This is a genomic window from Niveispirillum irakense DSM 11586 (genome assembly GCF_000429645.1).
GTDB lineage: Bacteria > Pseudomonadota > Alphaproteobacteria > Azospirillales > Azospirillaceae > Niveispirillum > Niveispirillum irakense.
This window is the reverse complement of the sequence record NZ_KE386933.1, coordinates 631,711-688,551: the sequence shown is the minus strand read 5'-3', so window position 1 is coordinate 688,551 and position 56,841 is coordinate 631,711. Positions and strand designations below refer to the sequence as shown.

At 64.0% G+C, this 56,841-nt stretch carries 55 protein-coding genes (1 of these 55 only partly in view); 24 read left to right on the top strand and 31 right to left on the bottom strand.

The features are described from left to right. From G473_RS0117250 to G473_RS0117230, 5 genes are all read right to left on the bottom strand, one after another. On the bottom strand, positions 1–699 hold the 5' portion of the coding sequence (locus tag G473_RS0117250) for a sterol desaturase family protein (RefSeq protein ID WP_035707598.1). The gene continues 84 nt to the left of window position 1, outside the view; only the first 699 of its 783 coding nucleotides appear in the window; it begins with the start codon at positions 697–699; its stop codon lies beyond the left edge, outside the window. Positions 700–825: 126 nt separating this feature from the next. Further along, the gene (gene lptG, locus G473_RS0117245; RefSeq protein WP_029014138.1) at positions 826–1,896 is read right to left on the bottom strand and encodes an LPS export ABC transporter permease LptG; all 1,071 of its coding nucleotides are present in this window, start codon (positions 1,894–1,896) and stop codon (positions 826–828) included. Next, on the bottom strand, positions 1,893–3,152 hold the full coding sequence (locus G473_RS0117240; protein WP_029014137.1) for an LptF/LptG family permease: 1,260 nt from the start codon (positions 3,150–3,152) through the stop codon (positions 1,893–1,895). Before G473_RS0117240 ends, lptG begins: the two co-directional genes overlap by 4 nt. Before the next feature lies 1 nt (position 3,153). After that, on the bottom strand, positions 3,154–3,603 hold the full coding sequence (locus G473_RS0117235) for an HIT family protein (RefSeq protein WP_029014136.1): 450 nt from the start codon (positions 3,601–3,603) through the stop codon (positions 3,154–3,156). Positions 3,604–3,681: 78 nt separating this feature from the next. Next, positions 3,682–4,614 (bottom strand): metallophosphoesterase family protein, encoded by a 933-nt coding sequence (locus G473_RS0117230; RefSeq protein WP_029014135.1) that lies wholly within the window; start codon positions 4,612–4,614, stop codon positions 3,682–3,684. 96 nt (positions 4,615–4,710) lie between these two features. Between G473_RS0117230 and G473_RS0117225 the strand changes: the two genes are divergently transcribed. From G473_RS0117225 to G473_RS27475, 4 genes are read left to right on the top strand one after another with little or no spacing between them, the layout of a single operon-like run. After that, entirely contained in the window at positions 4,711–5,886 is a 1,176-nt protein-coding gene (locus tag G473_RS0117225) for a CDP-alcohol phosphatidyltransferase family protein (protein WP_245580090.1), read from the top strand. 22 nt (positions 5,887–5,908) lie between these two features. Further along, positions 5,909–6,862 carry a diacylglycerol/lipid kinase family protein gene (locus G473_RS0117220; protein ID WP_029014133.1) on the top strand — a complete coding sequence of 318 codons (954 nt, stop codon included), beginning with the start codon at positions 5,909–5,911 and terminating at the stop codon, positions 6,860–6,862. 12 nt (positions 6,863–6,874) lie between these two features. Further along, positions 6,875–7,801: a hypothetical protein gene (locus G473_RS27480; RefSeq protein ID WP_051330377.1), complete on the top strand. Its 927-nt coding sequence runs from the start codon at positions 6,875–6,877 to the stop codon at positions 7,799–7,801. After that, positions 7,798–8,403 carry a class I SAM-dependent DNA methyltransferase gene (locus G473_RS27475; RefSeq protein ID WP_051330376.1) on the top strand — a complete coding sequence of 202 codons (606 nt, stop codon included), beginning with the start codon at positions 7,798–7,800 and terminating at the stop codon, positions 8,401–8,403. Before G473_RS27480 ends, G473_RS27475 begins: the two co-directional genes overlap by 4 nt. Positions 8,404–8,459: 56 nt before the next feature. On the opposite strand, the gene spt is transcribed toward G473_RS27475, so the two are convergent. From spt to G473_RS27470, 6 genes are all read right to left on the bottom strand, one after another. Continuing rightward, the gene (spt, locus tag G473_RS0117205) at positions 8,460–9,680 is read right to left on the bottom strand and encodes a serine palmitoyltransferase (protein ID WP_029014132.1); all 1,221 of its coding nucleotides are present in this window, start codon (positions 9,678–9,680) and stop codon (positions 8,460–8,462) included. A gap of 3 nt (positions 9,681–9,683) precedes the next feature. Then, a complete protein-coding gene (locus tag G473_RS0117200; protein WP_029014131.1) occupies positions 9,684–9,935 on the bottom strand; it encodes an acyl carrier protein in 252 nt (83 codons plus the stop codon). A gap of 235 nt (positions 9,936–10,170) precedes the next feature. Next, positions 10,171–11,124, bottom strand: coding sequence for an NAD-dependent epimerase/dehydratase family protein (locus G473_RS0117195; protein WP_029014130.1), 954 nt, complete (start codon positions 11,122–11,124; stop codon positions 10,171–10,173). Between the two features lie 2 nt (positions 11,125–11,126). After that, complete coding sequence (locus tag G473_RS0117190; RefSeq protein WP_051330375.1) at positions 11,127–12,854, bottom strand: fatty acyl-AMP ligase; 1,728 nt, start codon at positions 12,852–12,854, stop codon at positions 11,127–11,129. Positions 12,855–13,039: 185 nt separating this feature from the next. Next, positions 13,040–14,167 (bottom strand): hypothetical protein, encoded by a 1,128-nt coding sequence (locus G473_RS0117185; protein WP_029014128.1) that lies wholly within the window; start codon positions 14,165–14,167, stop codon positions 13,040–13,042. Beyond that, positions 14,167–15,543, bottom strand: coding sequence for a lipopolysaccharide biosynthesis protein (locus G473_RS27470; RefSeq protein WP_051330374.1), 1,377 nt, complete (start codon positions 15,541–15,543; stop codon positions 14,167–14,169). The genes G473_RS0117185 and G473_RS27470 overlap by 1 nt, the downstream gene beginning before the upstream one ends. A 247-nt stretch (positions 15,544–15,790) precedes the next feature. On the opposite strand from G473_RS27470, the gene G473_RS27465 reads away from it, so the two are divergent. Continuing rightward, the gene (locus G473_RS27465) at positions 15,791–16,591 is read left to right on the top strand and encodes an MlaA family lipoprotein (RefSeq protein WP_084438253.1); all 801 of its coding nucleotides are present in this window, start codon (positions 15,791–15,793) and stop codon (positions 16,589–16,591) included. A 98-nt stretch (positions 16,592–16,689) separates the two neighbouring features. Here the strand turns inward: G473_RS27465 and G473_RS0117170 are convergent, their stop codons facing one another. From G473_RS0117170 to G473_RS0117160, 3 genes are all read right to left on the bottom strand, one after another. Beyond that, positions 16,690–17,448 carry a sulfite exporter TauE/SafE family protein gene (locus tag G473_RS0117170; RefSeq protein ID WP_029014127.1) on the bottom strand — a complete coding sequence of 253 codons (759 nt, stop codon included), beginning with the start codon at positions 17,446–17,448 and terminating at the stop codon, positions 16,690–16,692. A 110-nt stretch (positions 17,449–17,558) separates the two neighbouring features. Continuing rightward, on the bottom strand, positions 17,559–18,959 hold the full coding sequence (locus tag G473_RS0117165; RefSeq protein WP_029014126.1) for a PleD family two-component system response regulator: 1,401 nt from the start codon (positions 18,957–18,959) through the stop codon (positions 17,559–17,561). A gap of 36 nt (positions 18,960–18,995) precedes the next feature. Beyond that, positions 18,996–19,415 carry a response regulator gene (locus tag G473_RS0117160; RefSeq protein WP_425411584.1) on the bottom strand — a complete coding sequence of 140 codons (420 nt, stop codon included), beginning with the start codon at positions 19,413–19,415 and terminating at the stop codon, positions 18,996–18,998. A gap of 136 nt (positions 19,416–19,551) precedes the next feature. On the opposite strand from G473_RS0117160, the gene G473_RS27460 reads away from it, so the two are divergent. Beyond that, on the top strand, positions 19,552–20,862 hold the full coding sequence (locus tag G473_RS27460; RefSeq protein ID WP_342665668.1) for a DNA polymerase IV: 1,311 nt from the start codon (positions 19,552–19,554) through the stop codon (positions 20,860–20,862). Positions 20,863–20,914: 52 nt separating this feature from the next. Here G473_RS27460 and G473_RS0117150 read toward each other — a convergent pair whose 3' ends face one another. The 4 genes from G473_RS0117150 to G473_RS0117135 form a co-directional block, all read right to left on the bottom strand. Continuing rightward, positions 20,915–21,568: an outer membrane protein gene (locus G473_RS0117150; RefSeq protein ID WP_029014124.1), complete on the bottom strand. Its 654-nt coding sequence runs from the start codon at positions 21,566–21,568 to the stop codon at positions 20,915–20,917. 174 nt (positions 21,569–21,742) lie between these two features. Beyond that, positions 21,743–22,678 (bottom strand): retropepsin-like aspartic protease, encoded by a 936-nt coding sequence (locus tag G473_RS0117145; RefSeq protein ID WP_161631002.1) that lies wholly within the window; start codon positions 22,676–22,678, stop codon positions 21,743–21,745. A 215-nt stretch (positions 22,679–22,893) separates the two neighbouring features. Beyond that, on the bottom strand, positions 22,894–24,186 hold the full coding sequence (locus tag G473_RS0117140; protein WP_029014122.1) for a hypothetical protein: 1,293 nt from the start codon (positions 24,184–24,186) through the stop codon (positions 22,894–22,896). Between the two features lie 113 nt (positions 24,187–24,299). Then, complete coding sequence (locus G473_RS0117135; protein WP_035708053.1) at positions 24,300–25,448, bottom strand: trans-sulfuration enzyme family protein; 1,149 nt, start codon at positions 25,446–25,448, stop codon at positions 24,300–24,302. A gap of 257 nt (positions 25,449–25,705) precedes the next feature. Here G473_RS0117135 and G473_RS0117130 point away from each other — a divergent pair, with 257 nt between their 5' ends. The 3 genes from G473_RS0117130 (at position 25,706) to G473_RS0117120 (ending at position 28,810) form a co-directional block, all read left to right on the top strand. Then, a complete protein-coding gene (locus G473_RS0117130; RefSeq protein ID WP_245580089.1) occupies positions 25,706–26,395 on the top strand; it encodes a fused DSP-PTPase phosphatase/NAD kinase-like protein in 690 nt (229 codons plus the stop codon). A 124-nt stretch (positions 26,396–26,519) separates the two neighbouring features. Then, complete coding sequence (locus G473_RS0117125; RefSeq protein WP_154667446.1) at positions 26,520–28,100, top strand: hypothetical protein; 1,581 nt, start codon at positions 26,520–26,522, stop codon at positions 28,098–28,100. Then, positions 28,097–28,810, top strand: a complete 714-nt coding sequence (locus tag G473_RS0117120) for an RluA family pseudouridine synthase (protein ID WP_035707590.1) — start codon at positions 28,097–28,099, stop codon at positions 28,808–28,810. Before G473_RS0117125 ends, G473_RS0117120 begins: the two co-directional genes overlap by 4 nt. A gap of 31 nt (positions 28,811–28,841) precedes the next feature. Here the strand turns inward: G473_RS0117120 and G473_RS0117115 are convergent, their stop codons facing one another. The 6 genes from G473_RS0117115 to G473_RS0117090 form a co-directional block, all read right to left on the bottom strand. Next, entirely contained in the window at positions 28,842–30,965 is a 2,124-nt protein-coding gene (locus G473_RS0117115) for a TonB-dependent receptor domain-containing protein (protein WP_210163343.1), read from the bottom strand. Between the two features lie 242 nt (positions 30,966–31,207). Then, positions 31,208–32,422 carry a BaiN/RdsA family NAD(P)/FAD-dependent oxidoreductase gene (locus tag G473_RS0117110; protein ID WP_029014116.1) on the bottom strand — a complete coding sequence of 405 codons (1,215 nt, stop codon included), beginning with the start codon at positions 32,420–32,422 and terminating at the stop codon, positions 31,208–31,210. Positions 32,423–32,530: 108 nt separating this feature from the next. After that, positions 32,531–32,893: a methyl-accepting chemotaxis protein gene (locus G473_RS31100; protein WP_029014115.1), complete on the bottom strand. Its 363-nt coding sequence runs from the start codon at positions 32,891–32,893 to the stop codon at positions 32,531–32,533. 171 nt (positions 32,894–33,064) lie between these two features. Further along, positions 33,065–34,642, bottom strand: a complete 1,578-nt coding sequence (gene serA / locus G473_RS0117100; RefSeq protein ID WP_029014114.1) for a phosphoglycerate dehydrogenase — start codon at positions 34,640–34,642, stop codon at positions 33,065–33,067. A gap of 32 nt (positions 34,643–34,674) precedes the next feature. Further along, positions 34,675–35,028, bottom strand: coding sequence for a DMT family protein (locus G473_RS0117095; RefSeq protein ID WP_029014113.1), 354 nt, complete (start codon positions 35,026–35,028; stop codon positions 34,675–34,677). Positions 35,029–35,122: 94 nt separating this feature from the next. Continuing rightward, positions 35,123–36,277 (bottom strand): phosphoserine transaminase, encoded by a 1,155-nt coding sequence (locus G473_RS0117090; protein ID WP_035707585.1) that lies wholly within the window; start codon positions 36,275–36,277, stop codon positions 35,123–35,125. Between the two features lie 214 nt (positions 36,278–36,491). On the opposite strand from G473_RS0117090, the gene G473_RS0117085 reads away from it, so the two are divergent. Both G473_RS0117085 and G473_RS0117080 read left to right on the top strand, forming a co-directional pair. Continuing rightward, on the top strand, positions 36,492–36,761 hold the full coding sequence (locus G473_RS0117085; RefSeq protein ID WP_245580088.1) for a type II toxin-antitoxin system ParD family antitoxin: 270 nt from the start codon (positions 36,492–36,494) through the stop codon (positions 36,759–36,761). Continuing rightward, complete coding sequence (locus G473_RS0117080) at positions 36,758–37,063, top strand: type II toxin-antitoxin system RelE/ParE family toxin (RefSeq protein WP_029014110.1); 306 nt, start codon at positions 36,758–36,760, stop codon at positions 37,061–37,063. Before G473_RS0117085 ends, G473_RS0117080 begins: the two co-directional genes overlap by 4 nt. 24 nt (positions 37,064–37,087) lie before the next feature. On the opposite strand, the gene G473_RS29470 is transcribed toward G473_RS0117080, so the two are convergent. Next, positions 37,088–38,404, bottom strand: coding sequence for an ATP-binding protein (locus G473_RS29470; RefSeq protein WP_245580087.1), 1,317 nt, complete (start codon positions 38,402–38,404; stop codon positions 37,088–37,090). Further along, positions 38,401–39,120 carry a response regulator gene (locus G473_RS0117070; RefSeq protein WP_029014108.1) on the bottom strand — a complete coding sequence of 240 codons (720 nt, stop codon included), beginning with the start codon at positions 39,118–39,120 and terminating at the stop codon, positions 38,401–38,403. The genes G473_RS29470 and G473_RS0117070 overlap by 4 nt, the downstream gene beginning before the upstream one ends. Before the next feature lie 204 nt (positions 39,121–39,324). On the opposite strand from G473_RS0117070, the gene G473_RS0117065 reads away from it, so the two are divergent. Both G473_RS0117065 and pdxR read left to right on the top strand, forming a co-directional pair. Further along, positions 39,325–39,615, top strand: a complete 291-nt coding sequence (locus G473_RS0117065) for a hypothetical protein (protein WP_029014107.1) — start codon at positions 39,325–39,327, stop codon at positions 39,613–39,615. A 203-nt stretch (positions 39,616–39,818) separates the two neighbouring features. Then, entirely contained in the window at positions 39,819–41,327 is a 1,509-nt protein-coding gene (gene pdxR, locus G473_RS27455) for a MocR-like pyridoxine biosynthesis transcription factor PdxR (protein WP_051330372.1), read from the top strand. 29 nt (positions 41,328–41,356) lie between these two features. Here pdxR and G473_RS0117055 read toward each other — a convergent pair whose 3' ends face one another. The 4 genes from G473_RS0117055 to G473_RS27450 all read right to left on the bottom strand — a co-directional run bounded on the left by G473_RS0117055 (position 41,357) and on the right by G473_RS27450 (position 43,775). After that, positions 41,357–41,851, bottom strand: a complete 495-nt coding sequence (locus G473_RS0117055) for a YbaK/EbsC family protein (protein ID WP_029014106.1) — start codon at positions 41,849–41,851, stop codon at positions 41,357–41,359. 14 nt (positions 41,852–41,865) lie between these two features. Continuing rightward, complete coding sequence (proC, locus tag G473_RS0117050; protein ID WP_029014105.1) at positions 41,866–42,672, bottom strand: pyrroline-5-carboxylate reductase; 807 nt, start codon at positions 42,670–42,672, stop codon at positions 41,866–41,868. A gap of 49 nt (positions 42,673–42,721) precedes the next feature. Next, positions 42,722–43,225 carry a type III secretion system chaperone family protein gene (locus G473_RS0117045; protein WP_029014104.1) on the bottom strand — a complete coding sequence of 168 codons (504 nt, stop codon included), beginning with the start codon at positions 43,223–43,225 and terminating at the stop codon, positions 42,722–42,724. A 247-nt stretch (positions 43,226–43,472) separates the two neighbouring features. Continuing rightward, on the bottom strand, positions 43,473–43,775 hold the full coding sequence (locus tag G473_RS27450; RefSeq protein WP_035707578.1) for an accessory factor UbiK family protein: 303 nt from the start codon (positions 43,773–43,775) through the stop codon (positions 43,473–43,475). Positions 43,776–43,953: 178 nt separating this feature from the next. Between G473_RS27450 and lgt the strand changes: the two genes are divergently transcribed. The 11 genes from lgt to G473_RS0116985 all read left to right on the top strand — a co-directional run bounded on the left by lgt (position 43,954) and on the right by G473_RS0116985 (position 56,142). Then, a complete protein-coding gene (lgt, locus tag G473_RS0117035) occupies positions 43,954–44,790 on the top strand; it encodes a prolipoprotein diacylglyceryl transferase (RefSeq protein ID WP_029014103.1) in 837 nt (278 codons plus the stop codon). Continuing rightward, a complete protein-coding gene (locus G473_RS0117030) occupies positions 44,787–45,893 on the top strand; it encodes a class I SAM-dependent methyltransferase (RefSeq protein WP_029014102.1) in 1,107 nt (368 codons plus the stop codon). The genes lgt and G473_RS0117030 overlap by 4 nt, the downstream gene beginning before the upstream one ends. Next, positions 45,890–46,654 carry a peptidoglycan editing factor PgeF gene (gene pgeF / locus G473_RS0117025; protein ID WP_029014101.1) on the top strand — a complete coding sequence of 255 codons (765 nt, stop codon included), beginning with the start codon at positions 45,890–45,892 and terminating at the stop codon, positions 46,652–46,654. The genes G473_RS0117030 and pgeF overlap by 4 nt, the downstream gene beginning before the upstream one ends. A gap of 204 nt (positions 46,655–46,858) precedes the next feature. Further along, a complete protein-coding gene (gene fliF / locus G473_RS0117020) occupies positions 46,859–48,511 on the top strand; it encodes a flagellar basal-body MS-ring/collar protein FliF (RefSeq protein WP_029014100.1) in 1,653 nt (550 codons plus the stop codon). An 11-nt stretch (positions 48,512–48,522) separates the two neighbouring features. Continuing rightward, positions 48,523–49,230 (top strand): FliH/SctL family protein, encoded by a 708-nt coding sequence (locus tag G473_RS27445; RefSeq protein ID WP_035707575.1) that lies wholly within the window; start codon positions 48,523–48,525, stop codon positions 49,228–49,230. Positions 49,231–49,269: 39 nt separating this feature from the next. Next, a complete protein-coding gene (gene fliN, locus G473_RS0117010; protein ID WP_029014099.1) occupies positions 49,270–49,596 on the top strand; it encodes a flagellar motor switch protein FliN in 327 nt (108 codons plus the stop codon). Between the two features lie 10 nt (positions 49,597–49,606). Then, positions 49,607–50,488: a motility protein A gene (locus G473_RS0117005; RefSeq protein WP_245580086.1), complete on the top strand. Its 882-nt coding sequence runs from the start codon at positions 49,607–49,609 to the stop codon at positions 50,486–50,488. 69 nt (positions 50,489–50,557) lie between these two features. Then, positions 50,558–52,042 carry a sigma-54-dependent transcriptional regulator gene (locus tag G473_RS0117000; RefSeq protein ID WP_029014097.1) on the top strand — a complete coding sequence of 495 codons (1,485 nt, stop codon included), beginning with the start codon at positions 50,558–50,560 and terminating at the stop codon, positions 52,040–52,042. Positions 52,043–52,143: 101 nt separating this feature from the next. Continuing rightward, positions 52,144–54,264, top strand: a complete 2,121-nt coding sequence (gene flhA, locus G473_RS0116995; RefSeq protein ID WP_029014096.1) for a flagellar biosynthesis protein FlhA — start codon at positions 52,144–52,146, stop codon at positions 54,262–54,264. 82 nt (positions 54,265–54,346) lie between these two features. Next, positions 54,347–55,354 carry a flagellar biosynthesis protein FlhF gene (locus tag G473_RS0116990; protein ID WP_029014095.1) on the top strand — a complete coding sequence of 336 codons (1,008 nt, stop codon included), beginning with the start codon at positions 54,347–54,349 and terminating at the stop codon, positions 55,352–55,354. After that, positions 55,351–56,142: a MinD/ParA family protein gene (locus tag G473_RS0116985; RefSeq protein ID WP_029014094.1), complete on the top strand. Its 792-nt coding sequence runs from the start codon at positions 55,351–55,353 to the stop codon at positions 56,140–56,142. The genes G473_RS0116990 and G473_RS0116985 overlap by 4 nt, the downstream gene beginning before the upstream one ends. Here the strand turns inward: G473_RS0116985 and G473_RS31230 are convergent. Further along, positions 56,129–56,841: hypothetical protein (locus G473_RS31230; protein ID WP_210163342.1), on the bottom strand; the 713-nt coding region annotated here is incomplete at its 5' end. The genes G473_RS0116985 and G473_RS31230 overlap by 14 nt on opposite strands.

Here is a 56,841-nt window from a genome sequence, read left to right as displayed (position 1 = left end):
CATCACCCAGGGATAGCGCTCAGCTTCCGCCAGATCATAGCCCAGGTTGAAAACCGTGGGGCTGCGCGGCATCTGCTTGGCTTCGGCATAATAGCTGCCGAACAGCATGTCCGGCCCATAGGCGATGATGCCGTAATTGCCGTCTTCATTGTGGAAATGGTGGTAGAGGTGAAGCTGCTTGATCCGCGCCACCCAAGCCCAGCGGGGCTTGTAATTCAGGTGCTGGATGCAGTGGAAAAATTCATAAACACAGGTGGTCACCAGCCCGGTCGCCAGCGCAGCGGCGGCGCCCGCCTGCCCGTCAATCAACCAACCCACCGGCACTGTCACCAGGGCAATGGTCGGCAATGTGTTGGCCAGGCTGCCGAACAGCACTTCCAGCTTATGCGGGTCCTGATGATGGTCGAAATGGATGCGCTTCCACAGGGTGGCCGACCATTTCATCCGGTAAAGCCAGCGGCCATGCAGGATGTAACGGTGGATGCCATACCAGGCCAGCGGATAGAGCAGCGATGCCACCAGCACCACTGCGCCCAGGCGCAGCCAGCTTTCCACCCAGACCAAAGCCAGCACGGCGCTGATCAGTGCCAGGGCCGCATAGGCCTGGATAGCGGGATATGTTGAATAGGCGATCGCCAGATCGCGCAGATTCATCTTCCCCAGGTCATAGCTGCGGCCACGCCAGGCATCGCCCCACATGCCCGTGATCCTTTCCTGAAACACCCGCCGGGAAGGCGAGATAAATATTACGGCACTGCGAAAGTAGGGCGGCGCGTGCGGGACGGCAAGCACCAAGGCGGGACAGGTCTGCCCCCTGCCTTTCCCTTACCCTTCCACATGCACCATGATCGCGCCGCCAACGGCGGTGAAGAACAGCAGCGGCGACCATACCGCCACCCAGGGCGGCAAGGCACCAGCCTGCCCCATGGACCCTAAAATCCCGGACGATAGCAGGAAGGTAAGCCCCACGACCACGCCGAGGGCGACGCTGCCCATCGCCCCACCCCGGCGGCGCAGCCCATGGGCCACAGGGGCCGCCAGCAGCAGCATGACCAGGGAGGCCAGGGGGCCGGCATAGGTTGAATGCAGACGGGTCGCATAATAAGCCGGGCTCTGGCTGCCAGCCCAGGCACCGTGCAGAATGCGCAGCAGACGGTTAACGGAAATGCTCTCCGTCGGCACCCGCAATTCCACAAGGTTGGCCGGGGTCAAAGGCGCCTGCCAACGCAGGCTCGCCAGCTTCTCCACCTCCAGCGGGGTGCCGACGCGGGTGCGGGAAACACCGGTCAACATCCAGGCGCCACCCTGCCAGACACCCTTCTCAGCCTGCAGGATCAATGTGGCACGGCCCTTTTCGTCACGCTCCACCAGTTCCAGCCCGGTCAGGCTAAGACCATCATCACCCGTATCCTGGATGCCCACGACAGCATTCCCCAGCCGGAACCAGATCGGCTTCGGCGCCTCTGGCTCCTCTCCCGGCTCAGTGGTGGAATTCCACCATGTCACAAAGGCCCGTTCCGACCGGGGCGCAATCTGATCAGCGATCAGAAAGTGGAAAGCCGCCAGCAATACCGCCGCCGGCAACATCGCGCCCATGATCTGATAGGGCGTCATGCCCACCGACCGCATGGCCACGAACTCATTCGTGGCGGCAAAGGTCCAGAGCGTGGACAGGGAGCCGATCAGCACCGCCAGCGGCACCAGCCGCTCCACGATCATCGGCAGGCGCAGGCTGACATAGCGCAGGATATCCAGGATACCGCCGCCACGTTCCAGCACGGAACTGGCAGCATCCAGCAGATCCAGTAATTGCAGCAGGGCCGACAAGGCGGCCAGCACCGACAGAACGCGGATCAGGAAGGTACGGGTGAGATAGCGGGTGATGGTATTGGTCACGGTGCCACCTTCTTCCCGGCCTTGTCCTTATCCTTGGCACGGCGGGGCAACAGCCGCGCCAGCCGGGTCAGGGCCGCATCAATGCCATCGAAAAGGGCGGCAAAGGGATTCTCGCCCGGTCGCACCTGGGCGCGACGGAATAACCAGGCACAGAGCGCGGCAAACAGGGCGAAGGGAATCCAGATACCCAGCAGGGCCGGCACGCGGCCGATATCGGCCAGGCTCTCCCCCAACTGGATCGTGTGGTGGTAAATCAGCAAGATCAGGGTGGCCAGGGCGATGCCCTGCCCGCGCCGCGCCCTTTTGGCCGCCATCCCCATCGGCACAGCCAACAGTGGCAGCAAGGGCAGGCTGAAGGCACGCGCCAGACGGGAATGGAATTCCGACTGAAGCTGGTTCAGGGGCAGGATGGAATGCGGGTCACGCATCTCCTGCCACAGTTCGATAATGGTCAGCTCGCGTTCACTGCTGCCCCGCGCCCGGAACGGTTCCGTCACCAGTTGGAATGGCCGATCCAGGGTCAGACGACCGAAATCCAGCACCTGCTGGCGCCCGTCAGGCAAGGTGCGCACCTGTACCCCGTCATTCAAGGTCAGGAGAATGCGTTCCCGATCTGCGGTTGCCGCCAGCGTGCCACTATTGGCCGTGGTGACCCAGGTTTCCCCATTCGGGCGCTTCTGGTGGACGAACACATGGTTCAGATTGCGGCCGGTGCCATCGACAATATCGGCACTGATCGTCACCCCATCGCCCGCATCCACGAAGGTTGCCTGCGGCACGGTGGCATCCCAGGCGGCATTGACCACCAAATGGTAGACCGCGCTGTAGCCATAGCGCCCATAGGGCTGCAGAAAGCCGAACAGCAGAACGGAGAAGACCATCAGTACCGCACCCAGCCCCAGAAAGGCGCGGGCAATACGGGGCACGGACAGACCGGTCGATTGCAGGGCGTCCAGCTCATTATCCTCGCCCATGCGGGCGACGATGATGAACATGGAAATGAAGAAGGCTGCCGGCAGCGCCAGCCCCAGATAATGGGGGATCAGATTGGCCGCCATGCGCACGACCAGATCGAACGGCCCGCCATGCACTGCCAGCAGATCGAACAGCCGCAGCAGCCGCTCCATCAGCAAGGCAATCAGCACCACCGCCAGCGACCCCGCCAGCGGCTTCAGGGTTTCGCGCAGGATATAGCGGTCAATCAGCCTTGTGCTGACCGCCCGCCCCTTCGCCCCAGACGCCCCGGTTCCGATCAATTCACGCCACCTCGTCCCACAGCCGCTTCAACAGGGCTGTCATTTCCGCCATCGCTGCCGCATCCAGGGGCACAGCCGCCCCCAGATTGGGTGGACCGGGCCAGCCGGCATCGGTGAAAACCGTGCCCTGGAAATCCCGTTCCCCCTGATAACGCGGGATAACGTGAAAATGCACATCGGGATCGACCATCATCAGCATCAGATAGTTGATTTTCTGATAATCGACGAAACGGCGTAGCACTGCCTCCAGCCGTGTCACAACGGGCTGAAGGGCGGCGAAGGCAGCCGGGCTGACCTGACCGAAAGCTGTTACCGGTTCCCGGCAGACCAGCACCAGGGACCCCAGTGTGGGCTGCTGCGGCCGGACCTGTATTGTCCAGAACGGTGTTTCGGCAACCACGCTGTGCGGGTAACCGAATTTCAGCAAGGTGGCGTTCGGGACGTCGGTCATGGGCGCACGCGGGGGCTAACGGCCGGAAAGGCGGCACCATAGAACCATTCCGCGCCCAGGCAAAGCGACTAAGCAGGCTTAAACGGTCGGAAACGGCACTAACAATGTGTAACCACCCGTGGGGATGATACCTTCCCGCCTATCATAGCCACGTATGTCCACCTGGACCCGCCAGCCGTCTGCTTCCCGCATCACCGTGACGAGGTTCCATTTCGCCGCCTCATCCTTGCCAAGCCCGCCACAGGAAGCCGAGGGCACGGTGAGGCAGGGAATGATGCCGGATGGACCGGCAATGGTGGAAAGGCTGGCCCGGTGCGCATGGCCATGCAGCAGCATCTCCGCCCCATGGCGGGCGAGAACCGCCCGCAGGCGCGCCCGATCAGTCAGACCCTTACGGGGTTTGACCACACCATCCGCCACGGGATGATGCACCATGACGACGCGAAACAGTCCCTGCCGCCCCAGGTCGGACAGAATATCCCCCAGTGCTTCCACCTGCGCCGTGCCCAGCCGGCCGGTCGCCAGCAGCGGCAGGGTCGGCAGGCCGGAATTCAAACCGATAAAAGCGACCGGCCCCCGCCGACGGACATAGGGGAAAAGCCCGTCGGGCAGGCTGGAGCCGGGAGCGGCGACCACATCGCCTTCCATATAGTCCCGCCACAAGCCAAGCCCCTGACCGAACGGCACCGTGACCATCGCGTCATGATTGCCCGGAATATAGCTGACCTGCCCTGGCAGACCGACGCTTTCCAGCCATTCCCGTCCGCGGGTGAACTCACCGGGCAGGGAGATATTGGCGATATCACCAGTCACCGCGACATGGTCGGGGGCATGGGCATGGATATCGGCCACCAGCGCTGCCAGCACATCCGGGCGGTGGTGATGCCTTCTTTTGCGCCGCCAGGACAGGTAGCTCAAAAGCTGCTTGGACAGCAGACCCCGCCCGCGAAGCCGGTCAGGCTCCAGCGGCAGATGCGGGTCGGACAGGTGGGCAAAGCGGAAACGTTGCATTGCCGCAGCCTACGCTGTGCGCTGCCCATAGGCAAAGGGCCTGTCAGCCTGTATGAAGACGCGCATCTTCTTTTCCGCCTGCCAGGTATCCGCCCCGTGACCGCATCCGATAAGCCGGCCGCCGCCGCCAAGCCCTCCACCCAACCCCTCCTGGGGGCCACCATCGGCGCCAATCCCGTGCGCTTGTGGGGGATGAGTTCGGCAGAGCGTCTGCGGCGTGAACTGGTCCGCAACGGCGTGCCAGAGGTGCGGGCCTGGGATGGTGATGCCAAAGGTAGCGCGCATATCCTGCTGCGCACCGATTTCGTCTTTGACGAGGTGCTGGTGCGCGACCTGATCCAGGCGCCGGACACGATCCTGATCGATCCCGCCAGCGGGGAGCCGGTGGCCGCTCATTGCGAAGCCGCCGACACCGTGGCCACTGCCACCATGCTCTCCGAATCCCGCGTGGTGCCGGCCGACCTGTCGGCGCGGCTGCGGGTGATCGGGCCGGGGGACCTGTCCTCCACCTATAATCACCAGCTTCGCAAGCGGGAGAATCCATTCCTGCTGCGCCTGACGCGGGAAGCATTGCCGGCGATCGAAAAGCGGATGTTTGCCGGCAGCTATAAGGGCGTGACCGACATCATCACCAAATATGTCTGGCCCCTGCCGGCCCGGCACGTCACCAAATGGTGTTCGTTGATCGGCCTCAGCCCTAATATGGTGACCAGCATCGGTGCCATCCTGATGCTGCTGGCGCTCTATCTGTTCGCCCAGGGCCAGTATCTGCCTGGATTGGCCGCTGCCTGGGTCATGACCTTCCTGGATACGGTGGATGGCAAGCTGGCGCGTGTCACCCTGACCTCCAGCAAATGGGGCAATATCTTTGATCATGGGATTGATCTGGTGCATCCGCCCTTCTGGTGGTGGGCGTGGCTGGCCGGGTTGAGCGTGGCCGGCTTCACCATGCCGGGTGGCGAGGGCTGGGTTCTGGCGGTGATCTGGGCCGGCTATGTCTCTCAGCGCCTGCAGGAAGGCTACTTCCTCAGCCGTTTCAAGATCGACATGCACACCTGGCGGCCGTTCGACAGTTTCTTCCGGCTCATCACCGCCCGGCGCAACCCCAATCTGGTGGTCCTGACCATTGCCACCCTGCTGGGCCGGCCGGATATCGGCATGTTGCTGGTGGCGATCTGGATCGTGCTGTGCTTCCTGGTCCATATGGCCCAGATCATCCAGGCGGAACGCGCGCAGGCCAATGGGCCGATCCGTTCCTACCTGTCGGCTTGAGGCGGGGGCAGCGGCTTTTCCCATGTCTCGTCTGGGTTTGATCCGAAATCCGCGCAGCCAACGCAACAAGCGCGGCGGGGGCGATGCGCGCGAGCAGGCGGCAGCCCTGCTGGGCTTTTATTTCGCCGAACCGGCCACCCGCGCCGAGCTGGCCGAAACCTTGAGCGATTTCGCCCGTGAAGGGGTGGATGTGCTGTGCGTGGATGGGGGCGACGGTACCGTCCGCGACGTGCTGACCGCCATGCCGGGCGCCTTTGGCGACAAGCCCCCGCGCATGGCCATCCTGGCCGCTGGCAAGACCAACCTGATCGCCGCCGACGTCGGCACCCCTGGCCATGGGCTGAAAGGCTTGCGCCGGTTGATCGATGCCGCGCAAAGCGGCCGCCTGGATCAGGGCAGCCAGCGCCGACCCGTGCTGACCATTTCCTGGCCGGATGGGGAACATGGCACCGTGCGGGGCATGTTCATGGGGGCTGGCGCTTTTACTCGCGGGACGGAACTGGCCAATGCCCGCATTCACAATGCCGGCTTCACCCAGGGGGCCGCGGTAGCGCTGGCCATGGCCGGGGTGCTGGGCGGGGCGCTGATCGGTCGCGATGCCCATGGCTGGCTGGCGGGGGAGTCCATCAGCCTCAGCGCCGATGGAGAGCGCGCACCGAGCGGCAACCGTTTCCTGTTCCTGTCCACAACCTTGCACCGGCTGATCCTCGGTTTATGGCCCTTCTGGAACCATGGGGATGCCCGGTTGCGTTATCTGGATGTAGCGGCCGCGCCGCCATCACTGATGCGCGCCCTGCCCCGGCTGGCCAAAGGCAACCCATCGCCCTGGATGCTGGAAAGCGGTGCCTATCGCAGCGGCGGGGCAGATCGGATTGACATGGTCTTGCCCGGCCCCTTCATCATGGATGGGGAAACCTATCCCGGCGGGCGTATCCAGCTTTCCAGCGCCGACCATATCGATTTCATCATCCCCTGACGCGCAAGGCCAATGCCCCAGCAACTCATCGCCCGTGAATTACAGGAGGAACCGCCCGCCCCGGCCATGGCCATGGCTGGGGCGCTGGCCGCCCATGGCGGGCCCAACGTGGCGGCAATCCTGTTTTACGGGTCCAACCTGCGCAGCGGGTCGGTGGAGGGGGTCCTGGATTTCTATGTGCTGGTCGACCGGCTGGTGGATTGGCATCAGTCGCGCCCCCTGGCGCTCGCCACCCGTATCCTGCCGCCCACGGTGGAATATTGGGAACTGCCCTGGCAGGGCCATATATTGCGGGCCAAAGTGGCGATCATCCGCACAGACCAGTTTATCCGGGCCATGCGACCGGGTAGCCTGGACACCACGCTTTGGGCTCGCTTTGCCCAGCCGGTCATGTTGCCCCATGCGCGCGATGCGATGGCGCGGCAGATGGTGACGGATACGCTGGCCGCTGCTGTCACCACCGCCGCCCGCTGGGCCGCCTTGCTGGGGCCGGAAACGGCCAGCGCACCGGCCTATTGGGAAACCCTGTTCCGGGCCACCTATGGCGCGGAATTGCGGGTGGAGAAGGGGGAACGCGGCGCCAGCCTGGTCAGCCATGCCGAAGCCCGATACCGCGCCCTGCTGTTACCGGGGTGGAAAGCGGCGGGCATTGCGGAGGGGCCGTCGGACGGTGACCTTCTGCGCCCCATCCTGACCGGGCAGCAGCGGGCCGCCGGCCGCTTCGGCTGGGGTCTGCGGCGGCGGCTGGGCAAAGTGCTGAACCTCGCCCGCCTGTCCAAGGCCGCCTTCACCTTCAAAGATGGCGTCGATTACATCCTGTGGAAGATCGAGCGCCATTCCGGCGTGCGGGTGGAACTGACACCCTGGCAGCGGCGCCATCCCATCCTGTCCGCGCCCTTCATCCTGTCGCGGTTACGCCGTCAGGGGGCCGTACGGTGAACCGGACGCTGGATCATTACCAGCACCATGCCGCCCATTACGACACGGCCTTGGCCGATCATGACACACACGATGCCATCACCCGTCTGATGGCCGCCCTTCCCGTCCCTGATCCAGGCATCCTTGAGCTTGGCTGCGGCAATGGCCGTGACCTGACGGCGCTGGCCGCAGCAGGCGCGCGGGTGGAAGGGGTAGAAGGTGCCCCGGCCCTGGTTGCCATCGCCGCCAGCCGCACGGGCCAGACCGTCCATCAGCATGATTTGCTGTCACCAGCACCCCCACCCTGGCAGGGGCGGCGCTATGATGCGCTTTATGCCCATCACCTGCTGTTCCACCTGCCCAGCCCGGCGCTGCCGGGCCTGCTGAAGCAGGTACGGGAATGGCTGGTTGCCGGCGGCCTTTTTTATAGCTGTGATCCCACAGGGGATAACAGTGAAGGGGAATTGCCGGACGGGCGCCATGTCGCCCTGCGCCGTCCCCAAAGCCTCACCCGGCTGATGCGCGATGCGGGTTTTGCACCCGTTACGCAATGGCGGCGGCCGCTGGCAGCACCCCGCCGGGACCAAGGCTGGCTCGCCGCCATCTGGCGTCTGACGACATAAAAAGCCCCCGAACCTCTCGGCGCGGGGGCTTTTCTTGATCCTGAAACGGAGAAACCTTATTCCGCCGCCTGCACGATGGCAGGGTCCGGCAGAACCCCCAATTCACGGCCAACCTGGGCAAACAGTTGGATCGCGGTGTCAATCTGCTGCGGCGTGTGGGCAGCGCTGACGCTGGACCGCAGCAGGGCCAGGCTGTTCGGCGTTGCCGGCGGCAGGGCCAGGTTGAGATAGAGGCCGGCTTCCAGAAGGGCATTCCAGAAGGTGATCGCCAGTTCCTTCGTCGGCAGGGCAACAGCCACGATCGGGTTTGCTTCCGGCCCAACCTGGAAGCCCAGATTGCGCAGCCCCTCATACAGACGATGGGAGTTCGCATTCAGGCGCAGGCGCAGGCCCGGCTCCTCCCGCATGCGCTTCAGCGCCTGGATGGAGGTGGCGATGACCGACGGCGGCAGCGATGCCGTGAACATATAGGGCCGGCAGGCAACGCGCAGGATATCAAAATCCGGCAGGTCGGAGACACAGAAGCCGCCAACGGCGCCCAGGCTCTTGGAGAAGGTGCCGACGATGAAATCGACATCCGCCTCAACACCCACCTCCTGCGCCAGGCCGCGCCCGGTCTGACCCAGAACACCCATGGAATGGGCTTCATCGACCAGCAGGAAGGCACCGGTTTCCCGCTTCACCTGCGCAAATTCGCGCAAGGGGGCGGTGTCGCCCAGCATGGAATAGATGCCTTCGACAACCACCAGCTTGTTGCCGGGATGGTCGGACAGGCGACGCAGACGCTTATAGAGATCGTCCGGGTCGTTATGGCGGAAGCGCACAACCTGACCAGCGGTCATCTTCGCCGCATCATAGATGCTGGCGTGGCTGTCACCGTCGATGACCAGGATATCATCCTTGCCCACCAGGGTGGAGATGATGCCCAGATTGGCCTGATAGCCGGTGGTGAACACCATGCAATGCTGACGGCCATAGAAATCCGCCAGATCGCGTTCCAGATCGCCATGCCCACCGTAGGAGCCATTGGCGATGCGGGAACCCGTGGTGCCCGTTCCCTGTTCCACCAGTGCTTCGACGCCCTTGTCGATGCAGCTCTGGTCGAAGGTCAGGCCCAGATAATTGTTGGTGCCCAGCAGAATGGTCCGGCGACCATTCAACATCCCCTCGGTCGGGGAAAGAATGCCGTCGAATCGGACGCTGAAAGGATCGCGGCCAATGGCCGCCATCTTCTGGTACGATTCACGAAGCTGCGTGAATTTGGCAAGGATGGTCATGACTCAGGCGCGCCCCCGGAGATCCTGAATGGTCCTAGCCAGATCGCCTATCGTTTCGACCTCGGCAATCCGCTCCAGCGGAATCGAGACGTCGAACTTGTCTTCGAGCACCATCACGAAATCCATCACGGCCAGGGAATCCAGGCCGAGGTCGCGCGTGATATTGGTGTCCGTCGTGATGGTGACTGGCGTTTGAACGGTAGGCCCGAGGGCGGAGATTATTTCGTCAACAATCTCGTCAAGCTCAGCAGTCATTAAGTCGCCCCAGGGTATCACTCGAGACGGCCACCGGCCGCCCATTGCTGTTCACGAAAAACGAACCAGGAAGGTGCCCCCCGACCTGGGTCGTAGAAAAGCGTCACGATTTGGTAAGGTAAATGCAACGCTCGCGGATGCAAGAACAAAGCACGTTCCGCCACCACGCTCTGTGACAGATGACACAGCGACTGGTAATTACGCAACAGATTGCTGATCTGTTCCATACACAAAACTACAGCCAGCCATGTGCGCGGTACCAGGAAACGGTCTCGGCGAAGCCTTCCGCTAAGGGAATGCGCGGCTGCCAGACATCAGGCGGGGGCAAATCGGCGGCGGGGACAGACCAATCGGGATGGCTGATTTCCCGCACTTTTCCAACCGTCAACATCTGCGGCCGGCCGGTCAGGGCGGCCCGCAGAGTCCCGATCCGCCCCACCGCACGCAGAAGCGAATGCGGGATGGCCACGCGCGGGGGGGACCGCCCCATGGCCTGGGCGGCACTATCGAGAATCATGCCCCACCCATAACCGGTAACGCCGTCGCTCAGGGCAAAGGTTTCGCCGGGTGGCCCACCGGGCCGGGCCAGGGCTGCAACCGCCTCGGCGGCATCAACTGCATGGACCATGGCAATCCGGGTTTTCGGCCCGCCCAGCACCGGCACGAGCGGCCCCTTCAGGGCTTTGAACAAGGCCAGTGTCTCCCGGTCCCACGGGCCGTAGATGGCCGGTGGACGCACAATGACCCAATCCGCGGTACCGGCGGCGCCAATCGCCGCCCCCTCCCCTGCCCGTTTGGAGGCCGCATAATCGGAAAGCTGAGGCTCCCGCGCCGCCTGGGAAGAGACGATCACCAAACGGGCGCCCGGCGCGCCGGCAGCGATGGCCCGCCCCAGCCGGGCGGAACCACCCTCATTCACAGCAAAGAAATGATCGCGGTTACGGGCCTTGATCAGACCGGCAGCGTGGATCACGACATCGGCCCCGCGCACCAGCCGGCCCAGGGCGGCATCACTGCCCAGATCACCCATCACCAGTTCGGGATGGATGCCTGCCAGCAATGGGTGGGTGGGGTCCTGCCGTACCAGCAGCCGGACCCGGAATCCGGCCCTTGCCAGGGCCGCCACCAGATGACGCCCCAGAAAGCCGGTGGCACCGGTGACAGCCGCCAGCGGAGCCACCGGCTTCATGATCAGCCCGATGCCTTGGCGCTGAAGGCACCTTGCACATACATCTGCTTGGCCCGCGACCGGCTGAGCTTGCCGGAAGAGGTCTGCGGCAAGGAATGCGGCGGCACCAGCACCACCGTCACTTCCACCCCATGGGCCGAACGCAGCACACCGCTGACAGCCGCCATCAGGGCCTCGCGCGCGTCAGGCTGGGTGGCACGGCACTGCACCAGCACCGTCACATCCTCGCCGGCATCCTTGTCCACGGAGAAGGCCACCACATCGCCGCTGCGCAGCGACTCCACCGCATGTTCAGCCGACCATTCCAGATCCTGCGGCCAGATATTGCGGCCATTTACCAGAATCAGATCCTTGGCCCGACCGGTGATGACGATCTGCCCGTCGCAGAGATAGCCGAGATCGCCTGTATCCAGCCAGCCCTCGGGGGACAGAACGGCCGCCGTTTCCTCTGGCCGATCCAGATATTCCCGCATCAGGGACGGGCCCCGGGTAAAGACCCGGCCCACGCGCTTTTCCGGCAGGATACGGCCATCCGGGTCACGGATTTCCAGCTCATGCAGCGGCAGGACCGGTCCATTCAGCACAAATTCGCGTGAGCGCTGGGTGTCCGCATCCGGCGGCACAGCCACACCCTCATTCTCCAGCCGGTCCAGATCAACCAGATCGGTCACGACACCGGTGTCCAGCGGCGCGAAAGACAGGGCCAGCGACGCTTCCGCCATGCCATAGGAGGGCACGAAGGCTTGCGCCTTAAAGCCACGGTTGGCGAAGGTTTCAGCGAATTTGCGCATGACGCGGGGGCGGACCATATCACCGCCAATGCCGGCACCGCGCCAGGTCGACAGGTCCAGCCCTTCGGTGGACGCCGTCTCCGCACGGCGGGCAGCAAGCTCATACCCGAAGGACGGGCTGTAGGAGAGCGTGCCACGGTTGCGCGTGATCAGGCTCAGCCACAGCAGCGGGCGGCGGGCAAATTCACGGGTCGGGAGATAATCGATCGAAACCTGACAAACCATCGGGGTCAGCAGGAAGCCGACCAGCCCCATATCATGGTAGAGCGGCAGCCAGGAGACACAGCGGTCATCCTTGGTGATTTTCAGCCCATGGGCCGTGATGGCATGCGCATTGGCCATCAGCGCCCGCTGGGTTACCGCCACGCCGAGGGGGAAGCGGGTGCTGCCGCTGGAAAATTGCAGATAGCAAAGATCATCGGGGCCGATGGTGGGCAATTCGATGCCGCTGCCATCCACACCGTCGAACACGGCCAGCGTTCCCACCGCCTTCATGCCCAGCCCATCGGCGGCGGCGGCGACCCAGTCAGCCAGATTGGCCGGCGACAGGGCGGCAGCGGCAGAAGCGCCCTGCATCATGCGGCGGATATGGTCGATATAAGCGTCCTTGCCCCCGAAGGCCGCCGGCAGCGGCAGCGGTGCGGGAACCAGCCCGGCAAACTGGCAGGCGGCGAAGGCCCGCATGAAATCGCCATCGCTCTCCGCGATGATGGCAACACGGTCCCCCCTGACCAGACCGCTGGCCAGCATGCGGCGCGCCAGAGCCTCCGCCTGGGCCTTCATGTCGCGGTAAGGCAATGCCTCCAGCAATTCACCCTTGCCGGAATAGAAATTCAGGCCCGTCTCACCCTGCGCCGCGTAGGAAATGGCCTCGGGTACGGTCGTAAAGTCCGCCAGCCGGGAGGGCAGCGCATGAAAAGAGGGGGTAGGACTGACCATGGCGAACTATTCCGAATGCTCAAACGGGGAGGCGACCCGCCCGCTCTGGTAGAATGAAAGCTGTTCCGAGGCGCGCGCAGGCAGCCGCATCGCGGCTTCAACGCCACAATGATGCGCGCTCATACCAGACGGACAGGTTCGGGGCAATGCGCCAGCGCGTCTAAGCGCCCCGTTAAAGAGCCATGTCACTTACGGGACAGCAGATAATCGGCCAACAAGGCGGCATTGTGGCGGCCCGGATCGGCGATTGAGAGATCGAAATTGGCGGCCAGCGCCTGCCGCTGAATGGGCAGAAAATCGCCATGGCGGGCAAAGGCCTCATCCACCCCTGCCATCAACCCCGCCACTCCATCCAGCACAGGCCCCAATTTCCAGAAGGCATAGCAACTGTCCGGGTGCCAATTCACCCCATGGGCGTTGAGAAACAGGCAAGGGCGCGGCTGCATCAGGAATTCATAGACCTGACTGCTGACATCACCAAGGTAGAGATCGGCGCCCAGCGTGTAGCTCATATCCACGCTCCGCTCGCTCCCCAGATCGATCATCAGGTGCGGCACCTCGGCGAAGGACTGGAAATCCGCCAGCTTGGCCGGCGTGGGAGGATCAAACAGCCGGACATGGGGCGCGAAGACCAGATTATACCGATCCTGCGCCGCAAAGGCCCGCAGCACGTCACATCCCCAGCGGTGCCAGGAGGACAGGCGCTGCAGAAAATGCGGATTGTACAGCACGGTCGGTCGGCCATTGGCGAAAAGCGGCGGCCGCCCCGCATGCATCCGGCGCACAATGTCGAACTTGGCATAGGCGCCGACGGCATACTGGCCCGGCTTCAGATAGCCATCGGCCAGCAGGCGTGCCGCTGTCTTGGGGCTAGGCAACAGGTTGAAATCGAACTGGGCGACGCGGGGGTCGAAGGTCACGTCCCGGTCGCCAGCCCCATGTTCGGTATTGATGAACAGCGGGTGGGTACAGCCCATGCGGCGCAGGATCAGGCTGGTCTTGTCCGGCACCACCAGCGCATCCAACTCATTCAATCGGCGCCGGTTATGGAACAGGGTCACCACCTTGGGCGGGACATTCTGGATGGCGTAACGCTGATAAAGCCGCATTGGCCAGGGCTGGCGCAGAAGGTGATATTCCACCTTGGCGCCCGGATAAAGCGGCACCAGCCGCTGGATGAATTCCAGATGCCCGGCCGTGGCACCCCAGATCTCCACCTTGAAATCGGGCCGCAGGATGGAAAGCTCCAGCGCCGTCGGCAGGCTGTGCAGGATCTGGTGGAACTGGGTGATGTAAAGGAACCCGACCCGCATCAGCCCCCCGTCTTATTATCCATGCGCTGGCGGAACCAGCGCAGCACAGGAACCAGAAAAGCCACCAGTACCAGGAAGGCGGAGAACATGCGCGCCCAGCCCGCCCCGATCAGCCCATATTGGTCGATGCAGAACAGCAGCACCGGCATATAGGCGATGGTGGTCCATATCCGGACCTTCAGCGCCGTATGCGCCTCCCCGCCCGATACCAGCACCGGCTCCAGCGGGAAGGACCAGATGCCCAGCACCGCCGCCGCCACCAGCCACATCATGACCGGGAAAGCATCGACAAATTCCGGCCCGATAATGACCCGCAGGGCGAATTCCCCCAGCACCCAGCAGATGACCAGCGCCAGCATGGCACCGGCGCCTGCCAGGGTGGCGGACCGCATCACCAGCGCATGCATGGCCTTATGCTCCCCCGCCGCCGTCATGCGCGCCAGTTCCGGATATATCGCCGGGATCAGCAGCTTGGCCGGCTTGGCCAGCGCTTCGCCCAACTGGCGGGCGATGCGGAACAGGGCCGCATCCTTCGGCCCCAGCATCCAGCCCACGGCCAGCGTGCCAACATGGGTATAGGCCAGTTCCAGGGTGGAAGAGAGGTTGGTAGACCAGACGAATCGCCAGATATCATCGAAGCCCCGCGTCAGGGAGCCGCCATCGCCACGCCAGGTAAACCCGTCCAGCAGGCCGCGCTTGCCCAGTTCCCGCCAGCCAGCCCAGACCAGATAGATGCCGGCTACGGCCGTGGCGACATACCAGGCGATCAGGAAACCGACCATCCCGCCACCCACGGCCCAGACAATGCCACCGCCCACCATCCGGATGATGGCGCCCAGCGTGCTTTGTATGGATTGGATGTCGAATCGGTCGATCAGGCGCAGCACGCCGGTGGGCGTCGCCTGCACCATGAACAGGACAGAGGTGACATAGATCAGCGCCGCGGGCATCTGGTCCGCTGGCCAGTCGAAATGCGGGCCGGCCACCCAGGCCACCAGCACCGACAGGAACATGCCGACCACGGCACTGCCGCCATCCAGAAAGATGGTGAAGCGCAGCAGACGCTGAAAATCACCCTTGCGTCCCTCGGCCAGGGCCGGCGTGCCATAGCGCAGCACCGCCTGCCAGGACTGGAACTTGGCGATCTCACCAATGGCCTGGGTGAATGTGTGGATCAATACCAGCACGCCAAACTGTTCAACACCCAGCGCGCGGGCAGCAATCGCCAGCCCAGCCAGACCGGCAATGGCATTCACCGTCTTGCCGCCCAGCAGAATGCCGGCATTGCCGAACAGGCGGCGCATCTTGTCGTCGGCAAACCAGCCGAATCGATTTGCCGGCTTCGTCACACCGGCCTCGGGGTCAGGGGCGGTCATTCCGCATGCAGTTCAAAAAAGGGACCGCCGGGCATAAGCGGCGAACAATAGCGCCCCATGTAGCAGCCGACGCGGCCAAGGGCTAGGCCATCCTTGGGGACATGGAACGTTTGCAACCATCGCACTGGCATTACCGACTGTGACTACTATCACTTTGCGGCGCCCGTACCTGACCTAATTGTTGGTTTAACCGTCGCATCACGCATGGTTAAACTCCCCTGACACGTCCTATTGCTGAAGGCACCCCATGGCCCGCCCCTTGACAGACACCGCGCTGCGCCGCAGCGGCCTTGCCGCATTGCTGGCGGCTGTGCTGGCAACGTCTGCGCCGGTCGTATCGCACGCCCAAAGCACAGACAACCAGATAGCCCAGGCTCAACGCCAGGCCGATTCCGCCAATGACCCGCTGGAGCCGTTCAATCGCGGCATCTTCTGGTTCAATGAAGGGGTCGATTATATTCTGCTGCGCCCGGCGGCAGAGGTTTACCGCGCTGTCCTGCCCGATCCGGCCCAGACCGGTATCCGCAATGTGCTGCGCAATCTCCGCTCGCCGCTGGACTTCACCAACCAGCTTCTGCAGGGGGATACCAAGGGCGCTGGGGATGTGATCAAGCGCTTCGTCATCAACAGCACGGTTGGTATCGTCGGGCTGGTGGATGTCGCGGCGGAAAACGGCATTCCGTACGAATATGAGAGCCTGGACCAGACGCTGGCCGTCTGGGGCCTGCCGGAAGGGCCTTATCTGGTGTTGCCGGTTCTTGGCTCCTCCTCCGTGCGCGATGCCTTCGGTACGGCGGGTGAGTTCTTTGCCGATCCAGTATCGAACTATGCCAGCAATACCGACCGTGACTGGATCAGCTATACCCGCGCCGGCCTTTATGCGGTGGATACACGCGCCAGCTACATCGATGCGCTGGACGATATCAAGCGCAACAGCTTCGACTATTACGCCTCCATGCGCTCCCTCTACCGCCAGCGCCGTGATGGCTGGATCCGGGATGGGGCGCCCGATGTCAGCCAGATGCCGGACATTCCGGATTACGACTGACCTTGCCGGCACGCCCCATAAAAACCCCGCCAGCACCGCCGGCGGGGTTTTTTATGGGTGGCTTGAACCCCACGCAGCCAATGTTCGCGGACGTGCCCTCACCCCATCATCTTGTCCAGCGCCTCTACCAGATTGCGCAGGCTGAGCAACATGATGATGACGGCCACCAGGATCATCATCGGCTTGTCCGGCAGGCGCTGTGTCACCATGGCAGCAAAAGGCGCGGCGATCACTCCACCCAGCACAAGGCCTAAGATCGCCGGCCAGAGATGAAGGCCGATGGTCGCCACGAAGGTGGCGGAGATGGTGAGGGTGACGAAAAATTCCGCCAGATTGGTGGAGCCGATGGCATAGCGGGGGGTGGTACCGGCACCAATCAGGGTGCTGGCCACCATGGGCCCCCAGCCGCCGCCGCCAATCGCATCCAGAAAGCCGCCAGTCACGCCCAGCGCCCGCACCCGGTTGGGGGCCATATCCGGACGCGGCAGGCGCGGATGCAGCGCCTTCCAGAGAATCAGGCCACCAATCGCCAACAGATAAATCGAAATGAAAGGCTGGATGATGTGGCCGTCGATCTCGGTCAGCAGATAGGCGCCCAACGCGCCCCCCAGCATACCGGGCAGGGCCAGCCGCCACACCAGTTCCGGCCGGATATTACGGGCACGCCAATGGGCGAATCCGGACGCACCGGTAGTGAACATCTCCGCCACATGGACCGATGCGCTGGCGGTTGATGGCGGTACCCCCATGGACATCATAACACTGCTGGCAGTGACCCCATAGGCCATGCCGATTGCGCCATCCACCATCTGGGCGGCGAAACCGATGGCCATGAACAGCAGGATTTCTTCAAGCATTACGCCCCGTGATTTTTGTGGACCCGTCACCACCCGGGCAGGTGGTCACCAACAAACAGCGCGACCGGCCCATGATTGCCGGTCACCGACAAAAGACCGGTCAGCAGAACTCACGGTTCCTCGCCATCCGCCACCACACGGTTGCGGCCGGCCCGTTTGGCCTTGTAAAGCGCGGTATCGGCGCGGCGCAGCAACTGCTCCCCGCTTTCTGGCTTGCCATCATCGGTGGGGCTGCCATCGGCCACCGCCACACCGATGGAGATGGTAACACTGATATTACCGACCGGGGCGTTGACGGTGAAGGGCTCGTTCCCGATCCGGCGGCGCAACCGTTCCGCCACCATCATGGCCTGGGCCAGATCGGTATCCGGCATGATCACAACAAATTCCTCGCCCCCCAGCCGGGCGACAAGGTCGAAATTGCGCAGATTGCGGCTGGCGCGGGTGGCGACTTCCTTCAACACCTCGTCACCGACACCATGGCCCCAACTGTCATTGACCACTTTGAAATGGTCGATATCGAACAGCAAGGTCGCCACGGGCTTGGCGTTGCCGCCGCTGCGATCCAGCAGGCGCGGCAGATGGGCGGAAAGATAGCGGCGGTTGAACAGCCCGGTCAGGCTGTCCGTCAGCGCCATGGACAGGCTCTGCTCATAATTGGCGCGCAGCCGGTCCTGATAGCGCTTGCGGCGGACCTGGGTGCGGGCACGGGCCAGCAGCTCATTACGGTCGATGGGCTTGATCAGATAATCATTGGCGCCCAGTTCCAGCCCCTTGGCGACACGGTCCATGTCCGTTTCATCCGCCAGCAGCAGGATGGGGATCTGGCGCGTCTGCTCATGGCTGCGCAACTGGGAGCAGAGGCGCAACCCATCCTCGCGCATCAGGGTAAGACTGACGATGATCAGCTCAAATTCCTGCCCCAGCGCCAGTTCCAGCCCGGCGGCACAATTATCGGCAGCGACGACATGGTCGCGGTCCCGCGACAAGGTCTCCCCGATCTTGTCGAGATCGATGCTGCTATCCTCCACCACCAGAACGCGGGCCCCTTCAGAGGTCTGCGTCTGGACCGAGTCGGTGGATACCAGCATGCCAAGCTGACCGGATGTGCTTTCGCGCAGCCGCCACTCATCCATCATCATCTTCAGTCGGACCAGCGACCGGACACGGGCGAACAGAGCCACGTCATTGACCGGCTTGGTCAGGAAATCGTCGGCCCCCGCCTCCAGCCCGCGGACACGATCACTGACATCGGAAAGCGCGGTCACCATGACGACAGGGATATGCATGGTTGCGGGATCGGAGCGAATCCGCTCACACACCTCAAAACCATCCATGCCGGGCATCATCACATCCAGCAGGATGATATCGGGTTGTTGCGCTTTGACGCGCTCCAGCGCCTCTGGGCCGCTATTGGCCGTCACCACGTCGAAATATTCCCGCGTCAGCTTGGCCGCGAGGAGTTTCACGTTGGGCAGCACGTCATCGACAACAAGAACCCGAGCCGACATGGTTTCCTATTTCTGGCAGCCCGTCATACGGGCCTGTCAAATGAACCGTTGTACCGTTTGCAGGAATTTTGCCACCGAAATCGGCTTGGCAATATAATCTTCGCACCCGCCCTCACGAATTTTTTCCTCATCACCCTTCATGGCGAAAGCCGTGACAGCGACAACGGGGATCGCCCGCAATTCGTCATCTTCCTTCAACCACTTGGTAACCTCAAGGCCTGATACCTCTGGAAGCTGTATATCCATGAGAATCAGATCTGGCCGGTGCTTGCGCGCCAACCGCAGCGCATCCATGCCGTCGCGGGTCTGGATCGTATCATAGCCATGGGCTTCCAGCAGATCATGGAAGAGCTTCATGTTAAGCTCGTTATCCTCCACGATCAGCACGCAAGGCGCGCGCGGCGCGCCCTCAATTGCGGTCAGGGGGCCACCTTCTATGCCGTCGGCCATGTCCATATCCATCAGAACCGCTCCAATTCCCGGCATTCGACGATGGTTTTTCTACCGGCAGGCCAGGGGGAAAGGGTAGGGAAAGTTATCTTTACGAAAAAGGATTATCCCGGCCCAACCGTTAACCATCCGTTACCATACCGTGCCCATAGCCCCTTCTCCTGATCCTTTCGATGCTGAAAACACCGCTTTGTGCCGCGATTGCGGCACGATGCAGGTGCCGGCACGCCGCTGCCGTGCCTGTCGGTCGGTGCGCATGATCGCGCATGCCGAGTTGCACCGGCTCAGCGTCGCCCATATCGACTGCGATGCCTTTTATGCCAGCGTGGAGAAATGCGACCGGCCGGAACTGGCGGACCAGCCGGTCATTGTGGGCGGCGGCAAACGCGGCGTGGTATCGGCCTGCTGTTATGTCGCGCGGCTTTATGGCGTGCGTTCCGCCATGCCGATGTTCAAGGCTTTGAAGCTCTGCCCCCAGGCTGTGGTGATCAAGCCCGACATGCGCCGCTATGCCGAGGTGGGACATCGCGTAAGGCGGATGATGGAGGAGACCACGCCCCTGGTGGAGCCGCTTTCCATCGACGAGGCGTTTCTGGACCTGTCCGGCACTGCCCTTCTGCATGGCGGCAGTCCGGCGCGCACATTGGCCCTGCTGGTACGCCGGATTGAGCAGGAGGTGGGGATCACGGCCTCCATCGGGCTGAGCTACAATAAATTTCTCGCCAAGGTGGCCAGCGATCTGGACAAGCCGCGCGGGTTTGCCGTCATCGGCCAGGCAGAGGCCCTGTCCTTCCTGGGGCCCCGCCCGGTTGGCATGATCTGGGGCGTAGGGCGGGCCTTGCAGCAAAAGCTGGAGGCTGACGGCATCCGCACCATTGGCCAGTTGCGGGAGATGGAGGTGAAGCAACTGGTCGCCCGCTATGGCAGTATCGGGCTGCGGCTGGCCAAATTCTCCCGCGGGGAGGATGATCGCATCGTCACGCCGAACAGCCCGACCAAAAGCATCTCGGCGGAAACCACCTTTAACGAGGATATCGCCGCGCGCGATGCCTTGGAAAAGGCGCTGTGGCCCCTGGCGGAAACCGTCTCCCGGCGGTTGAAGGAAGCCGATCTGGCGGGCCATACCGTGGTCCTGAAACTGAAGACGGCGGATTTCAAACTGATCAGCCGGTCACAACGTTTATCCACCCCCACGGTCCTGGCCGACCGCATCTTCCGCCATGGGCGCGACCTGCTGGCGCGGGAGGCCGATGGCAGACCTTTCCGCCTGCTGGGGATCGGCTGCGATAATCTTGTGGATGCGCGCGACGCCGATCCGCCGGACCTGGCCGACCCAGACCAGGAACGTCGCGCAAAGGTGGAGCGCGCTATTGATACGGTGCGCGCCAAACTAGGCAGCGCCGCTATCCTGAAGGGCCGCGGCCTTGGCGGCCGACCGAAAAAGGAAGAGTGAATTTCTGCGCGTCCAGGCCGCCGACCAGCAGAAGCCACTCGAGAACGCCTGCTTATTTGCCGAACGTGAACCTGATACCGGCCAAAGCGCTCCAGGTCTGAACATTGCTATGGGCGGCAAATTCATCCGCCGCGGCGGCGGCGAAATCACCCGTCCGCAGATAGCGGCCATCAGCAAAGAAGGAAAGCCGGCTGGTGAAAGGCACGCTCAGCCCGATGATCCCCTGATAGGCAAAGACCTCTCCCCGGACATCGCTGGAGAAAGTGGCATTGACACGGTCCGCCTCCTGTCGGGTCCAGCCAACGCCGAAACCGACATAGGGTGTCAGCCAATCCGTCACCTTCACATCGAACAGGGCGTTGGCCATCAGGCTGACGGAACCGGTGCCGGCCACATCGACCGATGGCGGCAACATGGCCCGGTCCTTTCCACGCGAGGCATATTCCAGTTCCAGGCGCAGGCTTTCCATCGGTTGCCAGCCGACCGCCGCCCCCATGGAGGGGCTGCCCAATGTCGAAAGGCCCGTCAGGGCCGAATCGCCGCCAGTGCTGAAATTGTCCAGGGCAGTGCCGCCGATGGCCCGGCCTGAAAGGCTCTGCATATAGACATCGCCAGTCGCCGGGGCCGAATCGCTACTTGTTTCCGCCGCGCGGCCGGCGGAGGCAAGGCAGGTCAGGCACAGAAGGGCGGCGACGATTCTACGCACGGGTCCACACCATGAGCAATGTGACCAGCTTAAACGACCGGGGTTAGGGAGTCATGTCGCCATGCAACAATCTTCATGCTCCACAGTCGATCAGGGAAAACTGTGACTGTGGAAACACGGAAAATCCTGCCGGGTTGCACGGCAAAATCCGAGGCAGGACAATAAATTGTCACGTCAGTGCTGTCGTAGCCGTAAATGTAATTCGGCTTGCCCGAAATCAACCGCGAAAGCCTCTGTCAGGCCCAATATGTCCATGCCCAGCACCATGGCGGGTTCCTCAGACAGGCCCAGCGTGTTGAAGGCATAGGCATCAACAAGGATTGCATCGAGTCCGCGGATGGTGATCGGACCGACACGCAGGCGCGGCAGGGTGAAAACCGGACCGCGCGCAGACAGGCCAGCCAGGTTCAACAGTTCCACCTCCCCCAGCGCTTTGGTGTTTTCATTGGTCCGCAACTGCTGCCAGAGCGCCTGATTGAAAAAGGAGCGCTCAGCCCCCGTATCCACCAGCCCTGGCACGGTGACGCCGCCAACCCGTACCGGCACGATCAACAGGCCCCCTTCATGCAGCCGGCCCCGCACCGTATCGTAACCGGACGGGGCTGACCGTTTCGACCGTTCGATCCGGATTTGATCGCGGCGGAAATCAACCCACAACCGGCGCCCCAGCAAACTGTTGGTTCCCAGCACCCCATCTGCGCCCGATGCATCGCCGATGGTCAGGATCGGTGCGGTGATGTCACTGGCGGTGAACAGACCGATATCCAGTTGCGCCAGCCTGGCGGCCGGCAAGTCCACCGGCCCCAGCACATCATGGACCCGGACGAAGGGGGCCAGCGGCCGGTCGCGCCCCTGGCCCAGCCGCTCGGCCAAATGATGACCGACCATGGTGCCGCTGCAGCCGGTATCGACCAGGAAACGATACGGCCCCAGCCCATCCACCATCACCGGGGTCAGCAAACGGCCTGCCCGATCTGGCCGGGTGGGAATGGCATAGACAGGGTCTGCGGTGACGGTAATGGCAGCCACAGGTTCCACACCCGGCAGGGCCATCGATGGCGGGGGCACAAGAAGGAAAATCAGAAGCAGCGATAGGAACGGTTTGGTCATGGGGGCACCCTCCCGCCCCGGCATCTTGGGCGTGCCGGCGGCCACAAGGCCCATCATACCCCGTTGTTACCCGGATGAACCGGCTGTTCGCGTATGGCAAGCGGCCCCAGCCCCGCCCCCAGGACAGGAGAGGCAAAGAAAAAGGGGTGTCGGACACTATCCGCACCCCTTCCCCTTTCCGTCCATCGCGTCCCAGACAGGACGACCGGCTGGCCTTACTGTGCCTTGGGTGCTGCCGCACCGGGCGTCGGCAACGGCTCCTTGCCCTTTTCACGCAGGGCCTTGGCCAGACCCTGGGTAGCGCCGTCTGCCTGCGCCTTCTCCGCGTCCGTCGCTTCATGCGAATAGACGTTCAGGACACGCACGGCCTGTTCCTGTCCCTGCTGCTTCGGCAGTTCGATGAACTGCATCAGCAACGAGACATGGATCTTCTGCCCCTCAGCGTCGCACGCGACGCTGCCCGTGCGCAGCTTATAGGCCGGCAGGTTTTCCACCGCCGCCATATTGGGCGTGTAGGTGCCGGTGCAGCTCTTCTTCAACTGCTCGACATAGGTGTCGGTCACCTTGCTGAAATCACCGGCGGCTTCCCCGATGGGGAAGGAGCGGACGGCACCCAGCACCTTGTCGCCGATCTGCCAGGCATAATCACCCGGACGCTGCTGCGGCGGGATCTTATCCACCGGGATGGCGCGGGCATTCTGCAGACCGGCATCAACCAGCAGCTTGGCCAGCGGCGGGGCGATGACCGGTTCCCGCGGGGCCGGCAGCTTCAGCGTGCCGGCAACGCCCTGATCCACACAAGTGGTCAGATCGGACAAGGCCTTGGTGGTGCCCTTGAGCTGGAAGGACGCCGTATCGCCCGGCACATCGATCTTCAGCACACTGCCGCTGCCAATGGCCTTCAGCAGTTCAGCATCATCACCCAGGCCGATAGCCAAGGCGTTGGGCTGGCTGACGACGGCGCCAAGGGTCCGCTTGACCTTATCATCAACGGAAACGTTGATTTCAGCCCGCTGGCCCGGCGGCATCTGCGCGCCGGGAATGCCCAGCACCATCTGCGTCCGCTTGGCAGGATTGCGCAGGAACAGCAGGTGCAGGCGGTTATCGAATTCAGCCCCGGCGGAACACATCTTGAATGTGCCGTCAGTAAAGACTTCCGGCTCCACCTGCCACTGGCCCTTCAGGACACCGGGCTTGGACGGTGCGGACGGCTGCGCAGCCGCCGAAGGCGCCGCAGCGCTCGGTGCGGCGGCCGGCGCTTGCTGGGGCCGTGCAGCGGCCGGAGCCTGCTGCTGTTGCGGCCTCGGCGCGGCTTGCGGCTGCTGCCCGATGGTACCCGCAGCGGGGCTTGGCCCCTGCTGTGGTGATTGCACGGTGCCCGGCAGGATCAGCCCGCCGGCAGCCGGCTGTTGCTGTTGCGCCGGAGCGCTGTTGGATTGCGCGACAGCAGTGCCGGCAATCGAGAATGCAGCACCTGCCAGCAGCAGGCGCGCAACGGCGGACGACACGGAACGAACCACGGTTGAAAAGACCCCTCTCCACAATGGGCGAGCGGACCCTAGGCCACTGCCGGACACAAGGCAAGGGGCCTTGATGCAACCGCCCGGCATCATCGTCAGTGTCACAGCCCTGCCAGCGCCTGTTCCAGATCGGCAATCAGGTCGGCGGCGGCTTCGATACCGCAGGACAGGCGCAGCAGATCGGTCGGACACGGGCTGTCCTTTCCTTCCACCGACGCCCGGTGTTCCACCAAGCTCTCCACCCCGCCCAGTGACGTGGCGCGAGTCCACAGCCGCAATCCCGCCGCCGCGCGGATGGAAGCCGCCTCCCCACCCTGGACCCGGATCGAGAGCATGCCGCCAAAGCCGCCCAGCATCTGCCGGGCCGCCAGCGCGTGCTGGGGATGGCTTTCCAGGCCCGGATAAAGCACCTGGGCAATACGGGCATGCCCCTCGAAATGCCGCGCGACCGCCATCGCGTTGGCACAGGACCGCTCCACCCGCACCGCCAGGGTCCGCATGCCGCGCAACAGCAGCCATGCCTCGAACGGACCAGGGATACCCCCCAGATCGCCCCGCACTCCCTTGATCCTGGCCCAGAAATCATCGGCCCGCGCGCAGGACAGGGTGCCGCACAGCACATCTGAATGGCCATTCAGATATTTGGTCGCCGAATGCATGACGATATCCGCGCCCAGCGCGATCGGCCGGGTCAGCAGCGGCGTGGCGGCCGTGCTGTCAACGGCCAGGATGGCGCCGGCCTTGTGTGCAATATCGGCCATCGCGGCGATATCGGTAATCTCCCAGGTGGGATTGCAGGGCGTCTCAATCCAGACGATACGGGTGCGGCCTGGCCGCATGACTGCCGCTATGGCATCGGGATCGGTCATGTCGACCAGATCCAGGTCGATCTTCCATTGCGCGGTGAACTGGCGGAGCCAGCGGCGCAGGGCCCAGTACATCACCTTCGGCGCCACCACATGGTCGCCGGGCGACAGGGTTTGGAACAAGGCAGTCGCCGCCGCCATGCCGGACCCGAACAAAAGGCTTTCCGCCGCCCCTTCCAGGTGCGACAGCAGCGCCTCCGCCCCATCAAAGGTGGGATTGCTCGGCCGGGCATAAATCATGCCGGTGGGGTAGGAGAGATCACCAGCCCGCAGGAACGTTGTTGCCGTATGGATCGCCGGCACCACGCCGCCGGTCATCCCGTCATGACGCCCCAGCGCATTGGCGAGAATCGTATCGGGACGGCAAGAAGTATCCTGGGTCATGGGCATTCCCTGGTCTCAAGGGCTGATATTGGCGGCATCAACGGATAAGCGGCCTGATTGATGCCCGGTGTCCAAGCCCCTCTTGAGCAAAGCGTCAATCATTTGTCAAAATAACATAACCAAAAGTGAGCCGATTTTACCCTCCCGTCGCCTAGACCTATATCGTATGAATAGTCCGTTGGGTGGGGGCCGGGGGCGGCTCCGCCAAATCCCCAACAGGTGCGATGGGGCCTTATATGCAGTACGAAGAGCCACGCATGGCCTCCCCTGCCCGGCTGCTGCCCGCATGGGCCAGCATCTCCTGTCCGTGGGCTATTTCCAGCCGTTATGCCAATATGCTTTTCAAGGACCATGCCTTCATCCGCATGGCTTATCGCAACATGCATCCGCTGGATGACAGAATGTGGCGCGCCGCCCAGCCCACGCCGGGCCAGGTGGAAGACATGGCGAAAGCCGGTATCCGGACGATCATCAATCTGCGCGGCCGCCGGGAAAGCTGTGGTTCCTATTTTTTTGAGGTCCGGAATTGCGCGCGATTGGGGATTGAACTGATTGATTTCCCCGTCCGGTCCCGCGATGCCCCGCGGAAGGACGATATTTTCGCGGCGGTGGAGATGTGGCGCCGCATCCGCTATCCCGCCGTCATGCACTGCAAGGCCGGGGCCGACCGTGTGGGACTGATGAGTGCGCTTTACGTCCTGCTGGTCAAACGGGAACCGCTTGAAACGGCCCAACAGCAGTTAAGCTGGCGCTACGGCCATCTGCGGGAGGCCAAAACAGGCATCCTGGATTATTTCCTGGAAACCTTCGCCGCCAGCGGCGGGCGCACGGCGGAAGATTTCCTGACCTGGGTCGAAAAAGATTATGACCCGGTGCGCTTCAAAGCCACCTTCCGGTCCAAACGGTGGGCCAATCTGATGATGGATCAGCTTCTGCTGCGCGAATAATCGGGCCCGGCCAGGGCCGGCACTGAATACTATGCCAATAAACAAGTGAGCTATCGGACCAAACAGGTTACAGATCGCCTATCCGCCCCTTCCAATGGACGGGACTAAGTCTACGGCGATGCCGATGAAAGCTGCTGAGAATAAAATCAACGATCTGGTTGCCCGCCTGCCGGCGGCGGAAGCAGACAAGCTTTATGACGAACTGGACGCCCTGGCGGAGGATACGCCAGACCGTCGTGCCGTTCGGCGTGCTCTGGCGGACAAGCTGAACGCCCAGCGCCGGCAGCATACACGCCGCCTGTTCACCGAGCTGTTCCAGCCCTTTCTGACGCATGACACCAACCTGCTCCGGGCGGAATTTGGTGCAACCGGTGTCTTGCATCCGATGGATGTCGGCGCCCTATGGGTAAGGCTGGCCCAGGGCGGGCTGCAATCCCTGGCGAGAAAAGCCGATACTGACTTGGGCGATCTTGCCAGCAATCGGCCCTTGCGCAGTGTCTTCCGCCAGCCTGCCGTGCAGGCCCTGCGCACGGAGATGATGGGCGCAGCGATCAAGACGCTGCCCGCCCTGCTGTCCGCACAGGCACCCCTGCGCACCCTGCTGGAGGAAATGAACCGCTGGCGTCACGGTGAAGCCAAGCGGATGCGGCTGGGTTTTGAGCCGCGGGCCTTACAGGCGGATGATCTGCGCCTGATGCTGGGCATCCTGCAGCAACAGGCCGCTTTGATCCCCTTGATGGAGCAGATGCGGCGCGCCGCGCGCGATGCGCACAGCCTGTCCAGCCTGCTGGCGGATATGGAAACGGGGGTGTTGGCCAAGGCCGGGTTGCCGGCAACCGGCGCCGCGCTGATCCTGCCCCTCGTGCTGGTGCATGAGGATATGGATTATGATGCTGGCCAGCTGACATTGACCTATGGCCCGCTGGCTTGGCAGGAACCGACCCTGATTGCCCTGGTCCGCCATCTGGGCCGCGCCTGCTTTGTGCTGACGGAAGAAATCGGTCTGGTGCTGGGCACTGGTCAGGTGGTCCGCGCCGGCCTGTCCCTTCCCCCTCCCCGCCAGGATAATCTGAACCGGGAATTGGGTCGGCTGGACAAGCTTCTGGGCCTGTTCGACGATCTGGATGTGATCAGCCATCCGCGTTATGGCGGACAGGTGCGGGATTTCCTGGACCGCATGGTGCGACGGATCGAGTCGGAGCTCTATCCCGTCCTGGTCGAGCGATGCACTGCCGAAGGACGGGCCATCAACAGGCCGATCGCCGATTTCGAGGCGCTGGACTGGCTGCTGGATTTCTGCACCCGCTGGCGCAATGTGCTGAAGCGCAGCCTGTTCTGGGGGACCGGTTTCACTGAATTCTATGATCATGTGATGGAAGTGCTGCGCGATGCCCATCATGGTTGCTTCGTGCGGGCGGGATATAGCGACGCCGCCCACCGGCTGGACCACGCCATCCGGCTGGCACAACTGGGCGCAAGGTTGGGGGCGGATACTTCCACATGGGCGGGCCTGATGGATCAGGGTCTGGTGCGTACCGTGACCGAGAGGCTGGCCGCCAAAGAACCGCTGACTGAGGGCGAGACCGCTTTCATCACCGCCGTGCTGGATATGGCGCAGAAGGAGTTGCGCCGCACCCGCCATTGGAAGGATGCCACCCTTCAGGCCTTTGCCGAATTGGCGGAAAGCCGGCTGCGCCCGGCATGAACCTTCTCAATCCACCGGCCTATTCCGCGGCCGAGATCCAGGCGCGGGTGCTGTACCAGGATTCGCGTGTGGTGATTATGAACAAGCCTTATGGGCTGCAGGTCCATTACGGCACCAAAGCCACCGATCATCTGGAACGCTACCTGCACCATCTGACCGAGGATTGTGCGGAACCACCGCGGCTGGCCCACCGGCTGGACAAGGATACCGCCGGTTGTCTGGTGCTGGCCCGCGACGGGGATGCCGCCGCGCGGCTGGGCGCCTATTTCCTGTCAGGCCGGATCGCCAAAACCTATTGGGCGGTTGTGCAAGGCCGCCCGCGTCAGGAAACCGGTACCATCGACATGCCTTTGCTGAAGGTACGCATCCCCGGCGGATCGAAAGTCGTGGTCCATCTGGATGGCAAGCCGGCCTTGACCGATTGGCGCCTGCTGGCCAGCGACGGGAACCTTTCCTGGCTGGAACTGCATCCGCGCACTGGCCGCATGCACCAGATCCGCGCCCATTGTGCCTATTATGGCCTGCCCCTGCTGGGCGACCCGATTTATGGCGCGGAACAGCCGGCGCGGCTGCCGCTGCACCTGCTGGCCCGCCATATCGCCTTTCCGGACCTGGATGGTGGCGGCACCATCGCCGCCACCGCTCCACCCCCGCCGCATATGGCTGCCACCTTCGGGCACCGGGGATGGGCGGTCCCGCCCCTCCCCTGACCCACGCCTGACCGGCAGTGGGCCCTTCACATCAGAACGTCACATTCACCGCCAGCCACAGGCGGCGACCGGGTTGGTTGTTGTTATACTCATTGGCGTAAACGGTGTTGGCACCGCTGCGATAGGGCAGATATTGCAGGAAATCCTTATCCAGCACGTTATAGACGGTGGCGTTGATGGTGACGTTCTCCGACACCTCGTAAGCGCCGCCGACATGGAACAGGACATAGGACTTGAAGTCGCCCAGCGCGGTGCGGGAAACCGCGTCGCTGCGATAGCGCTTGGACCGATATTCGCTGCGCACCCAGGTGCTGATCTGATCGGTGGTCGCCCAGCGCAGCGCACCGTTCAGCATATGCTTGGGCGTGTTGTTCAGCGGCAGGCCCTTCTGCGCGCCGCTCTTCTGCTCACTGTAGGTATAGGTGTAATTGGCGGACAGGGTCAGGTCCGATGCCAGCCGGGCACGCAGGGCGGCTTCGCCACCGCGCGTCACCGCCTCGTCCACATTCACACTCTGGCTGAACAGATCGACGCGCGGCCAGTTGCCATAATCAACGCAGCCCGGCCGGTTCAAATTGCCGGCAAAGGAACAGTTGGGCAGGCCCGGCCCGCTGGCGATCTTGTCCTGGAACTCGTTGTTGAACAGGGTCAGGTTGCCTGACAGCCAGCCGCCATCATCAAAATAGGCAGCAATTTCCGTGCTGGTGCTGGTCTCCGGCTTCAGACCGGGGCTGCCGATGGAAGGGATGGTGCCCTGCCCGGTGAAACCGGTGATCCCGTCGGCCAACTGGTCCAGACGCGGGGTCTTGTAACCCCGGCTGACACCGCCCTTGAAGGTCCAGGCCTCGCTGGCATTCCAGACCAGATAGGCGCGCGGGCTGGTCTGGCCGCCAAAGACGCTGTGATCATCGTGGCGGACACCCAGGGTCAGCGCCATATCGGGAATGAAGCGCCATTCATTCTCCGCAAAAAGTGCCCATTGGCGATGCTCGTAGGGCGCGGGAGCAACGCCGTCCACCATCTCCGCATCCCACCACTGGCCACCGACAGTGGTGATGTGATTGCCCAGCCGCGCATTCAGCTTGGTGTCATAGATGGTGTTTTCCGCTTCCAGCGTACGCGGGGCTCCGGCCACCTTGCCCGGCGTGCCCGGCGGCAGGGTACGACCGATAGTCTCCGTCCGGTTGCGCATGATGTTGCTGTCGAGGGTGAAATCCCCGTTGATGCGCCAGGTATGGGCCAGCGTGTACTGCATCCGCTCGAACTTCTGCACCGGGCCATAGCCGCCGGACGTGCCGACCGTGCCCAACTGATTGTCGCTGTTTTCATAGCGCTGCCAGGCGCCATCGACATCAACCCACAGGTCATGATCGGGGGAAGGCGTCAGGGTCAGCCGCGCGCCAGCAGTGCGGTTCAGTGCCTCTACCGGGCTGGGGCCCCGCTTGGACACTTCCACCGGATTGCCGCTGGCATCGGTATAGGAAAGATCTGACTTGCCCCGGTTAAGGATGGACCCACGCACGGCCAACCCGGCAAGGCCCGAAACCAGGGGGCCGTTCAGGTAGAAATTGGCCTGCGAGGTGTTGCCGAAATCGCTGTTCTCGTTCAGCGTCGTGTCCAGCGTGACCGCACCACCCCAGCGCTCACCCACCTTGCGGGTGATGATGTTGATGACCCCGCCCATCGCATCCGACCCGTACAGGGTGGACATCGGCCCGCGCACCACCTCGATCCGCTCAATGGCGGAAAGGGGGGGCATGAAGCTGGTAGAGGTTTCGCCAAAGCCGTTGGGCGTGACATTCCCGGCGGCGTTCTGGCGCCGGCCATCGACCAGCACCAGCGTATAATCGCTGGGCATGCCCCGCATGGAGATGTTCAGGCCGCCCGTCTTGCCAGCCGTGTCACCGACATCCACGCCTTCAACATCAACCAGCGCTTCCGCCAGGCTGCCATAAGCCTTTTCGCGCAAGTCCTTGTTGTTCAGGACCGTGATGCTGGCAGGTGCATCGACCAGCTTCTGGGCGAACCCTGCCGCCGTCACCACCACCTCTTCCGTCACCGCAGTGCGGTCGGCCACCTGGACATTGGCGGGATTTTCAACCGGAACGGACTGAGCGAAAGCGGCCGGCGCCAGAAAGCAGGCAGCCGAAGCCAACAGCGCCCTCCGGGCGGAGGGCGACAGCATCATAAGCATGGTTGTACCTTTTTTATTTAGAAACCAACTGCAAGTGCCTCTTATTAACCAGGGCAGTCGCACGGGCCAAGTTTTTATGACTGACACGCATTCTCATTTGTAACTACTGATGCCATTTTGCATCACGCTGTAATCGGCGCATGTCGTCACTTGGGCCCTGCGCACGGATTAGCACCGTTGCTTCCAATCCGTGCCGGTCGGTATTACGCGCCCGTCCAGGCCAACGCCCCCCGTGCGGCCGCGCGGCCGCTGGCATAACAGCCCTGGAGCAGATAGCCCCCGGTTGGCGCCTCCCAATCCAGCATCTCCCCGCAGGCGAAGACGCCCGGCAGGTCACCCAACATCAGTTTCTCGTCCAGGGCCGCCAGCTTAATACCGCCAGCACTGGATATGGCGCGGTCCAGCCCGCGCATGCCGGTCACGGTGACGGGCAGCGCCTTGACCAGCCCCGCCAGCACGGTGGACCGGTTCAAATCCGCGTCGCCAGCAAATTCCCGCACCAGCGGCGCCATGGGCGGGGAGAGTGAAAGCGCCTTGCGCAAGCGGTTGGGCAGACTGTCCGCCGGCGGTACGCGGGCCAGACGGTTCTGCACCTGCGCCCAATTCATGTCCGGCTTCAGGTCCAGATGCAGAAGGGCTTGTCCTTCCCGGTCAATCGCCTCACGCAATGGGGCGGACAGGGCGTAAAGGGCCCCGCCCTCCAGCCCGCTGCGCGTCACCACCAGTTCCCCCGGCACCGTGCGCCCCGCGAAACTGACTGCGATTCGCTTCAAGGGCTGGCCTTCCGCCCGTTCCAGAAAGCCGGGCGTCCAGGCGATATCAAAGCCACTGTTGGACGGCCGGAACGGTGCCAGCGGCACACCGCGTTCCTTGAGAATCGATGTCCAGCCGCCATCCGAGCCCAGGCGCGGCCAACTGGCCCCGCCCAGCGCCAGCAGCGTCGCGGCTGCGTCGCTTACCCGGACCGGACCGGCGGGACTATCGAAGGTCAATGCCCCATCCGCATCCCAGCCGGTCCAGCGGTGACGGGTGAACAGGCGCACCCCCTGCCCTTCCAGCCGCTTCAGCCAGGCCCGCAGCAGGGTGCTGGCCTTGAAACTGTTGGGGAAAACCCGCCCCGACGACCCAACGAACGTCTCCACACCCAAACCATGGCACCAGGCCCGCAGGTCCGCCGGTGTGAAGGCCCGCACCAACCGATCAAACAGGGGCCGCGCCGCGCCATAGCGGCTGATGAACCGGTCGAGGGGTTCGCTATGGGTGATGTTCAATCCCCCCCGCCCGGCAATCAGCAGCTTGCGGGCCGGCGAGGGCATCGCGTCATAAATCTGCACTGGCCTGCCGCTGGCCGCGATGGTTTCCGCCGCCATCAACCCGGCCGGACCGGCACCGATAATGATGAAGGGGCGGTCGGACATGGATTTGTTTCCGTCAATCATGGGCAGGCCGCGTCGGGACCCGAAATGGCAAAGGGGCGGCACCGTGGCTGGTGCCGCCCCTGCGCGTCAAGCGTTTGGAACGCCGGATCAGGCGTTGCTGATTGCCCGTTCGACAAGCTGGCCCAGATGCTGGGTGCGCTTGGTCAGGCTCTGCAGCACCGCAGAGATTTCAGCCGTAGCGGCAGCGGTCTGACCGGACAGGTTCTTCACCTCACCGGCCACGACGGCAAAGCCCTTACCGGCTTCACCCGCACGGGCGGCTTCGATCGTGGCGTTCAGCGCCAGCAGGTTGGTCTGCTTGGCGATGGCGTCGATCTGCTGGGCAACGGTGCCCACCTTCTCGATCTCGGTGCGAAGACCTTCCAGTTCGCGGCTGATTTCCTGCAGGGCGGAGGAAACCTCGCTCTTGCCGGCGCCGGAGAAATTGCTCGATTCGCTGCCGTACTTCATCTGCAAAGGCCTTGCGTCTTAGGGGTTGATTGAATGGTTGAACGATCCATTACCCGATCGCCCCGGGTTTCCCATTCATAGCACAATCCCGCCGGACGCATCGTGACGATTTTCCGGCTGGGGCACCCCCAAAGGATAGTTTCCTTAAGAGGTGCCCGTCCTTGAGCTGGATCAGAAATCCAGCGACTTCACGCGCACCACGCTCGGCAGGCCCTGGATCTTGCCCAGCAGTTCTTCCGACACAGCCTGGTCGACCGACACCAGACAGATGGCGTTGGCGCCCGGCGCGGTACGGCCCAGGTGGAAGGTGGCGATATTCACGCCAGCATCGCCCAGGGTGCTGCCCAGCTTGCCGATGAAGCCCGGCTTGTCCTCGTTGCGGATGAACAGCATATGGTCGGTGACTTCCGCCTCGACCGGCACTTCCTCGATTTCCACCAGACGGGGCTTGTCGCCGCCGAACAGGGTACCGGCAACAGAGCGGGTGCGCTGTTCGGTCTGCACGATGACGCGCACCAGGGTCTGATAATCGCCAGCCACTTCGCGCTTGGTCTCGCTCACCTTGATGTCACGCTCCTTGGCGATAACCGGCGCGTTGACCATGTTGACCGATTCCATCAGCGGGCCCAGCAGGCCCTTCAGCACGATGGCGGTCAGCGGGCGGGTGTTCAACTCGGCGGCCTGACCTTCAAACTCGATGGTCACGGCCTTGATGCCGGTTTCGGTGATCTGACCGGCAAAGCCGCCCAACTGTTCGGCCAGCTTCATGTAGGGGCGCAGCTTCGGCGCATCTTCCGCCGACACGGACGGCATGTTCAGCGCGTTGACCACGGCGCCACTGACCAGATAATCGGCCAACTGCTCGGCCACCTGCAGGGCGACATTTTCCTGCGCTTCGGTGGTGGACGCACCCAGGTGCGGGGTGGCAATCACCTTCTCATTGCCGAACAAAGGATGGGCCTTGGCCGGCTCCTCTGCGAACACGTCCAGCGCGGCACCGGCGACATGGCCGGCTTCGATGGCTGCCTGCAGCGCCTCTTCCACGATCAGGCCGCCACGGGCGCAGTTGATGATGCGCACGCCCTTCTTGGTCTTGGCCAGGGCCTTGGCGTCCAGGACGTTCTTGGTCGCCTCGGTCAGCGGCGTATGCAGGGTGATGAAGTCGGCGCGCTTCAGCAGGTCTTCCAGTTCCACCTTTTCCACGCCGATTTCGGTAGCGCGTTCCGGGGACAGGAACGGGTCGAAGGCGATGACCTTCATCTTCAGGCCGATGGCGCGGTCGGCGACGATGCCGCCGATATTGCCGCAGCCGATGACGCCCAGCACCTTGCCGAACAGTTCCACGCCCATGAAGCGGTTCTTTTCCCACTTGCCGGCATGGGTGGAGGCGTTGGCGGCCGGGATTTCACGGGCCAGCGCGAACATCATGGCGATGGCATGTTCGGCAGTGGTGATGGAATTGCCGAACGGGGTGTTCATCACCACCACGCCACGGGCGGTGGCGGCGGGGATGTCCACATTGTCAACACCGATACCGGCGCGGCCAACGACCTTCAGGTTGGTGGCGGCAGCCAGGATATCCTTGGTCACCTTGGTGGCCGAGCGGATGGCCAGACCATCATACTCGCCGATAATGGCCTTCAGCTCATCCGGCTTCAGGCCGACCTTCACATCGACCTCAACGCCGCGCTCTTTGAAAATCTCAACGGCGCGGGGGCTCAGGCTGTCGGAAATAAGAACCTTGGGCATGGGTGACTCCGAAATCTCAGACGAGGAGCGGGTCAGCTCCAATCATGGACGGAAAAGAAGACGGCGGCGGCGATCAGCAGAAACGCGACCCAATCGTTCCAGCGCAGGGATTCGCCAAGCCAGAAAGCGGAGAAGATGGCGAACACGGTCAGCGTGATCGCCTCCTGGATCATCTTCAGCTGCGGGGCCGTATAGACCGCGTGACCCAGCCGGTTGGCCGGCACCTGAAGGCAATATTCAAAGAAGGCGATGCCCCAACTGACCATGATGGCCGTGATCAAGGGTGCCGACTTGAACTTCAGATGCCCGTACCAGGCAAAGGTCATGAAGATGTTGGAAGCGACCAGCAGCAGGACCGGCCAGAGATAAGCAGTGAGTGTGGGCATGGGCGCCGGCGATCGACGAAGTGACTTCCGGCCCCGATGTCCCTCCCCCGCCGGCCGGAACCAAGCGGGGGATGTCGCTTATCAAATCAGCCGATCAGCCGGCCTTGACGGTGGCGTAGGCCCAATCCAGCCAGGGCAGCAAGGCCACGATATCGGCATTCTCAACCGTAGCGCCGCCCCAGATACGAATACCCGGAGGCGCATCGCGGTAAGAACCGGCATCCAAAGCCACGCCTTCCTTCTCCAGCAGAGAAGTCAGCTTCTTGGCGATCTCGGCCTGCGCTTCTGCCGGCTGTTCCGTCGCCCAGGGGTCGACGATCTTCAGGCAGATGGAGGTGCAGGAACGGCTATCCGCCGTCTCCGCCAGGAAATCCACCCAGTCGGTCTTGGCAACCCAGTCGGCAACGGCCTTCAGATTGGCTTCCGACCGGCCGATCAGCCCTTCCAGGCCCCCGACGGACTTGGCCCAGTTCAGGCCATCCAGCGCATCTTCCACGGCGATCATGGAGGGGGTGTTGATCGTCTCACCCTTGAAGATGCCTTCCGACAGCTTGCCATTGCTGGCCATACGGAAAATCTTCGGCATCGGCCAGGCCGGCGTATAGCTCAGCAGCCGTTCCACAGCGCGGGGGGAGAGCGCCAGCATGCCGTGCGCCGCTTCACCGCCCAGCACCTTTTGCCAGGACCAGGTGACGACATCCAGCTTGTCCCAAGGCAGGTCCATGGCGAACGCGGCCGAGGTGGCATCGCAGATCGTCAGGCCTTCGCGGTCAGCCGGGATCCAGTCGCCATTGGCAACGCGGACACCCGAGGTGGTGCCATTCCAGGTGAAGACCACATCACGGGAGAAATCCACCGTGGAAAGGTCCGGCAGCTTGCCATAGCCGGCGGTGAGGGACCGGGCATCCAGCTTCAACTGCTTGACGACGTCGGTGACCCAATCCTTGCCGAAGGATTCCCAGGCCAGCATATCAACGCCACGGGCACCCAGCAGCGACCACAGCGCCATTTCAACGGCGCCCGTGTCGGAGGCGGGAACAATGCCCAGCCGGTAATCGGCGGGGATGCCCAGAATTTCTTTGGAGAGATTAATCACCTGCTCCAGCTTGGCCTTGCCGGGCTTGGAGCGGTGCGAGCGGCCCGTCAGGGCGCCCTTCAAGGCGTCGATCGACCAGCCGGGGCGCTTGGCGCAGGGGCCGGACGAGAATTGCGGATTGGCGGGGCGATTGCCCGGCTTCGGCGCAGCCATTATGGCTATTCCTTCCAGAATAGTAGCATCCCGTTGGGGGGATGTGACCCGCCGCTGAAGCTATGGAAGGACCGGGTTGCCGTCAATGACATTGAGGGGGCCGCTTGTTCGATTTCTGCCCTGCACAGGGCGCAGAGGAAAGAATGTTACGGGAAAATTATGGGATTGATCCTGGCATAGGATTGAATAGGATTTAATCCCATCACACGGAAAGATGACGATGCGAACCACCCAGCAATTCAGCATCACTCTGCCGTTGGAAATGGCAGAAATGGTTGAACGGAAAATTCAATCCGGCGCTTACGCTTCAGTCAGCGAAGTCATGCGGGACGGTATCCGCGCGCTTATGGAGCGTGACGCGGCCGTGGAACGCTGGCTGAAAGAGGAGGTCGTGACCGGCCATATGGCGCATGTGGCTGAACCAGAGACGGGGGTTCCCGCCGATCAGGTCTTAGCAAGGCTGAAGGCGCGCCGGACGGCATGACCCAGCGCACTGTGATTTTCACGGCGGCGGCAGAGCGGCAGGTCGAGAGACTGTATGATTACATCTCCGCCCAAGGCGGCGACATGCGTGCTGATAATTATCTCAACCGCCTCATCCAATATTGCGAGGGCTTGGCGCTATTTCCGGAACGGGGTCACAGACGTGACGATATATTAACGGGTCTGCGCATCATCGGCTTTGAACGGCGAACCACCATCGCTTTCACCATCACGGCAACCACCGTGCTGATCGAAGGTGTTTTTTACGGCGGGCAAAATCTGGAAGATGGTTTCCCGACATAAGCCCGGTTCACTCCCATGTCCGCTTCACCCCTCCGCCAGCATCGGCAGGGTGACCGTCACCCGCAAGCCGCCTTCCGGCCGGTTCTGTAACCCGATCTCCCCACCATGGGCGCGGATCACGTCATTGGCGACGGACAGGCCCAGGCCAGTGCCGCCGGTATCGCGGGAGCGCGACCCTTCCAGGCGGAAGAAGGGGCGGAATACATTGTCGAATTCCGTTTCCGGGATGCCGGGACCGCGATCGTCGATGGTGATGGTGACATTCTCACCCGTGATGGCCAGCGCCACCTCCGCACTGCGGCCATATTTGACGGCATTTTCCATCAGGTTGCCGATGGCGCGGCGCAGGCCCATGCGGCGCCCCATGATGGGCACGGCGAACGGTGCGGGCGTGACGGTGACCGGGTTGCCGGCCTCGCGCATATCCTCTCCCAGCCGGTCCAGCATGGCGTTCAGTTCCAGGCGCTCCATCGTCTCCTTCGCCGCCTCGTCACGGGCAAAGGCCAGGGTGGAGCCGATCATCGCCTGCATCTCCTCCAGATCATCCAGCATCTTCTCGCGCACGGCATCATCATCGATGAATTCGGCGCGCAAACGCAGGCGGGTCAGCGGCGTACGCAGATCGTGACTGACGGCCGCCAGCATGCGGGTGCGGTCCTCCACAAAGGCCCGCAGGCGGCGCTGCATCTTGTTGAAGGCAGCGGCGGCCAGCCGAACCTCACGCGGGCCGGCCTCTTCCAGGGAGGGCGCGTTCATATCCACGCCCAGCCGGTTGGCGGCGGCGGCAAAGCGGCGCAGCGGCCTGGTGGTGAAGCCCAGGACCCAGGCTGATAGTAAAATCGCCACGGCGGCACTGCCGGCCAACGACGCGATGAAGCCCGGTTCCCGCAGCGCGTCGGTGGGGGTTACCGGCGCATGGAATTTCATCCAGGTGCCGTCCTTCAACTGGCGCGACACTTCAATGACCGACGGGGCCGGCGGCGGCGGCACGGGCATGCCGAAAGGCGGGATGGAAACGGCCGGCGACATTTCCGGCTTGCCTTCCACCTTGGGCGCCTGCTCGTACACATCCAGCATGACATTGTGGCCGGCGCTGGTCCGCACGGTCAGTTCCCGCTCCTTCAGGGAGCGCAGCACCGCCAGACGCACATCCGTCGGCTGTTCCTCGATGGCGGTGGCGAAACCGTCCAGACAGTTCGCCAACTGCCCGCCCTCCGCATCGGCCACCGCCTCCGCCCGGTCAGAGCGGTAAAGACCCAGCGCGATGGCCTGGGACAGCAGGATACCACCGACCAGCACCGCGAAGATGGAATAGGACATGCGGTCGGTGAGGGCCTTCATGATGATTGCACCTCGGGCGAGAAGATATAGCCGCCGGAACGGACGGTCTTGATGATGGTGGGATCGGCGGGATCGGTTTCGATCTTCCGGCGCAGACGGCTGATCTGCACATCGATGGAGCGGTCGAACGGACCGGCGGAGCGGCCACGCGTGATTTCCAGCAGATCATCGCGGGACAGCACGCGGCGCGGCCGCGTCGCCAGCGCCACCAGCAATTCATATTCCCCGGCGGTCAGCGTCACTTCCTCGCCATTCGCATCGCTCAACCGGCGTTGCGCCTGGTCCAGCATGAAGCCCGCGAAATGGATGGCGCCGCTGGCCGTTGCCGGTCCGCTGTTCTGCGTCTGGGCCCGGCGCAGCACGGCCTTGATGCGGGCCACCAGTTCACGCGGGTTGAAGGGCTTGGGCAGATAATCATCGGCCCCGATCTCCAGCCCCAGGATACGGTCCGCATCCTCCCCCATGGCAGAGAGCATGACCACAGGCGGGCCGGCCTCGGCGCGGACGGCACGGCAGAGCGAAAGCCCATCCTCCCCCGGCATCATCAGGTCCAGCACGATCAGGTCAATATTGCGATCCGCCAGATAGCGACGCATCTCAACCCCATCCTTGGCCGCCGTCACACGGTAGCCATGGCGGGTGAGGTAGCGCGTCAACAGATCGCGGATTTCACGGTCGTCATCAACGACGAGGAGATGGGTGCTGGTATCGGTCATGACGGTAATTCTATCGCTGTCCGTGGCGTGGTGCCGACGCCGATCTTGTTACCACAATGTAAACCTCGGCGGGGGTGGAAACAGAGTGTTTCACAAGCACACCCTCTTGGACATGGTACGGAAAAAGGCCCGTGTTCTCATAGCCCTGTCACCAGCCGGAACCGATCGGCTGGACCCAGGTAAAAGAACATGAGGAAAACACCAATGCGCACCCTGATCGCCATCGCCCTTGTCGCCACCTTCGGCGTTGCCACGGTTCAGGCCGCGGAAAATGCCCAGGTCGCCCAGACCCAGGCTGCCGCCAGCGCCACGCCGGTGACCAAGAAGGAAGTGCGCGAGATCGCCCGCAACTTCCTCACCGAAAACAAGGTCCGCCAGGGCCGCGTCGGTGACATCCGCACTGTCGATGGCGGTTACGAGGTGGAACTGAAGTCCGCCGACGGCATCCGTCTGAAGACCCTGAAGATTGATGCAGCGGGCCAGATCGTCAACTGATCCTTCCCTGCTTCTGACCGACTACCGCCGGCATCGCCCCGTCGCCGGCGGTGGTGAGGCGGCATCCCGGTGTCACCCGGCCGCCTCCCGGTCGGTCCGGCGGGTAACGGTTTTCCCTAACAGAACCGCTATCCGCCGGCACCCGCCCGCTCCCCGCCAACGGGGCCCCCGCCATCCTGGGCGGGCAGACAAAGCGAGGCCACATGAAACTGTCACAAGGGCCCCTGCTCTCCCTCTTCGACGCCGATGATGGCGTGCCGCTGCAGCAGCGCCTGTTCGACCGGCTGCGCGAGGCAATCATCAATGGCGCCATCCGTGCGGCCGAGCGTCTGCCCTCCACCCGTACCATGGCGACCGATCTGGGCATTTCCCGCAACACGGTGGTGGCCGCCATCGACCGGCTGATCGCGGAAGGCTATCTGGAAGCCCGCATCGGCTCTGGCACCTATGTGTGCCGCACCCTGCCCGATGATGCGATGGCCCCAGCCGTACGGCTGGCACAACCGCAACCGGCAACACGCCCCCGCCCGTCGGCGGTGCCAGCCGCGGCGGCCGATCTGCTCCCCTTTCAGCCCTGCATCCCTGCCTACGACCAGTTCGACATCGAAACCTGGCGACGGCTGCTCGCCAAGCGCTGGCGTGATGCTGGCGGATTGCTGCTGGGGCATGACACACAAGGCGGCTGGCTGCCATTGCGCCGCGCCCTGGCCGCCCATATGCAGACCAGCCGGGGCATCGGATGCGATGCCGAGCAGATCCTGATTCTGCCCGACCGGCGCAGTGCGCTGGAACTGGCAACCGCCCTGCTGCTGGTGCCGGGCGATGGCGTATGGCTGGAAGAGCCGGGCTGTCCCCTGCGCGCTGCCATCCTGGCCCGCCATCCCGGCCCTGTCACCTCCATTTCTGTGGATGAGGAGGGGTTGGACCCGGAACGGGGCCAACGGCTGGCCCCGGAAGCGCGGCTGGCCGTGGTCAGCCCGTCCTGGCAATTCCCGCTGGGGGGCTGCATGCCGCTGCGCCGGCGCATGGCGTTGCTGGCCTGGGCACGGCGCAGCGGCGGCTGGCTGCTGGAAGATGACCGTGACGGCGGCTGCCGCTATACCGGTCGGCCACTGCCCGCCCTGCAGGCGCTGGATGAAAGCGGGCGGGTGCTGCATCTGGGCGGGCTGGATCAGGTGCTGGTCCCCGCCATCCGGCTGTCCTGGCTCGTCCTGCCAGCGGCGCTGGTGGATACCGCCCGTGCCTTACGGGACCGGCTGGGTATGTCCGTCCCCCTGCCGGAACAGATGGCAATCCATGATTTGCTGGTCGAAGGGCACTATGCTTCCCATCTCCGGCGGACGCGGGTGCTGTATGCCGAGCGGCAGCAGGCGCTTCTGTTCGCCGCCGACCGGCTATGGTCGGGCGCGCTTGCGGTGGAGGCCGCCCCCGCCGGGCTGCATCTGACGGCGCGGCTGGCGCCGGACCTGGGCTTCAGTGACAGAACCTTGTCAGCACAGGCGCGCACCGCCCGGCTGGTTGCCCCGTCACTGGCCGATTATCGGCAGATACCGGCCGCCCCCAACGATCCGGGCGCCCTGGTGCTGGGCTATGCCGCCTTCACCCCGGAGAAAATGCGCCGGGCGGCGGAAAGGCTGGCACAGGTGATCGACCGGACCAGGCAGGAGCGCGCCCGGCCAATGCCCATCCGTCACCTGATCCCGGCGGAATGAAAGGCAGACAGGGGGATGAGGGCCGGCCCTTAGGCCACATCCCCCACCACGCCACCCACCAGATCGCGCAGGACATCCGGCGCGATGGGGAAGACCGTGTTCGGTGTGCCAGCCGCCGCCCAGACCGTGGCATGGCGCAGCAGATCCCGGTCGAACAAGGCGATGGGCGGCACATTATGGCCCAGCGGCGGGACGCCACCAATGACATAGCCGGTCTTCTGGCGGACGAAATCTGCGTCCGCCTTGGCCAATCGCTCCCCCGCCAGGGCATTGGCCAGATGGCGCATCACAAACGCCTCGTTCACCCGTGCCGCGCCAGAGGCAACAACCAGCACGGGCCGGTCAGTGTCCCGGGTGCGGAACATGATGGATTTGGCGATCTGTGCCACATCGCATCCAATCGCCGCCGCAGCCTCTGCCGAGGTACGGGTGGAGGCTGCGAATTCCAGCACATGGATCGGATGCCCCAGATCGTTCAGCAAGTTCTGCACACGCTGCGCGCTGGGGCTGAGCGGACCCGCCATCCCGCTATTCCCCGTCAACCGGCCAGTTCGCGGGAGCGGTTGGTACCCGCCGCCACCGCACGGCGCAGCAGGTCGGCCATGCCAGCCGGCCCTTCCGCCATCAACACATCCAGGGCCGCCTGTGTGGTGCCCTTGGGGCTGGTGACATTGCGGCGAAGCTGCTCAGCCGATTCATGGCTCTGGCGCAGCAATTCACCCGACCCCATCACAGTGGCGCGGGCCAGACGCATGGCGAGATCGGCCGGCAATCCCGCCTGCTCTCCCGCCCGCGCCAGCGTTTCCACCAGCAGGAACACATAGGCGGGGCCGGACCCGGACACAGCGGTCACGGCATCCAGCAGCCCTTCCTCTTCCACCCAGGCGACCTCACCCACGGCGGACAGAAGCTGCTGCGCCAGGGTACGGCCCGCCTGATCGACACGGCCATTCGCCACCAGGGCGCTGATCCCCCGGCCAACGGCGGCCGGCGTGTTGGGCATAGCCCGCACGATCCGCGCAGACGCGCCCAGATGCTTTTCGAAATAAGCCAGCGTCTTGCCGGCGGCGATGGAGAGATAGAGCGCGCGGTCGGCGAAGCGGGCATAGGCGGGCAGCGCCTCGTCCATCATCTGCGGCTTAACGGCCAGAATGATGGCATCGGGCTGGAAATCAGCGGGGATTTCATCGGCGCTGGCGACAACTTGCACATCGGCCGGCAGGCCCTTGGGCGCACCGAACGGCTCCACCACGACAAGGCGGGTGGCGGGGTCGGCCTGTTTCCAGCCCGCCAGCATGGCACTGCCCATCTTCCCACAGCCGACCAACAGCAATGTCGCGCTCACGTTCGTCTCCCTTCCCAAATTGATTGAACCGGCCCTGGCCGTTGCGGCCTCAGGCCTCCCCGACCGTATCCAGGATGGCGGCTGCCACCGCTTCCTCGGCTGTTTTGCCGCCCCAGATCACAAACTGGAAGGCGGGATAGAAACGCTCACATTCTGACAGGGCGATGTCCACCAGATCTTCCAACTGTTCCGCACTGGCGGCACGCGCGCCGCGCAGCAAGGTGGTCTGGCGGAACATCGGCGTCCCCTGCTCCAGGCAGACATCAAAATGGCCCAGCCAGAGCTTGGGGTTGATCTCTCCCAGCAGTTCGGACACGGCGGTGCGGCGCGGGCCCGGCACCTTCATGTCGAACTGGCAGGAGAACTGCATCGCGCTCACCTCGTCCTGCCACATGAAGAACAGCCGGTAGGCGCACCAGCGCCCGCCGATCTCCACCACCATTTCCTCTTCACTTACGCGGTCGAACGCCCATTCATTGGCGACCACAATCTCTTCCAGCATATCCAGCGGATTATGCGTGGCGGCGCCATTCTCTGTGCTCACGGCCGTCATCTCAACTCTCCTCGTCCCCAACCGGCGCCCTGGTTCCCCAAAGACTGCCGGTCAACCACCCCCCGGATTTTAATCCAGATGTTGTGGCATTTGGTGGGCGAACCCCCAGAAATACGGTGCCAGTACCATATGGAACTGGCAAGCCGGCCTTCCGGCGGATGCCCGACCCGATCAAAACAACTTTCACTGACGGCTTACGGCCACAGGAAAATATCAAGGCCGCCTTCAAGGCGTTCTGAACAGGCGGTCAGGTCTTGGCCTGACCCGCCGTCAATTCGGCGACCAGCGCTTCCAGCTTGGCCACCCGTTCCTCCAGCGGGGAGGATGCTGCCAGCTTTTCCTCCAGCACTTCCTGGCGCGCGCGCGCTTCGGCGGCGGACGCCTTGACGGCCTCGAACTCCTCGCGGGAGACGACATCCATCTGCGACAGGATGCGCTCGAACTGCTGGCGGAACTGCGCCTCCACCTCGCCACGGATGCCCGACAGCGCGCCGGCGGCGCCGCTGGCGATCCGGGCCAGGTCGTCCAACAGCTTGTTCTCGATCTGCATGGGTCGATATCCCTGGATTAAAGTGGCCGGCATTATGGGGATGGGCATGGGGCCTGTCCATTGCGTTGGCGGGTAGGTCAGGGTTGGGCCGGTGGCTTGCCGCACCGGTTCCAGGGGCCTATAAGGCGGGTGGGCTGTTTGCCGCCCGCACCCTTGTATGTAAGCGAAGACAGACCCGATGCTGCTGGCCATTCCCTTTCCCGCCTTCGACCCCGTGGCGCTGTCGCTGGGGCCGATATCGATAAAATGGTACGGGCTGGCCTATGCAGTCGGCATCGGTTTTGCGCTCTGGTACACGATGCGGCTGGCCCGCAATACCGGCACGCGCCCGACTCCGGACGATCTGTCCGACTTCCTGATCTGGGCGGCGGCCGGCATCCTGGTCGGCGGACGGCTGGGCAGCGTGCTCTTCTATAATCTGGATGCCTATCTGGCCGATCCGCTGGAAATTTTCCGTGTCTGGCATGGCGGCATGTCCTTCCATGGCGGGCTGACGGGCGTGATCGTCGCCATCATCGCCTTCTCCTTGCGGCGGGGTTTCTCCCCCTTTGCGCTGGGCGATCTGGTGGCCTGTGCCGCCCCGGTCGGGCTGCTGCTGGGGCGGCTGGCCAATTTCGTGAACGGGGAATTGTGGGGCCGGCCCACCGATGTGCCCTGGGCCATGATCTTCCCCACCGGCGGCGATATTCCGCGCCATCCCAGCCAGCTTTATCAGGCAGGGATGGAAGGGCTGATCCTGTTTGCCATCCTGTTCTTCCTGGCGCGCAGCCCGACGGTCCGCGCCCGTACCGGCACCCTGTCGGGTTGTTTCCTGATCGGCTATGCCATCGCCCGCATCATCGGAGAACTGTTCCGCCAGCCCGACGCGCAACTGGGCTTCCTGATGTTCGGCACCACGATGGGCCAGCTTCTGTCCCTGCCGATGCTGGCCGCGGGCCTGTGGATGGTGTGGCGCGCCCCCTTCGGCACACCCGTGGCGGCCCCGGTTGAAGGTGCCGACGGCAAGAAGGCATGACGGGCGCGCTGGAATCGCTGCTGGTCCGCCGTATCGCCTTGGGCGGCCCGATCAGTGTCGCCACCTTCATGGCTGATGCTTTGGGCCATCCGGACCATGGCTATTATATTACCCGCGACCCGCTCGGCCGGACCGGGGACTTCACCACCGCGCCGGAAATCAGCCAGATGTTCGGGGAAATGGTGGGCATCTGGCTGGCCGATTGCTGGCTGCGTCTGGGCGCCCCCAGCCCCTTCACCCTGGTGGAGCTAGGGCCGGGACGCGGCACATTAATGGCCGACGCCCTGCGCGCCACGGCCCGCGTGCCGGGCTTCCATGCGGCATTACGGCTGGCGCTGGTGGAAACCAGTCCTGCCCTGCGCCAGCGGCAGGCCGCGGCCCTGCATGGCTTTTCCCCTAACTGGTACGACCGGCTGGGGGATGTGCCGGACGGGCCGATGCTGCTGGTCGCCAACGAGTTTTTTGATGCCCTGCCCATCCGCCAGTTTATCCGCCTGCCGCGCGGCTGGGGGGAACGGATGGTGGGTCTGGACGATAGCGGCAAACTCACCTTCACCGTGGCGCCGGGCGGTGTCGGCCTGCTGGACCCCAGCCTTTATGATCCACGTATCGCGCCGGGGGCCGTGGCGGAACTCTGTCCCGTGGGGATCGGCATTGCGGGTGAAATCGGCGCGCGGCTGGCAGCCCATCCAGGCGCAGCCCTTATCATTGATTACGGCTATTGCGGCCCGGCCATCGGCGACACGCTGCAGGCCCTGCGGGCACACAAGCCAGTGCCGGTGCTGGATGGCCCTGGCACCGCCGACCTGACCGCCCATGTCGATTTCACTGCCCTGGGCCGGGCGGCGACGGAAGCGGGGGGCCGCTGCCACCCGGCGGCGGGTGGGGCCGTCAACCAGGGTGACCTGCTGACGGCCCTGGGCATCGCCGCCCGCGCCACAGCACTGAAAGCCCGCGCGACGCCGAAACAGGCCGCCGATATTGAGACTGCCCTGGCCCGGCTGACCGCCCCGGACCAGATGGGCACCCTGTTCAAAGCCATCGCCCTGACCAGCCCCGGCCTGGATGCACCGGCAGGGTTCGCCCCGCGAGAGACGCCATGATCACCCTGCCCACCCTTGCCGGGCTTCCCGGCATCCGCCACGCCTTCCTGACCCGGGACGGCGGGGTTTCCACCGGGCTCTATGCCGGGCTTAATTGCGGCTATGGCTCCAAGGATGATCCCGCTGCCGTGCGGGAAAATCGTGCCCGCGCCGCACAGGCCATCGGCCAGACGCCGGAAAGCCTGATCACCGTGCACCAGGTCCATAGCCCCGATGTGGTAACGGTAAGGGAAAGCTGGACCCCGGCAGACGCACCGCGCGCCGATGCCATGGTCACCGACCGGCCGGGCATCACGCTGGGTATCCTGACGGCTGACTGTGTGCCGGTGCTGTTCTGCGATCCCGATGCGCGGATCATCGGCGCCGCCCATGCCGGGTGGAAGGGTGCGGTGGGCGGCGTGCTGGATGCCACCATCGCCGCCATGGTCGATCTGGGCGCCGATCCTGCCCGCATCCGCGCCGGTGTCGGCCCGCATATCGCCTGGGACAGCTACGAGGTCGGGCCGGAATTCCGCGCCCTGTTCCTGGATCGCGACTCAGCCCATGCGGCACTGTTCAAGCCGTCAGCGCGCGAAAAGCACTGGATGTTCGATCTGGGCCGCTATGTGACCAACCGGCTGCGCGCCGCCGGCATCGGGCAGATCAGCCATGCCGGACTGGATACGGTGACGCGGGAGAGTGAATTCTTCAGCTATCGCCGCGCCACCTTGCGCGGGGAGCCTGATTACGGTCGCTTCCTGTCCGTGATCGCGCTGACCTGATCTGGCGAAATGCAAAGCCGTTTGCAGAAACCGCCCTTTTTGCCCTTTCGCGTTCCAGAAATGCCACAGTTGCACAAAATCAGGCAAAATTTGCCCACTTGATTAACCACAACTTCATGTCTGTGCGGCAATCTTCCTCGAATTCCGGCCTAATCCCTTGTAGAATCTTAGTGACCGGCCTTGCCTGACAGGAGCGCTGTTCCCGTGGAGTCGTTTCTGCAAACCTTGCGTGGCCTCGGCACCGCCCGGCTGGCCGGGATCGGGGTGGCCGTGCTGGTCACCATTGGCGCCATCATCTTCTTCGCCGGGCAATGGTCGTCGCCGACCATGTCGCTGCTTTACAGCGACCTGTCGCCATCCGATGGCGGCGCCATCATCCAGCAATTGGAACAGCAGCAGATCCCCTATAAGGCCAGCCCCGACGGCACCCGGATTGAAGTGCCGGCCGATCAGGTGGGCCGCCTGCGCATGACGCTCGCCCAGCAGGGCATCCCCACCGGGGGCAATGTCGGCAACGAGATTTTCAACCAGCCGGAAGGGCTGGGCACCACCGCCTTCATGCAGAATGTGCAGCAGCTCCGCGCCAAGGAGGGGGAGCTGGTGCGCTCCATCCAGACCCTGCAGCCGGTGATGACCGCGCGCGTGCATCTGGTGCTGGCCAAGCGTGAACTGTTCAGCCGTCAGGCCCAGACCCCGACCGCCAGTGTGCTGTTGAAGCTGCGTCCTGGCACCCAATTATCCCGTGAACAGGTGCTGGCGATCCAGACCCTGGTTGCCGCCGCCGTGCCGCAGATGGAAGCGGGCAATGTTTCCATCATCGACGACAAGGGCGCGCTGCTGTCCCGCGGGATGGGCGCCAACACGCCGGAAGGGCTGGCCGCCTCGGCAGAGGAACGGCGTCTGGCGCGGGAAGTGGAACTGACCAACACGGTGGAAGAACTGATCGGCCGTTCCGTTGGCCATGGCCATGTCCAGGCCCGTGTGTCGGTGGAAATGGATTTCGACCGCATCACCACCAACAGCGAAATCTACGATCCCGACAGCCAGGTGGCGCTGGGCACCCAATCGGTCAGCGAAACGTCAGAGTCGCAGAACCGCGACGGGGTGGACCCGGTCACCGTGGCCGCCAACCTGCCCAATGCCGATGGCGCCAACGCCGCCGGCGGCTCCTCCGAGAAGCGCAGCCGGTCGGAGGAAACAACCAATTTCGCCATCTCCAAGACCGTCAAGACGCATGAGCGCGAAAGCGGCCAGATCCGCCGCCTGTCGGTGGCCGTGCTGGTGGATGGCAATTACACCACCGCCGAAGATGGCACCCGCACCTATCAGCCCCGCAGCGAGGCGGAGCTGGCCCAGCTTCAGCGGCTGGTCTCTTCCGCCATCGGCAGCGATCCGTCGCGCGGCGATGTGGTGGAGGTGGTGAATATGCAGTTCGCGCGGCCGGATGATGATCTGGCCGGTGCCGATAACACCATCTTCGGCATGCCGCGCGAGGATGTGGTCCGCATCGCGGAAACGCTGATCCTGGCCATTGTCGCCATCCTGGCGATCCTGCTGGTGATCAAGCCGATGGTCACCCGCATGCTGGACCGGACGCCGCACCTGGATGAGGAGCCCGATCTTCTGTCCGACGGTTCGGGCGTGCCGCAGCTTGCCGGCCCCGGCGATGGCGCCCTGGCGCGCGAACTGGCGATGGAAGCCGCGCAGGCGAATGAAGAGCTGGAGCAGATGATCGACATCAACCGTGTCGATGGCCGTGTCCGCGCCTCCTCCCTGCGCAAGGTGGGCGAGATCGTGGAAAAGCATCCGGAAGAAGCCGTGTCCATCATCCGCAACTGGCTCTATCAGGAAAGCTGAGCGCCTGACCCATGGCCACCATTCAAAAATTCCTGTTCGAGGAGGATTTCGACGGGGGCGCCACGCCCACCATCGCCCCCCAGGAACCGGAACTCCCCCCGGAGCCGCCACCGCCGCCTCCCCCGCCGCCGCCGCCCACCTTCTCGGTGGAGCAGTTGCAGCAGCAGGTGCAAAAGGCGCGGGACGAAGCACGGGCCAGCGCCTTGGAAGAAGGCCGCGCCCAGGGCCGTCAGCAGGCGGAAACCGAGGCGCAACAGGCACTCACCCAGGCATTCCGCGCCGTGGAAGGTGCCCTGGGCGGGCTGGTGACGACGCAGAACCGGGAAACTGCATTGCGGCGGGAAAACACCAACCGTCTGGTCCTGGCCATCATGCGCAAATTATGGCCCGCTTTCGTCGCCCGGCATGGGCAGGCGGAGGTCGAGGAGGTGATCACCACCTTCCTGGAAGAACTGGCGGAGGAACCGCAACTGGTCTTCCGGGTGCATGAGCGCTGGTTTGCCGATCTGCGTGACCGTATCGCAGACATGGCGACCCATCACGGCTTTGCCGGTCAAGTATCGGTGATCGCCGATCCCAAACTGGGGGAAATGGATGTGCGGGCGGCCTGGGCTGCCGGCGGGGCAGAGCGTGATACCACTGCCTTGTGGAGCGATATTGAGCGGATCGCCGGTAATGTGCTGGCAGGTTTTCCCGGCGGGCCGGCGGATGCCCGATAATGATGACACGGCACTGAACGAGGAAGGACCAGACCCGGTATGAGCGGCAAGGATGAGATGGGCTTGAGCGATTTTGACGGCAATGGCCGCAATGGCGGTGAGCTGGAAACGCTGCCCGTCGTGAAGGATCTGGAATCGGTCTATGACATCCCGGTGCAGATTTCCGCCGTTCTGGGCAAGACCAACATGCAGGTCAGCACCCTGATGCGGCTGAACAAGGGCGCCGTGGTGGAACTGGACCGCAAGGTGGGCGAGGCCATCGACATCTATGTCAATAACCGCCTGGTCGCGCGTGGCGAGGTGGTGGTGGTGGAGGACCGGCTGGGCGTCACCATGACCGAAATCATCAAGACCGACCGGTCGTGAAGGGGCAGCCGTGAGCGACCGAAGCGCCAACCAACCTGCCGGCCGAGGCGAGGCCGAAACAGCGGCCCCGGCCACCGCCGGTGGCGGCGTGCGCAATCCGACCATGCCGCGCTTCTACCGGCGGCTGGATCTGGCGACGGTGCTGGGCCTGGGCGTGGGGCTGACGCTGGTGGTCGGCGCCCTGGCGCTGGGCGGGTCGGTCGGTGCCTTTTTCGATCTGCCATCCACCCTGATCGTGCTGGGCGGCACGGTCGCCATTACCGCCATTTCCTTCTCGCCCCCCGATCTGCGGGCGGCGTTGGGCGCCATTGGCCGGACAATGGTGGCCAATGCGCTGGATGTGCGGTCGGCGGCCAATGCCGCGCTGTCGCTGGCTGAACATGCCCGCCGGCACGGCGCCCTGTCCTTGCAGCCGCTGCTGCGCACCACGCGCGGCTGGCCGGTGATGCACCGGGCGGTGGAACTGATTGTCGATGGCTTGCCGGCCGACGATGCCGAGCGCATCCTGCGGACAGAGATTGACAGCAACATGGCGCGCGCCCGCATGGCCTCCGCCGTGCTCCGCCGCGCGGCGGAGGTGGCGCCAGCCATGGGCCTGATCGGCACGCTGGTCGGACTGGTGCAGATGCTGGGCAGCCTGTCCAACCCGTCGGCCATCGGCCCCGCCATGGCGGTGGCGCTGATCACCACTTTTTACGGGGCAATCCTGGGGTCGATGGTGCTGGCACCGCTGGCCGCCAAGATTGACCGCAATGCCGACCGGGACGCCTTGATCGATGGGTTGTTCCTGCTGGCCGCCGGGTCGGTGGCGCGGCAGGAAAATCCCCGGCGTCTGGAAATGCTGATCAACACGGTGCTGCCGCCCGATCTGCGGATCAGCAATTATGACTGAGTTTCTGGGAATGGTTATTCATGGGGTGGGCCGCCAGCGGCGGCCGGCCAAGGCGAGAGGGTAAGGGCGATGCGTCTTTTGATCGTGGGAACGCTGGAGGGCTATATCAGCGCCGCTGGCAAGATCGCGCTGCAGAAGGGTGCCAAGGTCGCCCATACCGACAGTATTGACGGGGCGATGAACGCGCTGCGCACCGGCCAGGGCGCCGATCTGGTGATGATCGACGTCAAGCTGGATGTCGGCATGCTGGTCGATCATCTGAAGAATGAAAGGTTCGCCGTGCCCGTGGTGGCCTGTGGCGTGGGCACCGACGCCCAGGCTGCCGTCCGCGCCATCCGCGCCGGGGCGAAGGAATATATCCCCCTGCCCCCGGATGCGAACCTGATCGCCGCCGTGCTGGAAGCGGTGGCGGAGGAAAGCCACGCCATCGTCAGCCGCGACCCCGCCATGGCCGCAACGCTGGCCATGGCCGACCAGATCGCCCCCTCCGACGCTTCCGTCCTGATCACGGGTGAAAGCGGCACGGGTAAGGAGCTGATGGCCCGCTATCTGCACCGCAAAAGCCGGCGGGCCAATGCGCCCTTCGTGTCGGTCAATTGCGCGGCCATCCCGGAAAACCTGCTGGAATCAGAGCTGTTCGGCCATGAGAAGGGCGCCTTCACCGGCGCCGTCGCCCGGCGCATCGGCAAGTTCGAGGAGGCCAATGGCGGCACCCTGCTGCTGGACGAAATCTCGGAAATGGACCTGCGCCTGCAGGCCAAGCTGCTGCGGGCCATTCAGGAACGGGTGATCGACCGGGTGGGCGGCAGCCAGCCGGTAAAGGTAGATATCCGCATCCTGGCCACCTCCAACCGCGACATGCTGTCGGAAGCCAAGGCCGGCCGGTTCCGTGAGGATTTGTATTTCCGACTGAACGTGGTCAGCCTGAACCTGCCGCCGTTGCGCGAACGGCCTGCGGACATCGCCCTGCTGTGCCGCCATTTCGCCACCAAATATTCCGAAGCCAATGGCCTGCCGCCCCGTACTGTGGGGCCGGATGCCATGACGATGCTGCAGGCCCATTACTGGCGCGGCAATGTGCGCGAGCTGGAAAACACCATGCACCGCGCCGTGCTTCTGTCGCGCGGAACGGAGATCGGTCCGGAAGCCATCCTGCTGACCGGGGCAGAGCCGAGCTATACCGCACCGCCAGCCGCCCCCGCCGTGGCCCCTGCCGCCGCGCGCGCTGCCGCCAGCTACGGCAATGCGGGGGGCTATGCCCCACCGCCCGCCTATCAGCCGCCGCCAACCCAGCCGGCCCCTGTTATCCCAACCATGCCCGGCATGGGCGGTGCGGATGGCGGCACACGCGGGCTGGTCGGTCGCACCGTGGCGGATGTGGAACGCGACCTGATCATCGATACGCTGAAACATACGCTGGGCAACCGGACGCATGCCGCCAATATCCTGGGCATCTCCATCCGCACCCTGCGCAACAAGCTGAAGGAATATAGCGAGGGCGGCGTTGCCGTACCGCCGCCAGCCAGTGGCGTGGATGCAGAGGCGATGGGCTGAAGCGGGGAGGCTTCTCCGCGAAAACCCTGGCGATGTTTTGACGGCCATACCGCCCCCGGCAAGGCTGGCTTAGTGGATTTGAAAGTACAGGCACGATCGGCATGACCGACCAGAAGGACCCCCAGTCCAACCTTGCATCGGGCAAAGACGCGCTGCGCCTGACCGTAGAAGCGGTCAAGCGCGGGGAGGTGGGATTTGCGCTGGCGATCCTGACCATCGTCGTCGTGCTGATCATTCCGCTGCCCACATTCCTGCTGGATATCGGCCTGACCATCTCCTTCGCTTTTTCCATCCTGATCCTGATGGTGGTTCTGTCGATCCAGAAGCCTCTGGAATTCAGCAGCTTCCCCACCATCCTGCTTGTCTCCACCATGTTGCGCCTGTCGCTCAACCTGGCTTCCACCCGCCTGATCCTGGGGGAAGGCCATAATGGCGCCAGTGCTGCCGGCCACGTCATCGAGACATTCGGCAATTTCATCATGGGGGGCAATTTCATCATCGGCGTCACGGTGTTCGGCATCCTGATGCTGGTGAATTTCTCCGTCATCACCAAGGGTTCGGGCCGTATCGCGGAAGTGGCAGCCCGCTTCACCCTGGACGCTATGCCCGGCAAGCAGATGGCGATTGACGCCGACCTGTCCTCCGGCCTGATTGATGAGGCAACAGCCCGGGCACGCCGCAAGGAACTGGAAGATGAAAGCCAGTTCTTCGGCTCCATGGATGGTGCGTCGAAATTTGTGCGCGGCGATGCCGTGGCCGGCCTTGTCATCACCTTCGTCAACATTATCGTCGGCATGATCATCGGTATCGGCCAGAAGGAAATGACCTTCGTCGAAGCCGGGCAGACCTATACGCTGCTGACGGTGGGCGATGGTCTTGTATCGCAGATCCCGGCCCTGCTGGTGTCGCTGGCCGCCGGTCTGATGGTGTCCAAGTCGGGTTCCACCGGCTCCACCGACAAGGCGGTGATCGGGCAGCTCACCTTCTATCCCACAGCACTGGGCCTGACGGCGGCGGTGGTGATGGCCGTGGGCCTGCTGCCCGGCATGCCGAAAATCTCCTTCGGGCTGCTGGCCATCGGGTTGGCGGCGGCCGCCTATTTCCTGCCCCGGTCCCGCCTGATGAAGGAGGCGCTGGAAGCCAAGCAGGAGGCCCAGGCCGCCGCCACCGCGCCGCCGCCGGTAGCAGACGAACCCATCGCCACTGCCCTGGCGATTGATCTGGTGCGCCTGGAATTGGGCTATGGCCTGCTGTCGCTGATCAATTCGGAGGCCGGGCACCGGCTGACCGACCAGATCAAAGGTCTACGCCGCCAGTTGGCCGGGGAAATCGGCATCATCATGCCGGCGGTGCGCATCCAGGATAATCTACAGCTCCCGCCCAATACCTATCTGATCCGGATCAAGGAGATTGAGGCGGGCCGGGGCGATGTGCGCCCCAACATGCTGCTCTGCATGGATCCGCGTGGGGACCGGATCGGCCTGCCGGGCGAGGCGACGACCGAGCCGACCTTTGGCCTGCCCGCCATGTGGATCGACATGGCCTATCGGGAAGAGGCCCTGTTCAAGGGCTACACGGTGGTGGACCCACCCACGGTGCTGACCACCCACCTGACCGAGATGATCAAGGACAATATGGCCGACCTGCTCTCCTATGCGGAGACGCAGAAGCTGCTGGACGAGATGGGCAAGGAACACCAGAAGCTGGTGGCCGATGTGGTGCCGGGCCAGATCAATATTGGCGGATTGCAGCGCGTGCTGCAGAACCTGCTGGGGGAACGGATTTCCGTGCGCGATCTGCCCACCATCCTGGAAGGGGTGGCGGAGGCGACCGCCTATACCCGCAACATGACCCAGATCACCGAACATGTGCGCGCCCGGCTGGCGCGGCAGATTTCCGACGCCAACACCAACGACCTGGGCTATATCCCTCTTGTCACCCTTTCGCCGGAATGGGAACAGGCCTTTGCCGAGAGTATCGTCGGCGATGGCGACGACCGTCAACTCACCATGGCGCCATCCCATCTCCAGCAATTCATCACTTCCGTGCGGCAGACCTTCGAGAAATTCGCCATGCAGGGGGAATCCCCGGTCCTGTTGACCTCTCCCGGCATCCGTCCCTTCGTTCGTTCGATCATCGAACGGTTCCGTCCCGCGACGGTGGTAATGTCACAAAACGAGATTCATCCAAAAGCGAAGATCAAGACTCTGGGCCAAATATGAGAGGGCCGCGTATAATGGGTAAAAGGGACACGCACCCGGCACCGGCAAGGGTGGCCAGGGCGGCCCGAAAGGCAGAGGCAGCATGAGGCTGAAATCGTTCCACGCGCCGACAATGCAGGACGCAATGCGCCTTGTTCGCGAGGTGCTGGGCGATGATGCCATCATCGTCGCCACCCGCGAGGAAGAAGGCGTCGGCGTCCGCGTGACTGCGGCGATTGAGGAGGATGAGGGCATGATGGCGGTACACCCCGCCATTGCCGCCCCCTCTCCGTCGCGCTTCAGTGAACCGGCCCCGCCCGATCCTGTCGATATCGTCTCCGAAGCACTGCTCCAGCATGGGGTGCCGGCGGAACTGAACCAGCGCATGATGGACAGTCTGGCCGATATTGATGCGCGCGATCCCGTCGCAGCGCTGGCGGCAGCCCTGGATCATCTTTTCACCTTCCAGCCGCTGCCCGATGGCCGGGCCGTGCGGCCCATCATGCTGGTGGGCCCGCCCGGTGGGGGGAAAACCTTGACCGTCGCGAAGCTCTGCGCCCGCTGCGCCCTGCAGAAACGTCCCGTCGGGGTCATTTCTACCGATACCATTCGTGCCGGGGGGATCGAACAGCTCCAGGCTTTCACCCGTGTGCTGAAGCTGCGGCTGATGACGGTGGAAGACCCGACCGCCTTGTCCGATGCGCTGGAAGTGGCGCGCGGCAGCGAGCAGGTGCTGGTCGACAGTGCCGGGCGCAACCCTTATAATATGAACGATATGAAAGATTTGCGCGATTTCATTGTCGCCGCAGACATCGAACCGGTGCTGGTGATGCCCGCCGGCCTGGATGCGGTGGAGGCGGTGGAGATGGCGCACGCCTTCCGCCAGATTGGCGCCCGCCGCATGCTGGTGACCCGCCTGGACATGGCGCGCCGCTATGGCAGCCTGCTGGCGGCTGCGCATGGGGCTGGCCTGGCTTTTGCAGATGCCAGCGCGACAACCAAGGTGGCCGATGGGTTAATCGCCCTGACACCGACGATTTTGGCCAGAATGATGATGCCTGACCAGCAAGCCGAGCAACGGCGCGCCAAACAGACGGGGACCCACGCATGAACGACCTTAACGCCATGGCCGTTCCGGGCAATGTCACACCGCTGCGCCAACGCAATATCCTGGCGGTCGCCAGCGGCAAAGGGGGGGTCGGCAAAACCTTCTTCTCCATCACGCTGACCCACGCGCTGACCAAGCTGGGTCGCAAGACCCTGCTGTTCGACGGCGATCTGGGCTTGGCCAACGTCGATATCCAGTTGGGCCTGATGCCCAAGCGCGATCTGGGGCAGGTGATCGACGGGGTGGTCACCCTGGCCGGCAGCACGACGCGCTATACCGATGGCGGGTTCGATATCATCGCCGGCCGGTCCGGATCGGGCAGTCTGGCAAACCTGCCGCCGGCACGGTTGAACCAGTTGCGCAACGACCTGACCGACATGGCGCGCAGCTATGACAATATCGTCATCGATCTGGGGGCCGGGGTGGACCGCAATGTCCGCACCTTCACCGCCCCCGCCGGCATCTGCCTGGTGGTGACGACGGACGAACCGACCAGCATCACCGACGCCTATGCCTTCCTGAAGCTGTCCTATCAGGCCAACCCCATGGCCGATCTGCGCGTTGTGGTGAACATGGCGCAGACGCGGAATGAAGGGGAGAAGACCTACGAGACGCTGCTGGCCGCCTGCCGCAAGTTCCTGGGCAAAAGCCCGCAACTGGCCGGCATCATCCGCCGCGACATGAAGGTGCGCGAAAGCATCAAGACCCAGACGCCGCTTCTGGTCCGCTCCCCCACCGCTGACGCGGCGCATGACATCATGGCCCTGGCCCAGCGCCTCACCAACGGCTAAGACGGCGCGGCCCGATGTCCGCGCCCCCGGCCCTGCCGCCATCGACCAGCCCTGCCACTGCCGTCCCCACCGGGTCGGTCGGGGGCGGGCAGCCTTTGATGCTGCTGGCAGAGGTGATGATCACCCGGATGCCGGAAAAGCTGGCCGCGCTGGCAAGGGCCGTAATGGTCAGTGGCACCGTGGTAGCGCAGAAGGATGGCAACGCCACCATCCGCACCGCTGCCGGTGATATCGAGGTTAAAACCAGCACCTCGTTGCCAACCGACAAGCCGGTAACCTTGCAAGTCCCCGCGCCCGCGCAGGGCGTGCCACCCCGCGCGGTGATCCTGGCGCCACCCGCGCCGCCGCCGGCACCGGCGCCCGCCGCCACCCCCGCCACGGCACCGACAGCACCGGCCCCCGCCTCGCCGCCATTGATCCAGCCGGGCGTAACCGTGCCGGCCATCGTGGTTGGCCCGTCCCCACCGCCCCCAGCGCCGGCGCCCACTCCTCCGGCGACACCGGGAACACCCGTGGCGCCGCCCCCGCCAGACGGCACGGCCCCCGCATCACCCGATCTGCCGGAAACACCGTTGCCTTCCCCATCGGCACAGCCGCCCCGGACACCGACACCGACACCGACACCGACACCGACACCGACACCGACACCGACACCGACACCGACACCGACACCGACACCGACACCGACACCGACACCGA

Excerpts from the sequence above, each read along its gene's own strand:
- G473_RS0117235 (WP_029014136.1), bottom strand. The coding sequence starts at position 3,603 with ATGACCGACGTCCCGAACGCCACCTTGCTGAAATTCGGTTACCCGCAC.
- G473_RS0117230 (WP_029014135.1), bottom strand. The coding sequence starts at position 4,614 with ATGCAACGTTTCCGCTTTGCCCACCTGTCCGACCCGCATCTGCCGCTG.
- G473_RS0117220 (WP_029014133.1), top strand. The coding sequence starts at position 5,909 with ATGTCTCGTCTGGGTTTGATCCGAAATCCGCGCAGCCAACGCAACAAG.
- G473_RS27480 (WP_051330377.1), top strand. The coding sequence starts at position 6,875 with ATGCCCCAGCAACTCATCGCCCGTGAATTACAGGAGGAACCGCCCGCC.
- spt (WP_029014132.1), bottom strand. The coding sequence starts at position 9,680 with ATGACCATCCTTGCCAAATTCACGCAGCTTCGTGAATCGTACCAGAAG.
- G473_RS0117200 (WP_029014131.1), bottom strand. The coding sequence starts at position 9,935 with ATGACTGCTGAGCTTGACGAGATTGTTGACGAAATAATCTCCGCCCTC.
- G473_RS0117195 (WP_029014130.1), bottom strand. The coding sequence starts at position 11,124 with ATGAAGCCGGTGGCTCCGCTGGCGGCTGTCACCGGTGCCACCGGCTTT.
- G473_RS0117190 (WP_051330375.1), bottom strand. The coding sequence starts at position 12,854 with ATGGTCAGTCCTACCCCCTCTTTTCATGCGCTGCCCTCCCGGCTGGCG.
- G473_RS0117185 (WP_029014128.1), bottom strand. The coding sequence starts at position 14,167 with ATGCGGGTCGGGTTCCTTTACATCACCCAGTTCCACCAGATCCTGCAC.
- G473_RS27470 (WP_051330374.1), bottom strand. The coding sequence starts at position 15,543 with ATGACCGCCCCTGACCCCGAGGCCGGTGTGACGAAGCCGGCAAATCGA.
- G473_RS27465 (WP_084438253.1), top strand. The coding sequence starts at position 15,791 with ATGGCCCGCCCCTTGACAGACACCGCGCTGCGCCGCAGCGGCCTTGCC.
- G473_RS0117170 (WP_029014127.1), bottom strand. The coding sequence starts at position 17,448 with ATGCTTGAAGAAATCCTGCTGTTCATGGCCATCGGTTTCGCCGCCCAG.
- G473_RS0117165 (WP_029014126.1), bottom strand. The coding sequence starts at position 18,959 with ATGTCGGCTCGGGTTCTTGTTGTCGATGACGTGCTGCCCAACGTGAAA.
- G473_RS0117160 (WP_425411584.1), bottom strand. The coding sequence starts at position 19,415 with ATGGACATGGCCGACGGCATAGAAGGTGGCCCCCTGACCGCAATTGAG.
- G473_RS0117145 (WP_161631002.1), bottom strand. The coding sequence starts at position 22,678 with ATGACCAAACCGTTCCTATCGCTGCTTCTGATTTTCCTTCTTGTGCCC.
- G473_RS0117135 (WP_035708053.1), bottom strand. The coding sequence starts at position 25,448 with ATGACCCAGGATACTTCTTGCCGTCCCGATACGATTCTCGCCAATGCG.
- G473_RS0117130 (WP_245580089.1), top strand. The coding sequence starts at position 25,706 with ATGGCCTCCCCTGCCCGGCTGCTGCCCGCATGGGCCAGCATCTCCTGT.
- G473_RS0117125 (WP_154667446.1), top strand. The coding sequence starts at position 26,520 with ATGAAAGCTGCTGAGAATAAAATCAACGATCTGGTTGCCCGCCTGCCG.
- G473_RS0117120 (WP_035707590.1), top strand. The coding sequence starts at position 28,097 with ATGAACCTTCTCAATCCACCGGCCTATTCCGCGGCCGAGATCCAGGCG.
- G473_RS0117110 (WP_029014116.1), bottom strand. The coding sequence starts at position 32,422 with ATGTCCGACCGCCCCTTCATCATTATCGGTGCCGGTCCGGCCGGGTTG.
- G473_RS31100 (WP_029014115.1), bottom strand. The coding sequence starts at position 32,893 with ATGAAGTACGGCAGCGAATCGAGCAATTTCTCCGGCGCCGGCAAGAGC.
- serA (WP_029014114.1), bottom strand. The coding sequence starts at position 34,642 with ATGCCCAAGGTTCTTATTTCCGACAGCCTGAGCCCCCGCGCCGTTGAG.
- G473_RS0117095 (WP_029014113.1), bottom strand. The coding sequence starts at position 35,028 with ATGCCCACACTCACTGCTTATCTCTGGCCGGTCCTGCTGCTGGTCGCT.
- G473_RS0117090 (WP_035707585.1), bottom strand. The coding sequence starts at position 36,277 with ATGGCTGCGCCGAAGCCGGGCAATCGCCCCGCCAATCCGCAATTCTCG.
- G473_RS0117085 (WP_245580088.1), top strand. The coding sequence starts at position 36,492 with ATGACGATGCGAACCACCCAGCAATTCAGCATCACTCTGCCGTTGGAA.
- G473_RS0117080 (WP_029014110.1), top strand. The coding sequence starts at position 36,758 with ATGACCCAGCGCACTGTGATTTTCACGGCGGCGGCAGAGCGGCAGGTC.
- G473_RS29470 (WP_245580087.1), bottom strand. The coding sequence starts at position 38,404 with ATGAAGGCCCTCACCGACCGCATGTCCTATTCCATCTTCGCGGTGCTG.
- G473_RS0117070 (WP_029014108.1), bottom strand. The coding sequence starts at position 39,120 with ATGACCGATACCAGCACCCATCTCCTCGTCGTTGATGACGACCGTGAA.
- G473_RS0117065 (WP_029014107.1), top strand. The coding sequence starts at position 39,325 with ATGCGCACCCTGATCGCCATCGCCCTTGTCGCCACCTTCGGCGTTGCC.
- pdxR (WP_051330372.1), top strand. The coding sequence starts at position 39,819 with ATGAAACTGTCACAAGGGCCCCTGCTCTCCCTCTTCGACGCCGATGAT.
- G473_RS0117055 (WP_029014106.1), bottom strand. The coding sequence starts at position 41,851 with ATGGCGGGTCCGCTCAGCCCCAGCGCGCAGCGTGTGCAGAACTTGCTG.
- G473_RS0117045 (WP_029014104.1), bottom strand. The coding sequence starts at position 43,225 with ATGACGGCCGTGAGCACAGAGAATGGCGCCGCCACGCATAATCCGCTG.
- G473_RS27450 (WP_035707578.1), bottom strand. The coding sequence starts at position 43,775 with ATGCAGATCGAGAACAAGCTGTTGGACGACCTGGCCCGGATCGCCAGC.
- lgt (WP_029014103.1), top strand. The coding sequence starts at position 43,954 with ATGCTGCTGGCCATTCCCTTTCCCGCCTTCGACCCCGTGGCGCTGTCG.
- G473_RS0117030 (WP_029014102.1), top strand. The coding sequence starts at position 44,787 with ATGACGGGCGCGCTGGAATCGCTGCTGGTCCGCCGTATCGCCTTGGGC.
- pgeF (WP_029014101.1), top strand. The coding sequence starts at position 45,890 with ATGATCACCCTGCCCACCCTTGCCGGGCTTCCCGGCATCCGCCACGCC.
- G473_RS27445 (WP_035707575.1), top strand. The coding sequence starts at position 48,523 with ATGGCCACCATTCAAAAATTCCTGTTCGAGGAGGATTTCGACGGGGGC.
- fliN (WP_029014099.1), top strand. The coding sequence starts at position 49,270 with ATGAGCGGCAAGGATGAGATGGGCTTGAGCGATTTTGACGGCAATGGC.
- G473_RS0117000 (WP_029014097.1), top strand. The coding sequence starts at position 50,558 with ATGCGTCTTTTGATCGTGGGAACGCTGGAGGGCTATATCAGCGCCGCT.
- flhA (WP_029014096.1), top strand. The coding sequence starts at position 52,144 with ATGACCGACCAGAAGGACCCCCAGTCCAACCTTGCATCGGGCAAAGAC.
- G473_RS0116990 (WP_029014095.1), top strand. The coding sequence starts at position 54,347 with ATGAGGCTGAAATCGTTCCACGCGCCGACAATGCAGGACGCAATGCGC.
- G473_RS0116985 (WP_029014094.1), top strand. The coding sequence starts at position 55,351 with ATGAACGACCTTAACGCCATGGCCGTTCCGGGCAATGTCACACCGCTG.